Annotated in this window: 51 protein-coding genes and 2 tRNA genes (2 of these 53 cut by a window edge); 20 read left to right on the top strand and 33 right to left on the bottom strand. The window is 71.2% G+C overall.

Going from position 1 to position 55,548, the window contains the following annotated elements; genetic code table 11:
* Positions 1 to 249, top strand: the 3' portion of a protein-coding gene (locus D9598_RS02850) for a DUF6525 family protein (protein ID WP_232476812.1). Its footprint begins 138 nt before the window's first position; only the last 249 of its 387 coding nucleotides appear in the window; the start codon falls outside the window, past its left edge; it ends in the stop codon at positions 247 to 249.
* Here the strand turns inward: D9598_RS02850 and D9598_RS02845 are convergent.
* The 8 genes from D9598_RS02845 to D9598_RS02810 all read right to left on the bottom strand — a co-directional run bounded on the left by D9598_RS02845 (position 228) and on the right by D9598_RS02810 (position 6,806).
* Positions 228 to 304 (bottom strand) — tRNA-Met (locus tag D9598_RS02845). The two genes, D9598_RS02850 and D9598_RS02845, sit on opposite strands and share 22 nt — an antisense overlap.
* Positions 305 to 325: 21 nt before the next feature.
* On the bottom strand, positions 326 to 1,432 hold the full coding sequence (gene mnmA, locus D9598_RS02840; RefSeq protein ID WP_198364868.1) for a tRNA 2-thiouridine(34) synthase MnmA: 1,107 nt from the start codon (positions 1,430 to 1,432) through the stop codon (positions 326 to 328).
* A complete protein-coding gene (locus D9598_RS02835; protein ID WP_198364867.1) occupies positions 1,429 to 2,115 on the bottom strand; it encodes a TenA family protein in 687 nt (228 codons plus the stop codon). The genes mnmA and D9598_RS02835 overlap by 4 nt, the downstream gene beginning before the upstream one ends.
* Positions 2,116 to 2,123: 8 nt before the next feature.
* Positions 2,124 to 2,450, bottom strand: a complete 327-nt coding sequence (locus D9598_RS02830) for a ferredoxin family 2Fe-2S iron-sulfur cluster binding protein (protein ID WP_198364866.1) — start codon at positions 2,448 to 2,450, stop codon at positions 2,124 to 2,126.
* 10 nt (positions 2,451 to 2,460) lie between these two features.
* Positions 2,461 to 3,648 (bottom strand): cysteine desulfurase family protein, encoded by a 1,188-nt coding sequence (locus D9598_RS02825; protein WP_198364865.1) that lies wholly within the window; start codon positions 3,646 to 3,648, stop codon positions 2,461 to 2,463.
* 97 nt (positions 3,649 to 3,745) lie between these two features.
* Positions 3,746 to 5,032, bottom strand: coding sequence for an ArgE/DapE family deacylase (locus D9598_RS02820; RefSeq protein ID WP_198364864.1), 1,287 nt, complete (start codon positions 5,030 to 5,032; stop codon positions 3,746 to 3,748).
* A 181-nt stretch (positions 5,033 to 5,213) separates the two neighbouring features.
* On the bottom strand, positions 5,214 to 6,299 hold the full coding sequence (locus D9598_RS02815; RefSeq protein WP_198364863.1) for a cysteine desulfurase family protein: 1,086 nt from the start codon (positions 6,297 to 6,299) through the stop codon (positions 5,214 to 5,216).
* A gap of 6 nt (positions 6,300 to 6,305) precedes the next feature.
* A complete protein-coding gene (locus tag D9598_RS02810; protein WP_198364862.1) occupies positions 6,306 to 6,806 on the bottom strand; it encodes an Rrf2 family transcriptional regulator in 501 nt (166 codons plus the stop codon).
* A 383-nt stretch (positions 6,807 to 7,189) separates the two neighbouring features.
* Between D9598_RS02810 and D9598_RS02805 the strand changes: the two genes are divergently transcribed.
* Positions 7,190 to 7,858: an alpha/beta hydrolase gene (locus D9598_RS02805; protein WP_198364861.1), complete on the top strand. Its 669-nt coding sequence runs from the start codon at positions 7,190 to 7,192 to the stop codon at positions 7,856 to 7,858.
* A 60-nt stretch (positions 7,859 to 7,918) separates the two neighbouring features.
* On the opposite strand, the gene D9598_RS02800 is transcribed toward D9598_RS02805, so the two are convergent.
* Positions 7,919 to 9,007: an anhydro-N-acetylmuramic acid kinase gene (locus D9598_RS02800; protein ID WP_198365015.1), complete on the bottom strand. Its 1,089-nt coding sequence runs from the start codon at positions 9,005 to 9,007 to the stop codon at positions 7,919 to 7,921.
* Positions 9,008 to 9,078: 71 nt separating this feature from the next.
* Between D9598_RS02800 and tyrS the strand changes: the two genes are divergently transcribed.
* Positions 9,079 to 10,305 (top strand): tyrosine--tRNA ligase, encoded by a 1,227-nt coding sequence (gene tyrS, locus D9598_RS02795; RefSeq protein WP_198364860.1) that lies wholly within the window; start codon positions 9,079 to 9,081, stop codon positions 10,303 to 10,305.
* Between the two features lie 20 nt (positions 10,306 to 10,325).
* On the opposite strand, the gene D9598_RS02790 is transcribed toward tyrS, so the two are convergent.
* Entirely contained in the window at positions 10,326 to 13,550 is a 3,225-nt protein-coding gene (locus D9598_RS02790) for a DUF3971 domain-containing protein (protein WP_198364859.1), read from the bottom strand.
* A gap of 17 nt (positions 13,551 to 13,567) precedes the next feature.
* Between D9598_RS02790 and D9598_RS02785 the strand changes: the two genes are divergently transcribed.
* The 4 genes from D9598_RS02785 to D9598_RS02770 all read left to right on the top strand — a co-directional run bounded on the left by D9598_RS02785 (position 13,568) and on the right by D9598_RS02770 (position 18,682).
* Positions 13,568 to 16,516, top strand: coding sequence for a bifunctional [glutamine synthetase] adenylyltransferase/[glutamine synthetase]-adenylyl-L-tyrosine phosphorylase (locus D9598_RS02785; RefSeq protein WP_198364858.1), 2,949 nt, complete (start codon positions 13,568 to 13,570; stop codon positions 16,514 to 16,516).
* On the top strand, positions 16,513 to 16,986 hold the full coding sequence (locus tag D9598_RS02780; protein WP_198364857.1) for a peroxiredoxin: 474 nt from the start codon (positions 16,513 to 16,515) through the stop codon (positions 16,984 to 16,986). The genes D9598_RS02785 and D9598_RS02780 overlap by 4 nt, the downstream gene beginning before the upstream one ends.
* Positions 16,987 to 17,065: 79 nt before the next feature.
* Entirely contained in the window at positions 17,066 to 18,301 is a 1,236-nt protein-coding gene (locus tag D9598_RS02775; RefSeq protein ID WP_198364856.1) for an MFS transporter, read from the top strand.
* 45 nt (positions 18,302 to 18,346) lie between these two features.
* Positions 18,347 to 18,682 (top strand): NIPSNAP family protein, encoded by a 336-nt coding sequence (locus D9598_RS02770; protein WP_198364855.1) that lies wholly within the window; start codon positions 18,347 to 18,349, stop codon positions 18,680 to 18,682.
* 61 nt (positions 18,683 to 18,743) lie between these two features.
* Here the strand turns inward: D9598_RS02770 and D9598_RS02765 are convergent, their stop codons facing one another.
* The 4 genes from D9598_RS02765 to D9598_RS02750 form a co-directional block, all read right to left on the bottom strand.
* Entirely contained in the window at positions 18,744 to 19,208 is a 465-nt protein-coding gene (locus tag D9598_RS02765) for a heme-binding protein (protein ID WP_198364854.1), read from the bottom strand.
* Between the two features lie 32 nt (positions 19,209 to 19,240).
* The gene (locus D9598_RS02760; protein WP_198364853.1) at positions 19,241 to 21,589 is read right to left on the bottom strand and encodes a xanthine dehydrogenase family protein molybdopterin-binding subunit; all 2,349 of its coding nucleotides are present in this window, start codon (positions 21,587 to 21,589) and stop codon (positions 19,241 to 19,243) included.
* A 185-nt stretch (positions 21,590 to 21,774) separates the two neighbouring features.
* Positions 21,775 to 22,176 (bottom strand): MarR family transcriptional regulator, encoded by a 402-nt coding sequence (locus D9598_RS02755; RefSeq protein WP_198364852.1) that lies wholly within the window; start codon positions 22,174 to 22,176, stop codon positions 21,775 to 21,777.
* A 482-nt stretch (positions 22,177 to 22,658) separates the two neighbouring features.
* A complete protein-coding gene (locus tag D9598_RS02750; RefSeq protein WP_198364851.1) occupies positions 22,659 to 23,633 on the bottom strand; it encodes a Gfo/Idh/MocA family protein in 975 nt (324 codons plus the stop codon).
* Between the two features lie 242 nt (positions 23,634 to 23,875).
* Between D9598_RS02750 and recQ the strand changes: the two genes are divergently transcribed.
* The 3 genes from recQ (at position 23,876) to bfr (ending at position 26,527) form a co-directional block, all read left to right on the top strand.
* Positions 23,876 to 25,684, top strand: a complete 1,809-nt coding sequence (gene recQ, locus D9598_RS02745; RefSeq protein ID WP_198364850.1) for a DNA helicase RecQ — start codon at positions 23,876 to 23,878, stop codon at positions 25,682 to 25,684.
* Between the two features lie 30 nt (positions 25,685 to 25,714).
* Positions 25,715 to 25,933: a bacterioferritin-associated ferredoxin gene (locus D9598_RS02740; RefSeq protein ID WP_232476810.1), complete on the top strand. Its 219-nt coding sequence runs from the start codon at positions 25,715 to 25,717 to the stop codon at positions 25,931 to 25,933.
* A 102-nt stretch (positions 25,934 to 26,035) separates the two neighbouring features.
* Positions 26,036 to 26,527 (top strand): bacterioferritin, encoded by a 492-nt coding sequence (bfr, locus tag D9598_RS02735; RefSeq protein ID WP_198364849.1) that lies wholly within the window; start codon positions 26,036 to 26,038, stop codon positions 26,525 to 26,527.
* Between the two features lie 36 nt (positions 26,528 to 26,563).
* Here the strand turns inward: bfr and D9598_RS02730 are convergent, their stop codons facing one another.
* The 3 genes from D9598_RS02730 to D9598_RS02720 form a co-directional block, all read right to left on the bottom strand.
* Positions 26,564 to 27,082 carry a cysteine dioxygenase family protein gene (locus D9598_RS02730; protein ID WP_198364848.1) on the bottom strand — a complete coding sequence of 173 codons (519 nt, stop codon included), beginning with the start codon at positions 27,080 to 27,082 and terminating at the stop codon, positions 26,564 to 26,566.
* 13 nt (positions 27,083 to 27,095) lie between these two features.
* On the bottom strand, positions 27,096 to 27,779 hold the full coding sequence (locus D9598_RS02725) for a GntR family transcriptional regulator (RefSeq protein WP_198364847.1): 684 nt from the start codon (positions 27,777 to 27,779) through the stop codon (positions 27,096 to 27,098).
* A gap of 81 nt (positions 27,780 to 27,860) precedes the next feature.
* Positions 27,861 to 28,886 (bottom strand): polyprenyl synthetase family protein, encoded by a 1,026-nt coding sequence (locus D9598_RS02720; RefSeq protein WP_198364846.1) that lies wholly within the window; start codon positions 28,884 to 28,886, stop codon positions 27,861 to 27,863.
* Between the two features lie 157 nt (positions 28,887 to 29,043).
* On the opposite strand from D9598_RS02720, the gene D9598_RS02715 reads away from it, so the two are divergent.
* The 3 genes from D9598_RS02715 to D9598_RS02705 are packed head-to-tail and all read left to right on the top strand — an operon-like array spanning position 29,044 to position 32,281.
* The gene (locus D9598_RS02715) at positions 29,044 to 29,259 is read left to right on the top strand and encodes a DUF2007 domain-containing protein (protein WP_198364845.1); all 216 of its coding nucleotides are present in this window, start codon (positions 29,044 to 29,046) and stop codon (positions 29,257 to 29,259) included.
* 5 nt (positions 29,260 to 29,264) lie between these two features.
* On the top strand, positions 29,265 to 30,008 hold the full coding sequence (locus D9598_RS02710) for a tRNA1(Val) (adenine(37)-N6)-methyltransferase (RefSeq protein WP_198364844.1): 744 nt from the start codon (positions 29,265 to 29,267) through the stop codon (positions 30,006 to 30,008).
* Positions 30,009 to 30,052: 44 nt separating this feature from the next.
* Positions 30,053 to 32,281: a glycosyltransferase family 1 protein gene (locus tag D9598_RS02705; protein WP_198364843.1), complete on the top strand. Its 2,229-nt coding sequence runs from the start codon at positions 30,053 to 30,055 to the stop codon at positions 32,279 to 32,281.
* Between the two features lie 27 nt (positions 32,282 to 32,308).
* Here the strand turns inward: D9598_RS02705 and D9598_RS02700 are convergent, their stop codons facing one another.
* Both D9598_RS02700 and alaS read right to left on the bottom strand, forming a co-directional pair.
* Positions 32,309 to 33,385 carry a P1 family peptidase gene (locus D9598_RS02700; protein WP_198364842.1) on the bottom strand — a complete coding sequence of 359 codons (1,077 nt, stop codon included), beginning with the start codon at positions 33,383 to 33,385 and terminating at the stop codon, positions 32,309 to 32,311.
* 7 nt (positions 33,386 to 33,392) lie between these two features.
* Positions 33,393 to 36,041, bottom strand: coding sequence for an alanine--tRNA ligase (alaS, locus tag D9598_RS02695; RefSeq protein ID WP_198364841.1), 2,649 nt, complete (start codon positions 36,039 to 36,041; stop codon positions 33,393 to 33,395).
* 127 nt (positions 36,042 to 36,168) lie between these two features.
* Between alaS and D9598_RS02690 the strand changes: the two genes are divergently transcribed.
* Entirely contained in the window at positions 36,169 to 37,512 is a 1,344-nt protein-coding gene (locus D9598_RS02690) for a replication-associated recombination protein A (RefSeq protein ID WP_198364840.1), read from the top strand.
* A gap of 197 nt (positions 37,513 to 37,709) precedes the next feature.
* Positions 37,710 to 38,114, top strand: a complete 405-nt coding sequence (locus tag D9598_RS02685) for a CrcB family protein (protein WP_198364839.1) — start codon at positions 37,710 to 37,712, stop codon at positions 38,112 to 38,114.
* Positions 38,115 to 38,251: 137 nt separating this feature from the next.
* Here D9598_RS02685 and D9598_RS02680 read toward each other — a convergent pair whose 3' ends face one another.
* Positions 38,252 to 38,437, bottom strand: coding sequence for an AbrB/MazE/SpoVT family DNA-binding domain-containing protein (locus tag D9598_RS02680; protein WP_198364838.1), 186 nt, complete (start codon positions 38,435 to 38,437; stop codon positions 38,252 to 38,254).
* Positions 38,438 to 38,549: 112 nt separating this feature from the next.
* Here D9598_RS02680 and D9598_RS02675 point away from each other — a divergent pair, with 112 nt between their 5' ends.
* Together D9598_RS02675 and D9598_RS02670 are read left to right on the top strand one after the other, a co-directional pair.
* Entirely contained in the window at positions 38,550 to 39,527 is a 978-nt protein-coding gene (locus D9598_RS02675) for an RluA family pseudouridine synthase (RefSeq protein ID WP_198364837.1), read from the top strand.
* 3 nt (positions 39,528 to 39,530) lie between these two features.
* A complete protein-coding gene (locus D9598_RS02670; RefSeq protein WP_198364836.1) occupies positions 39,531 to 42,080 on the top strand; it encodes an AsmA family protein in 2,550 nt (849 codons plus the stop codon).
* A gap of 69 nt (positions 42,081 to 42,149) precedes the next feature.
* Here D9598_RS02670 and recA read toward each other — a convergent pair whose 3' ends face one another.
* From recA to D9598_RS02655, 3 genes are all read right to left on the bottom strand, one after another.
* A complete protein-coding gene (gene recA / locus D9598_RS02665; protein WP_198364835.1) occupies positions 42,150 to 43,190 on the bottom strand; it encodes a recombinase RecA in 1,041 nt (346 codons plus the stop codon).
* 218 nt (positions 43,191 to 43,408) lie between these two features.
* Positions 43,409 to 44,941, bottom strand: coding sequence for an ATP-binding protein (locus D9598_RS02660; protein ID WP_198364834.1), 1,533 nt, complete (start codon positions 44,939 to 44,941; stop codon positions 43,409 to 43,411).
* Positions 44,942 to 44,972: 31 nt separating this feature from the next.
* Complete coding sequence (locus D9598_RS02655) at positions 44,973 to 45,203, bottom strand: hypothetical protein (protein WP_198364833.1); 231 nt, start codon at positions 45,201 to 45,203, stop codon at positions 44,973 to 44,975.
* Between the two features lie 118 nt (positions 45,204 to 45,321).
* Between D9598_RS02655 and D9598_RS02650 the strand changes: the two genes are divergently transcribed.
* Positions 45,322 to 45,558, top strand: a complete 237-nt coding sequence (locus tag D9598_RS02650) for a hypothetical protein (protein ID WP_198364832.1) — start codon at positions 45,322 to 45,324, stop codon at positions 45,556 to 45,558.
* 6 nt (positions 45,559 to 45,564) lie between these two features.
* Here D9598_RS02650 and speE read toward each other — a convergent pair whose 3' ends face one another.
* Together speE and speD are read right to left on the bottom strand one after the other, a co-directional pair.
* On the bottom strand, positions 45,565 to 46,434 hold the full coding sequence (speE, locus tag D9598_RS02645) for a polyamine aminopropyltransferase (RefSeq protein ID WP_198364831.1): 870 nt from the start codon (positions 46,432 to 46,434) through the stop codon (positions 45,565 to 45,567).
* Between the two features lie 79 nt (positions 46,435 to 46,513).
* A complete protein-coding gene (speD, locus tag D9598_RS02640; RefSeq protein WP_198364830.1) occupies positions 46,514 to 46,972 on the bottom strand; it encodes an adenosylmethionine decarboxylase in 459 nt (152 codons plus the stop codon).
* Positions 46,973 to 47,269: 297 nt separating this feature from the next.
* On the opposite strand from speD, the gene D9598_RS02635 reads away from it, so the two are divergent.
* Positions 47,270 to 47,360 (top strand) — tRNA-Ser (locus tag D9598_RS02635).
* A gap of 187 nt (positions 47,361 to 47,547) precedes the next feature.
* A complete protein-coding gene (locus tag D9598_RS02630; protein ID WP_198364829.1) occupies positions 47,548 to 48,291 on the top strand; it encodes an SDR family NAD(P)-dependent oxidoreductase in 744 nt (247 codons plus the stop codon).
* Positions 48,292 to 48,306: 15 nt separating this feature from the next.
* On the opposite strand, the gene D9598_RS02625 is transcribed toward D9598_RS02630, so the two are convergent.
* The 8 genes from D9598_RS02625 to D9598_RS02590 form a co-directional block, all read right to left on the bottom strand.
* On the bottom strand, positions 48,307 to 49,092 hold the full coding sequence (locus D9598_RS02625) for an SDR family NAD(P)-dependent oxidoreductase (RefSeq protein WP_198364828.1): 786 nt from the start codon (positions 49,090 to 49,092) through the stop codon (positions 48,307 to 48,309).
* Between the two features lie 41 nt (positions 49,093 to 49,133).
* Positions 49,134 to 49,847: an ABC transporter ATP-binding protein gene (locus tag D9598_RS02620; protein ID WP_198364827.1), complete on the bottom strand. Its 714-nt coding sequence runs from the start codon at positions 49,845 to 49,847 to the stop codon at positions 49,134 to 49,136.
* A gap of 3 nt (positions 49,848 to 49,850) precedes the next feature.
* A complete protein-coding gene (locus D9598_RS02615) occupies positions 49,851 to 50,612 on the bottom strand; it encodes an ABC transporter ATP-binding protein (protein WP_198364826.1) in 762 nt (253 codons plus the stop codon).
* Between the two features lie 4 nt (positions 50,613 to 50,616).
* The gene (locus tag D9598_RS02610) at positions 50,617 to 51,645 is read right to left on the bottom strand and encodes a branched-chain amino acid ABC transporter permease (RefSeq protein ID WP_198364825.1); all 1,029 of its coding nucleotides are present in this window, start codon (positions 51,643 to 51,645) and stop codon (positions 50,617 to 50,619) included.
* A 1-nt stretch (position 51,646) separates the two neighbouring features.
* Complete coding sequence (locus D9598_RS02605; protein WP_198364824.1) at positions 51,647 to 52,549, bottom strand: branched-chain amino acid ABC transporter permease; 903 nt, start codon at positions 52,547 to 52,549, stop codon at positions 51,647 to 51,649.
* A 24-nt stretch (positions 52,550 to 52,573) separates the two neighbouring features.
* Positions 52,574 to 53,833 carry an ABC transporter substrate-binding protein gene (locus D9598_RS02600; protein WP_198364823.1) on the bottom strand — a complete coding sequence of 420 codons (1,260 nt, stop codon included), beginning with the start codon at positions 53,831 to 53,833 and terminating at the stop codon, positions 52,574 to 52,576.
* A 113-nt stretch (positions 53,834 to 53,946) separates the two neighbouring features.
* A complete protein-coding gene (locus D9598_RS02595; protein WP_198364822.1) occupies positions 53,947 to 54,891 on the bottom strand; it encodes an alpha/beta hydrolase in 945 nt (314 codons plus the stop codon).
* Between the two features lie 74 nt (positions 54,892 to 54,965).
* Positions 54,966 to 55,548, bottom strand: the end of a protein-coding gene (locus D9598_RS02590; protein WP_198364821.1) for an NAD(P)/FAD-dependent oxidoreductase. 1,064 nt of this gene lie beyond the right edge of the window; only the last 583 of its 1,647 coding nucleotides appear in the window; the start codon falls outside the window, past its right edge — the gene reads right to left on this strand; it ends in the stop codon at positions 54,966 to 54,968.

Raw genomic sequence — 55,548 nt, 5'->3', positions numbered from 1 at the left:
CTGCTGCTCTGGCGCTATCTGCGCCGCCGGCATGCCTCGTCCCGGCGGGCCGAACGCGTGCTGCTGCGCCATCTGGATCACTGCGAGACCCTGGAAGGCGCGGCCTTCGATGCCGCCTACCGGGCGCGGCATGGCCGGCCCTTGCCGCATCATGCCGCCGGTGCCAGCATCCTGCGCTATGGCGCGATGATGAAGGGATTGACCGGCGGGGATGCCGGCGGGGATGATGGTAGCGGCGGGCGGACTTGAACCGCCGACCCCGGCATTATGAGTGCCGTGCTCTAACCAGCTGAGCTACACCGCCACACCGTCTGGGAGGCGCCGTTTAAGCGGCCCGGCCGGCGCTGTCAACCGCCTCGGGACGGGGCAGGATGAAGCCGCCGCCGAGCACCCGCTCCCCCGCATAGAGCACGCCACCCTGGCCCGGCGCGGCGATGGCCGGCTGCTCCAGCCGCAGGCGAAGGCACCCGGCCCGCGCGTCCCAGCTCGCCACCGCCGGCTGCGGCATCTCGCGGGCGCGCAGCTTGACCTGGCAGGCGAGCGGTGCCTCGGGTGGCGGAATCAGCCAGTTCACCTGCCCGAGTGTCACCTCATGCGTGCTCAGCTCGCCTCGCGGCGCGACGACGATCCGGCGGCGCGGCGCGTCCAGGGCGGCGACATAGAGCGGCTCCTCGCCATCCCGCGAGGCCTGGCCCAGCCCCCGCCCCTGCCCGACGGTATAGCGCCCGATACCCTGGTGGCTGCCCAGCACGCGGCCATCGATGTGCTCGATGCGCCCGGCCTCGCCGGCCTCCGGCCGCAGGCGGCCGACCAGCTCATGGTAACGGCCCTGCGGCACGAAGCAAATGTCCTGGCTGTCCGGCTTCTCCGCCACCGCGAGTCCGAGCCGCTGAGCCTCGGCCCGGACCTCCGCCTTGGAGGCATAGTCGCCGAGCGGGAAGCGGCTGAAGGCCAGCTGCTCCGGTGTCGTGGCGAAGAGGAAGTAGGACTGGTCGCGGGCGGCGTCGGCGGCGCGGCGCAGCTCGGGGCCGTCCGGCCCCTCCACCCTGCGGACGTAATGGCCGGTCGCCAGGGCCTCCGCGCCCAGGTCACGGGCCAGGACGAGCAGGTCCTGGAACTTCACCGTCTGGTTGCAGCGCACGCAGGGGATGGGGGTTTCGCCGCGGGCATAGGAGGCCGCGAAATCCTCGATCACCGCGTCCCTGAAGCGCTGCTCCCGGTCCAGCACATAATGCGGAATGCCGAGGCGGTCCGCCACGTCGCGCGCGTCGTGGATGTCCTGGCCGGCGCAGCAGGCGCCCTTCTTCTGGACGGCGGCGCCATGGTCGTAAAGCTGCAGCGTGGCGCCGATCACCTCATGGCCCCGTTCCTTCAGGAGGCCGGCGACCACGGAGGAATCCACACCCCCCGACATGGCGACGAGAATCCTCATGCCGCGGCGTTCAGCCCCATCTGCCAGAAGGCCGCCTCCAGCCGCGCCGCCTCTGTGAAGGTGGCCGAGAGGGTCGCGAAGCGGACCTCGCCGCCATGGCTCACGCCCAGCCTGTCCAGGCGCAGGGCGGCGTCGCTGGCCAGCGCCTGATAGCCCGGCGAGGAATAGGTCTCGATCCAGCTTTCGTAGGGATTGCCCTGGCGCAGCCGGCCGGGATGCGCCCGGATGCGCTGAGCGATCTCGCCATAGCCGATGGTGCAGGGTGCCAGCGCGACCTCCAGGTCGAGGATGTCGCCTGCCATGCCGCGGTCGAGCACCCAGCGCGTGTAGGCGACGGTCTCGGCCGCCTCCGGCGTGGCCAGCACATCGGCCTCCGACAGGCCCCATTCGCTGCAATAGGCGAAATGCATCTGCATCTCGGAGAGCAGGGCGTTGAGGGCGGAGGCCTTGCTGCGCAGCGCGTCGAGGCTCTCCGCCTTGAAGGCCGCCAGCGCCTTGGCGCGCGCGAACTGCACCAGGAACAGCCAGTCCTGCACCAGATAGCGCTGAAAGGCGGCCTTCGGCAGCGTGCCCTCGGCCAGCCCCTGCACGAAGGGATGCCAGCAATAGGCGCTCCACTGCGCCTCCGCCGCGCCGCGCAGGCGCCGATAGAGACCGCCGGGCTGTCCGAGACTGGGTTTCATGGCGGAACTCAACCGGCGTTTCGCGTGCCGGCCGGAAGCTTGACCACGAGCCCGTCCAGCTCGTCGCTCATGATCAGCTGGCAGCCCAGGCGGGAGGTCTCCTGCAGGTCGAAGGCGAGGTCCAGCATGTCCTCCTCGTCCTCGGAGGGGGACTCCAGCTTCTCGAACCAGCCGGCATCGACGATGACATGGCAGGTGGAACAGGCCAGGCTGCCCTCGCAGGCGCCCTCGATGTCGATGTCGTTCCGGTGCGCGATCTCGAGGACGGACAGGCCGAGCGGGGCCTCGACTTCGCGGCGCGTCCCGTCGCGCTCGATGAAGGTCATTTTCGGCATCGCCGTCTGTCTACTCCGCCGCGTCTCGTGTTTCGGAAAGGGCTTCGCGCCAGGCCTCGGCCAGCAGGGCGGCCGCGCGGTCCATATCGGCAGGCGAAGTAAAGCGGCCAATGCCGATCCGCAAGGTCGCGCGCGCTTCCGCCTCCGGCAGTCCGAGGGCGCGCAGGACATAGGACGGCTCGACCTCGGCCGAGGAGCAGGCGGAGCCGGTGGAGACGCAGAGCCCTTGAAGCCGTGCCAGCATGGCCTGGGCGGAGGCGCCGCCGGGAAAGGTCAGGCTGAGGTTGCTGGGAACGCGACGCGCCGCGTCACCATTCAGCCGCAGCCCGGGGATCGTGGCGCGGAGCGCGGCCAGCAGACGGTCGCGGCATGTCCGGATCCTCTCCGCATCCGCCTCCCGATCGGCCCCCGCCAGCCGCGCCGCCTCGCCAAGGCCGACCAGCAAGGGCGCCGGCAGGGTTCCCGAGCGCAGCCCGCGCTCCTGCCCGCCGCCGGAGAAGAGCGGCTCCAGCCGGACACGGGGACGGCGGCGGACATAGAGGGCGCCCACCCCCTTGGGGCCATAGATCTTGTGTCCCGAGAGGGACAGCAGATCGACCGGCAGGGCACCGAGGTCGAGGGGAACGCGGCCCGCGGCCTGGGCCGCGTCGCTGTGCAGCAGCGCGCCGGCGGCCTTGACCGGCGCCGCCAGGGCGGCGAGGTCCTGGATGACGCCGATCTCGTTGTTCACCGCCATGACGGAGACCAGGAGCGTCGGCACGCGCAGCGCCTCGACCAGCAGCGCCGGGTCCAGCAGGCCGTCGTGGCCGACCGGCAGGATCACCGGCTCGAAGCCCTCCTCCGCCAGGTCGCGCACGCTTTCCAGGACGCATTTGTGCTCGGTCGCCAGGGTGATCACCCGGCGCCGCCCGCTTCCCTGCCGCCGGGCGAAGCGGGCCGCGCCCTTGATGGCGAGGTTGTTCGCCTCGGTCGCGCCGGAGGTGAAGACGATCTCGCGGGCCTCGGCACCGATCAGCGCCGCGACCTCGGTCCGCGCCGCCTCGACCGCCGCCTCGGCGGCCCGCCCCGGGGCGTGTTCGACGCTGGCGGGATTGGCGAAGTTCTCCTCCCACCAGGGGCGCATGGCGGCGAGCACCCGCGGGTCCACGGGCGTCGTCGCGTGATTGTCGAGATAGATCGGCGGGGTCTCGGCCAGCATGGCCAAAAGTATGGGGCCGACCCCGCCGGATCGGAAGCTTTCGCTGCCCCGGGAATGGCGGCCATGAGCCCAGGTCGGGCCATGGCCGCGGGACCGGTCAGTCCGCCTCGCGAACGCCGCACCAGCTGGCGATGAAGGTGGCGATGGAGAGCGTGGTCTGGCGCAGGCTCTCCAGGTTGGTGCGCTCGTCGAAGCCGTGGTTGCCCTCGCCCGAGGGGCCGTAGCAGAGCGCCGGAATGTCGTAGTAGAGGCCGTAGAACCGGGTGTCGTTGACGGCGGTGGTGATGCGCGCCGGCATCTCCTCGCCATGCACCTGGCGGTGCGCCTCCGCCAGGACCTTCTCGGCCTCCGAACCGGGCTCCAGCACGAAGCCGTCCGCCTGGAAGCCGTGCCAGATGACCTCGGGCGGATTGTTGGCCAGGAAGTTGTCGCCCGCCCGCGCCTCGCTGACGCAGCGCTCCACCGCCGCCATGGCCTGCTTCACGTCCGTGCCGGGCAGCAGGCCGATGCGGCAGTCCACCTCGCACCAGGAGGGCGTCGAGCTGGCCCAGTCGCCGCCGCGGATGATGCCGGGGTTGAACTTGATCGGATCGGGCGTGCCGGCGTACCAGCGGTCCTCCCGCGCCGCCACGTTCTGCAGCCTGGTGTGTTCCTGCAGCGCCTGGATCAGCTTCATGGCGGAGAGGATGGCGTTGCTGCCATCCTGCGCCACCGCGACATGCACCGGCACGCCGCGCACCCGGAGGCGGAACCACAGCGTGCCGGTATGGGCGCGCGTGATGCTGTGTCCGGTCGGCTCGGGAATCAGCACGGCATCGGCGCGATAGCCGCGCGCCAGTGTCGCCAGGGCGCCGTTGCCGGTGCTTTCCTCCTCGGTGACCGTCTGCAGGTAGACATCGGCCGCCGGCTTCAGGCCCGCTGCGCGCAGGGCGTCCATGGCGAAGATCATCGCCGCCACGCCGGCCTTCATGTCATTGGCGCCGCGCCCGTAGAGCCAGCCATCCTGCACCACACCGGCATAGGGAGGATGCGTCCACATCTCGAGCGGGCCCTCGGGCACGACATCGATATGACCCTGCAGGATCAGGCTGCGGCCGGTGGGATTCTCCGCCCGGCAGGCGGCGACCACCTGCACCGAACCCGCCGGATCCACCTCGATCATCGGGCTCGCCTTCTCATGGCTCGCCAGGGGCGTCTCCGCGATGGTGAAGCGGTCCACCGCATAGCCCCGCGCCGCCATCTGGCGCGCCATCCAGTCCTGCAGCGGCGCCTCGCGCCCGCGCAGGCTGGGGAAGCGGACGAGATCGGACAGGAAGCCGACCTCCTCCTCGAAACGGTCGTCCACGGCCTTTCTCAGGCGGTCGAGCAGGGTGGCGCTGGTCATGAAGGGTTCTCCGATCGCGGATGGCGAGGATGCGGCGGTTTCCGAAGTGCAGGCTAGTGCCGCCGGCGATGGCCACCATGCCGGAGGCGGAAGCGCCTGCACCGCAAGCCGTTCGCCCGGCGGCCGGGGCGGGTGAACCACGCGGCCCGCGCGCATCGCGATACTGCCGGATACCGGAACCTCAGGCGGAGCGGGAGGCCCGCAGCCGGTCGCGCATCGCGCGGTAGGCGGGGATGAAGCGGTCCACATCCTCGTCACTGGCATTCCAGGGCAGGGAGACCCGGATGGCGCAGGCGGCGTCGGCGCCCAGTCCCATGGCCAGCAGCACCGGGCTGGGCCCCACCTTGCCAGAGGAGCAGGCGGAGCCGGCCGAGACCCGGAAGCCGGCGAGGTCGAGCGCGATCACCTGGGTCTCGGCGGGCACGCCGCGCAGCAGGAGGCAGGTGGTGTTCGGCAGGCGTGGCGCGTCGGCACCGATGACATCGGTCCCGCATTCCCGCTCGATCCGGTCCCGCAACGCCCGCAGGCGGGCGGCGGCGGAAAGGTCGAAGGCCGCCATGGCGGCGGCGAAGCCGGCGATGGCCGGAACCGCCTCGGTACCACCACGGCGCCCCCGCTCCTGCCCCCCTCCGGGCAGCATGGCGGCGAGGTCGAGGCCAGGCCGCAGCAGAAGTGCCCCGGCGCCCTTGGGACCGCCCAGCTTGTGGGCGGAGATCGCCAGGGAATCGGCGCCCATCTCCGCCACGGTCAGCGCGATCCGCCCGACGGCCTGGACCGCATCGACATGCAGCAGCGCGCCATGCTGGCGGCAGAGCCGCAGCGCGGCGTCGATCGGGTGCAGCACGCCCGTCTCGTTGTTCGCGGCCATCAGGCAGACCAGGGCGGCCCCGCCCTCCCGCAAGGCGCGCTCGAGAGCATCGAGGGCGATGCGGCCATCTCCCTGCACGGGCAGGATCCCGATGCCGGGCGCGGCCCGCAGCACGGAGGGATGCTCCGTGCCGCCTGCGAGAATGCGACGCCCCCGGCCCAGACCCAGGATGGCCAGGGCATTGGCCTCGGTCGCGCCGGAGGTGAAGACAAGGTCCTGGGGCCGCGCGTCGAGCCGCTCGGCCACGCGGCGCCGCCCCTCCTCCAGCAGGCGCCGGGCGGCACGGCCGTCGGCATGGATGGAGGACGGGTTTCCGGGAAGCTCCAGGGCGGCGATCATGGCATCGCGCGCCTGGGGGCGCAGCGGCTCCGTCGCATTCGCATCGAGATAGACCGGCATGGCGGGCTACAACGCCAGGGGCGGCGCGGCGCGGCCGCGGACGCGGCCCTCGATGACATCGGCGAGGCTGGTCTCGGTCAGGAAGAGGCGGATCTGCTCGCCCAGCTCGTGCCAGAGGTCATGCGTCAGGCACTTCCGGCCGGCGACGCAGCCCGTTCCACCCACTTCACACCGGGTGGCGCTGATGGGCTCCTCGACGGCGGCGATGATGGCGCCGATGGAAATCCGCGCCGCCGGGCGGGACAGGCGATAGCCTCCGCCGGCCCCCCGCGCCGAGGCCACCAGACCGGCGCGCCGCATCCGGGCGAAGAGCTGTTCCAGATATGCAACGGAAAGTTGCTGCGCCTGGGCGATATCGGAGAGACTGACCGGCGGCTCCGTCAGGCAGGCCTCTTCCTCCCCCGTCGTCACCGCATGGCTGACCTTGGACAATTCACGGTCTCGCATACGAATGGCGAGCTCCGCCATCGCCATCACCGCGTAACGTCCCCTTGTAGACAGGCGCATAATTCACTTCTCTCCCTGTCCCGGCCAGCGGGCGTGCCCAGCCTCTTTCGCCCATGACAAAAGATTGCGGCAAAGGGGCCATGCCTGTTTCCGTTGTGAAACCCCGGAGCGGCTGCGTATAATATTGTCCGTGTCGCGGGGAGCGGAAGCCTGCCCCGCGATGACGACGCCATAAGTTGGGGGAGCCGGCGCCTCGTCTCGCTGCGGGTGCGGAAGGCTATTGGCCATGGGCTGGCGCGTCAATCGCGCCGCATGGCGAAGCCGTTGCCGCATCGGACCCCGATGAATGTCTTCGTGCGTTCGGGCGGATGGAAGTCCGCCGGAGCGGCCATGGTTTCCCAACCGGGCGCTGCCGCGCCCACCGTACTGGATGCAAGGGGACGATGCCCGAGGTCATGTTCGCCGGGCCGGATGGCCGGCTTGAGGGTCGTTACCACCACGCGAAACAGCCCAATGCCCCCGTGGCATTGGTGCTTCATCCCCACCCGCTGCATGGCGGGACGATGAACAACCGGGTGGTCCACGCGCTGTACACACGCTTCCAGGACATGGGGTTTTCCACTCTCCGCTTTAATTTCCGGGGCGTCGGCCGCAGCCAGGGCCGCTACGATGGCGGCATCGGCGAGATTTCCGATGCCGCGGCCGCGCTGGACTTCCTGCAGGCGGTCAATCCCAATGCCTCCATGCTCTGGGTCGCCGGCTATTCCTTCGGCTCCTATGTCGGCATGCAGCTGCTGATGCGTCGTCCGGAGATCGGCGGCTTCGTCTCCATTGCCGCGCCGGCCAGCCACTACGATTTCGGCTTCCTCGCCCCTTGTCCATGCTCCGGGCTCATCCTGCATGGCGCCGAGGACGAGCTGGTGCCGGAGAATTCCGTCCGCAAGCTGGTCGACAAGCTCAACACGCAGCGCGGCATCCAGATCGACTACCGCGTCCAGGAAGGCGCCGGCCACGTCTTCACCGCCGACCAGACGGCGCGTGTCGCCGATGCCGCCGAGGATCATGTGCGGACCATGCTCAACCGGGCCCGCATGGCGATGGCCGCGGACTGACCGCCGGCCTCCATCGGATGGCCGCGAAAGGGGCCTGGGGACTGTCCTCAGGCCCCTTTCCTATGGCGGGGCGGTCAGCCGGCCGCCGCGGAGGGGCGCGGACGCTCCGGTGGTGCCCGGGAAGGTCAGCGGCAGGCCCCGCAGGACCCGCGCGGCGAGGACGCCGAAGGCCTGTGCCTCCAGGGCATCGCCATCCCAACCGACCGTCTCCACCGCCTGCACCGGCGCGGCCAGAACACGCGCGAGCGCCTGCATGATGGCGCCGTTGCGACGGCCGCCGCCCGTCACCAGCCACCGGTGCGGCGCCTCGGGACAGTGGGCCGCCGCGGCCGCCACCGACAGGGCGACGAATTCCACCAGGGTCGCGGCACCCTCCGCCGGCGCCAGCCCGGCCAGCCCCGCCCGTTCCAGGGCGTGATGGAAGTCGAGGCGGTCGAGCGACTTGGGCGGCGGCGCCGCGAAGTAGGGGTGCGCCATCAGCTCCGCCAGAACCCGCGCCTCGGGCCGTCCCGAGAGAGCCAGCGCTCCATCCCGGTCGAAATCCACCCCGGCCCTCTGCCGCATCCAGTCATCTAGCGGCGCATTGGCCGGCCCGGTGTCGAAGGCGATCAGCCGGCCATCGCGGCCGATCCAGGTCACGTTGCCGACGCCGCCCAGGTTCAGGATGGCCACCGGCTTCGGCAGTTCCGCCGCGAGGGCGGCATGCACCACCGGCACCAGCGGCGCGCCCTGCCCGCCCGCCGCCACATCGGCGGAGCGGAAGTCATGCGCGACCCGCGTTCCCGTCAGCCGGGCCAGCAGGGCGGCATCGCCGATCTGCCAGGTGCGCCCCTCCCCCGGCCGTCCCGCCACCGGCCGGTGCAGGATGGTCTGGCCATGAAACCCGATCAGCTCCGCCCCCGTCCCGAGCCGCCGGACCGCCTCGGCATGGCGCTCCGTCAGGCGCCGGACGCAGGCGGCGAGGAAGGGGTCGTCCGCCGCGATACTCCCCGCCAGGTCCAGCAGGCGGCGCAGATCCCGCCGCAGTTCCGGCGCATAGGGCAGGGTCAGGCTCGGCCCGAATCGCCCGATCCTCTCCCCGTCCGTCTCGATCCACGCCGCATCCACGCCATCCAGCGAGGTGCCGCTCATCAGCCCGATGGTTCGCAGCATGGCCGCACTGTGCTAGGGCCGGGGCCCGGGCGGAAGCCCCCGGGCGGTCAGAACGGACAAGAGCGACGATGGACGAGTTCCTGCAGGCCGCGCGCGAGCGCGGCTACATCCACCAGGTGACGGACGAGGCGGCGCTCGCCGCGCGCATGCAGCAGGGGCCCCTCTCCGCCTATGTCGGCTTCGACTGCACCGCGGACAGCCTGCATGTCGGCCATCTGCTGTCCATCATGATGCTGCGCCTGCTGCAGCGGATGGGCCACCGTCCCGTGGCGCTGCTCGGCGGCGGCACCACCCGCATCGGCGATCCTTCCTTCCGCGACGATGCGCGCCCCCTGCTGTCGGACGCGCAGATCGAGACCAACAAGGCCGGCATCCGCAAGACCTTCGACGCCTTTCTCCGCTTCGGCGAGGGGCCGTCCGACGCCATCATGCTGGACAATGCGCGCTGGCTCGACAGCCTGCTCTACATCCCGTTCCTGCGCGACGTCGGCCGCCACTTCAGCGTCAACCGCATGCTGACCATGGACAGCGTCCGCCTGCGGCTGGAGCGCGAGCAGCCGCTCTCCTTCCTCGAATTCAACTACATGCTGCTGCAGTCCTACGACTTCCTGGAGCTGCGCCGGCGCCATGGCGTGGCGCTGCAGATGGGCGGCTCCGACCAGTGGGGCAACATCGTCATGGGCGTCGAGCTGAACCGGCGCATCGACGCCGCCGAGGTCTTCGGCCTGACCACCCCGCTGCTGACCACCGCCTCCGGCACCAAGATGGGCAAGACCGCGGGCGGCGCCGTCTGGCTCAATCCCGACCGCCTGCCGGCCTATGACTACTGGCAGTTCTGGCGCAACACGGAGGACGCGGATGTCGGGCGCTTCCTCGGCCTGTTTACGGAGCTGCCGATGCCGGAGGTCCGGCGCCTCGGCGCGCTGGGCGGGGCGGAGATCAATGAGGGCAAGAAGATCCTGGCCACCGAGGCCACGGCCCTGCTGCACGGCCGCCCCGCCGCCGAGGCCGCGGCCGAGACCGCGCGCCGCGCCTTCGAGGAGGGCGAGGCCGCCGCGACCCTGCCCGGCATCACCGCCAGCCTGCCGGCCGCCCTGATCGACCTCGCGGTGCAGGCGGGCCTGGCCGCGAGCAAGGGCGAAGCGCGCCGCCTCGTCCGGCAGAATGGCCTGCGCCTGAACGACGCGCCGGTTTCCGACGAGGCCCTGGTGGTGACGGAGGCGGATCTGCGGGACGGCGCGGCCAAGCTGTCCGCCGGCCGCAAGCGGCACGTCCTGGTGCGCGCGCCGGGCTGAGCGGCCCGGCGCGCGGCCGGTCAGCGCTGCGCGTTGCCCGCCGTGCCGCCGCCGAAGATGCCCCGCAGGAAGCCGGGCGTCAGCGCCGCGAGCGGGTTGACCGAAACCGAGGGGTCCTGCACCGGCCCCTGCATCTGCCACGTCGCGGCCAGCAGGCCGCCGCCGCGCTCCGGGCTGAACAGCCGCCCCAGCAGCGGGATCTGCCCCAGCAGCGAGTTCAGCACATAGGCGGGCACGATGGTGCCCTCCAGGTCGATCGCGCCGCCCTGGCGCGGAATGGTGCCGCGCGCGGTGACACCCAGGGAGGCCGAGAAGGCGCGCGCCTCATCCACCATCAGGCTGCGCGGCGTCAGGCGGAAGGGCGCTTCCAGGCGGGAGAAGCTCAGGCCCGGCCCGCGCACCGCGTCGAACATGCCGTAGACCGTCAGCGCCTGCAGCAGCTTGCCGACCCCCTCGGCCTCGCGCACCGAGAAATCCGCCATTTCGGCGGTGCCGGTCAGGGTGGCGCCCGGCCTGTTGCCGTCCCATCGGGCGTTCACGGCGAGCCGGCCACCCTCGACCTGATCGAGGATGTCGAAAGCCCGCAGCAATGCGCCCGCGTCGGCGGCGTTGAGCAGCAGGCTCCGGCCGCCGCCCTGGGGGAGCACGGTGACATCGAAGGCCCCCCCCGGCCCGGCCTGGCCGGCGATGCGGGCCTCGCGCAGCACGCCGCGCGGATCGGCCGTCACCCGGCCCTGAATGCCGGCCAGGCTGCGGCCGCCGCCCAGCAGCACCCGGTCGAACTGCGCCTCCACGGAGACCGAGGGTCCGGTCGCGGGCGTGTCGGACGCGCCGCCATCCGCCGCGGCATTGGCGGCCAGGGCGGCGCCGAGGTCGAGCACCGGGCCGGAGGCGCGGAAGCGCCAGGGCGCGCCCGCCTGCGCCGGCGGCCTCGCCTCGGCCGTGAAGCGGCTGTCCTGCACCCGGGCCTCGGCGATATCGACCCGCTCCAGCCGGTTGCCGGCGGAGAAGCCGACTTTGCCCCTGGCCCGAAGCTGCGGTGCCTCGACCTGGAACCGGTCCACCGCCCGCAGGTTCTCGTGATCCACCACCAGCTCGGCCTGCGCCGCCGCCGGCGTGCCCGGCGCCTTCTGCCAGGCGAAGGGCGACAGGGTCATGCGACTGTCGCGCAGATTGGCATCGATACTGACGCGGCTCTCGCCGCTGCGCCGGCGCTCCACCAGGGCGCGGATGCCCACCGGGCCGCTGACGAAGCCCTCGAGGTCCAGTCCGAACTCGGCGATGCGGCTGGCATCCGGCCGGGCCTCCGCGCGGTAGCGCTCGACCACCTGCGCGGCATTGCCGGGCCGGAAGTCCATCTCGAGGCTCAGCTGTGTCGGGATGCCGGCGAGCTGCGCCTCTCCGCTGGCCTTCAGCCGCGACGTGTCGACGGTCAGCTCGGCCGTACCGCGCTCCAGCCGCTTGCCCATGAGCACGTCCGACAGCCGCATCTGGGTGATGCGCATCTGCGCCTGCACGCGCAATGCCTCGTTCGGAATGTCCGCCAGGAGAGGCAGGCCGAGTCGCAGCATGCCCTCCACCTGACCGCCGGGCTGCTTCAGGTCCAGCGGCCGGTTCTCGAACAGCTTGAGGCGGGGATGGCGAATCAGCGCGACGATATCCGGCACGGGGCCCCGCAGCTGCGCCTCGATCTCGGCCTGTTCCTGGCCGGCGTCCAGATTGAGCAGGCGAATGGTGGCGCCCGGGCTGCTCAGGGCGGTGCCGGATTGTCGAGCGCCCGCCAGCTGGATGCGGATCTCGTCGAGGCCGAACTCGGCGCGCGCCTCCACCTCCTCCAGCGGCGGAATGGGCCGCAGCCAGTGGACCCTGCCGCGCTGCAACTGCATCGTGCCATCGAGCCGGGTGACGCGCAGGCCGGACAGGTCGGCGCCCGCCTCGGCCCGCAGGGTGAAGCGTCCGTCGCGCAGCTCGCCCCCGGTGAGATTCTCCACCAGCCATTTGCGCGCGCCGTCGGCCAGCCCCGCGGGCCAGTAGTCGCCCAGATCCGCCGCCGGCACCGCGTCGAGGCCGAAGATCAGCGAGCCAATCCAGGCCGCGTCCTGCAGACGGGCCTCACCGCTGGCCTCGAGCACCGGCGGCCGCCCCCTGGCGCGGGCGGCGCCGGGGTCCGCCGCGGCGGGGACCAGGCGCAGCTTCTCCAGCCGAAGCGCCGTCGGCGACCCGGTCGCCTCCAGATGCAGGCTGGCGAAGCCAACGCGGAGCTTCTGCGCGGTGAAGCGCCCGCCCTCACTGTCGACCTGGAGACGCAGCTGCGGCTCGGCGCCGCGCGCGCCGCCATCGAAACGGCCGGACAGGCTGACGGCGAGGGGCGCATCGAAGAGCGCCAGCGGCGCCAGGGCTGGGATCAGCCCGGCCAGTCGGGCCGGTTCCAGCCTCGGGATCAGGATCTCGCCGGAGAGCGTCGGCTCCGCCCCCTCCACCGCGCCATTCAGCTGGACCTCCATGCCCTGCCCCTGGCCCGGCAGGCGCAGGGCGGCCGTACCACCGAGGGTCATGCGCCCGGCGGCCCCGCGCCGCAGCGCCAGGTCCACCTGTTCCAGCCGCCAGACGAGGCCGAGCTGACGGTCCAGGATGGTCAGGCGCCCCTCCTGGATATCGACTTCCCTGAGCGCGCCGAGCCAGGTCTCCCGCTCTCCGTGCCGCGGGGAATCGAGAAGATCGCCGAGCAGGCCGCCCCCGGAGGCATCCGCCGCTGCCGGCGGCGTGGCTTCCGCGGGCTGAGGATCCTCCTGCCGCAGCCGTCCCATGGCGAGGGCGATACCGCCCGTCTCGTCGCGCTCCAGCACGATGCTGGGCGCCTGGATGGCGATGCGGAACAGCGACAGCCGGCCGCGCAGGAGTTCGCCCAGGGCCAGGCTCACCGTCGCATCCGGCAGTTCCTGCCGCACCGAGCCCGCGGCATCGCGCAGCTGGACCGACGTGAGCCGCAGCTGCAGCGGCGCCTGCCGGTCCTCGCGGAAGCCGTGCCAGGCGATGGCCGCGTCGCCGATGCTCAGTGTCTGCCCCTCGGCCGGCGGCGGCACGGCGCGCTCCAGCGCCCGCGCCAGGGCCGGCAGGTGCAGCGGCCCCTGTGAAAGGCGCCATCCCAGCGCCGCCGTCCCCAGCCCGGCGAGCAGCGCGACAGCCATCAGCAGGCGCAGGAGGAGGCCGCCGCAACGCAGCACTTGACCGGTCAGCGGGCGCATGGATTGGCTTCCGCATCATGTCCCAGACATCCAGCCTGCTGCCGCCCGCCTTCGACAAGCCAGCCGCGGAGGCACTGACCGAGGCCTTCGCCGCGCGTGGCGCCGCGGAGAGTGACTACGCCGGCTCCGGCTCCGGCCGCGCCCTGCTGGCGGCGCTGGGAGGCCACAGCCCCTATCTCGCCGACCTCGCGGAGCGCGAGAGCGATATCCTGCTCAGATTCGGCCGCGACGGGCCGGACAACGCCCTGGCCCACGCTCTCCTGCCCCTGCGCCGCGCCGATCCGTCCGCGACGCGGGCCACCGTTTCGGCGCAGCTGCGACAGGCCAAGCGCCAGGCCGCGCTGGTCATCGCGGCGGCCGACCTCACGGGCTTCTGGCCGCTCGACAAGGTGACGGGCGCGCTCTCCGACCTGGCCGAGGCGGCCATCGATTACGCCTGCGCCCATCTGCTGCGCGAGGCCGCCGCCCGCCAGGAACTGCGCCTGCCCCGCGCCCGCCGCCACGAGCCGAGGGAGGTCGCGCGCGGTTCAGGCCTCGTCATCCTCGGCATGGGCAAGCTGGGGGGGCGTGAACTCAACTATTCCTCCGATATCGACCTGATGGTGCTCTACGAGCCGACGGCCGCAGCCTATCACGAGGAACGCGCCGGCGCCCTATACGTGCGCATCGCGCGTGATCTCGTGACGCTGATGGAGGAGCGGACGGCGGGAGGCTATGTGTTCCGCACCGACCTTCGCCTGCGCCCCGACCCGGCGGCCACGCCGCTCGCGGTCAGCATCCCGACCGCCATCACCTACTACGAATCGATGGGCCAGAACTGGGAACGGGCGGCGATGATCAAGGCCCGGCCCGTCGGCGGGGATCGCGCGCTGGGCGAGGCCTTCCTGGCCGAGATCCGCCCCTTCGTCTGGCGCCGCCACCTCGATTTCGCGATGATCGCCGATATCCACGGCATCAAGCGCCAGATCCACGCCGCCCATGCGGGGCGCGGCGCGCATGCCGAGGTGCAGGTCGCCGGGCATGACGTGAAGCTGGGCCGCGGCGGCATCCGCGAGATCGAGTTCATCGCCCAGGTTCTGCAGCTGATCTGGGCCGGCCGCGATCCCGGCCTGCGCGATCCGACGACGCTCGGTGCCCTCGCCGCCCTGACGATGGCCGGCAAGATCGACCGGCGGGCGGCCTCCCGCCTGGCCGATGCCTATGTCTTCCTGCGCAATGTCGAGCACCGGCTGCAGATGGTGGCCGACCGGCAGACCCAGCGGCTGCCGGAGGATGAGGAGAATCTGGCGCGCATCGCCAGCTTCATGGGCTTCCCCGATGCCGACGCCTTCCGCGCCGCGCTGATCGATCACCTGCGCGGCGTCGAACATGTCTATGCCGAGATGTTCGAGGACCGGCGGCCGAGCCTGCCACGGGCCGAGGCGGCGGCGGGCCCGGACTTCACCGCCGGCCCGGAGGATGCGCAAACCCTGCATGCCCTGGAGGAACTCGGTTTCTCCGACCCCGCCAAGGCGGCGGCGACCCTGCGGGCCTGGCATCTCGGACGCCCGCGCGCGACCCGCAGCGAGCGCGCGCGGGAACTGCTGACGAGCATGCTGCCGGGCCTGGTGAACGCCGTCGCGGCGCAGCGCGAGCCCGACGCGGTGCTCTCGCGCTTCGACATGGTGCTCTCGCGCATGACGGCCGGGGTGCACATGCTGTCGCTGTTCCAGCGCAACCCGGCGCTCCTGGAGCGCATCGCCGGCATCCTCGGCGCGGCCCCCGCCCTCGGGGACCACCTGGCCTATACGCCCTCCTCCCTGGAGGGCCTGCTGGGCGGCGGCGGGCCGGGCGGCGCGGCGGCGATGCTGCCGGGGCTGGTGGGCGGGGCGCGGCACGTCGAGGAGGCGCTGGACGGCGCCCGGCGCCTGGTGACGGAAGGCAAGTTCGAGATCGACGCCGCCGCCCTGGAAGGCGCCATCGGCGCGGACGACGCCGGGCGCGCCCGCAGCGATCTGGCGGAGGCCGCCATCTCCTCCCTGCTGCCGCATGTCGTGGCGGATTTCTCGGCGCGCTTCGGCCGCGTCCGCGGCGGTTCCCTGGCGGTGGTCGCCCTCGGCAAGCTGGGCGGGCGGGAAATGCTGCCGGCCTCCGACCTCGACCTGCTGCTGATCTACGATCATCCGGAAAAGGCCGAGGGCAGCACCGGCGCCGCCCGTTCCCTGCCGGCCAGCACCTATTTCAGCCGGCTGGCGCAGCAGGTCATCGCGGCCGTCACCGCGCCCGGCGCGGAGGGCAAGCTCTATGAGGTGGACATGCGGCTGCGGCCCTCGGGCAACAAGGGGCCGGTCGCCACCTCGCTGTCGAGCTTCCGCCGCTACCACGACGAGAGCGCCTGGACCTGGGAGCGCATGGCGCTCACCCGGGCACGTTGCGTCGCCGGGCCCGTGGCGCTGCGGCGGCGCATCGGCGGGGCGATCCGGCAGGCGGTGCTGGCCCATGCGGGGGATGCCGCCATCGCCGACGCGGTGGCCATGCGCCGCCGCATGCTGCGCGATCTGCCCGCCGATGGGCCCTGGGACGTCAAGGCCATGGCCGGCGGCCTGATCGAGGTCGAGTTCATCGCCCAGGCGCTGCAACTGGCGCATGCCGCGCAGCATCCGCGCATCCTCTCCCCCACCACCGTCGAGGCGCTGTCCCGCCTCGCCCGGGCCCGCCTGCTGCCGGCGGAGGAGGCGGAGCGGCTGATCGCCGCGGATCGCCTGTGGCGCACCATCCTGGGTCTGCTCCGCCTCACCGTCGGGCGCTGGCGCCAGGCGGAACTGCCGACGCCGACGGCCGCGGCCCTGCTGCACGCCACCACGCCGCTGCTCGGCAGGGGCGCGATTGACCTGCCGGCGTTACGCCACATGATGCAGGATCACGCCGGGCAGGTGCGGGCCATCTTCGAGCGCCGCCTGGGCCGGCTCACCGGAGAATCGGGATGAGTGTCGAGGAAGGTCTGCCGGCGCCGGATTTCACCCTGCCGGCGAGTGGCGGACGGACCGTTTCCCTGGCCGCCATGCGGGGCAGGCCCTTCGTGCTCTACTTCTATCCCAAGGCCGACACCTCGGGCTGCACGCGCCAGGCCTGCGATTTCCAGGAGGCCCTGCCGGCGCTGGAGCGCGGCGGGCTCGAGGTGATCGGCGTCTCGCCCGATCCCATGCCGCCCATCGAGAAATTCGCCCAGAAGTACGGGCTGAGCTTCCCTCTCGCCTCGGATGCGGAGAAGCAGGCGGCCGTCGCCTATGGAACCTGGATCGAGAAGTCCATGTACGGCCGCAGGTACATGGGAATGGATCGCGCCACCTTCCTCATCGACGCCGGGGGGCGGATCGCGCGGATCTGGCGCAAGGTGAAGGTGCCGGGCCATGCCCGGGCGGTGCTGGAGGCGGCCGCCGCCCTGCCACGCCCCTGATGCCCGGCGCCGCCGGACGTGCCTCTTGTCGCCGCGCGGCGCCCCGTTCATGCTGGCCCGCGAGGGAGGAAGGACAACCATGCCGACACAGCCGGGGCCCGGCCAGGACCTCCGCCCCTCCCCCGTCCCCGCGCTGATCTTCTGCGCCGTGCTGGCCGCCGCCCTGGCCATGGGGCTGCGGCAATCCTTCGGGCTCTTCCTCGCGCCGATGACGGCGGCGCATGGCTGGACCGCCAGCGGCTTCGCCTTGGCCATCGCGGTCCAGGTGCTGGTCAACGGCCTGTCGCAGCCGCTCTGCGGCCAGCTGGCCGACCGTTTCGGCGGCCGTGTGGTGGTGATGGGCGGCGCGCTGCTCTACACGATCGGCCTCCTCGGCATGGCGCTCTCGGACGGCATGCCGCTCTTCACCGTCTTCGCCGGCCTGATCATGGGCATCGCCGTCTCGGCCGCGGGGATGCCGGTCATCATGGCCAGCCTCACCCGGCTGCTGCCCGAGCAGCACCGCGGCCGCGCCACCGGCCTCGGCACCGCCGGCTCCTCCTTCGGCCAGTTCCTGGTGGTGCCGCTGGCGGGTGTCGGCATCGCCAGCCTGGGCTGGCAGACGGCGCTGCTGGTCATGGCCGCCGTCTCGCTGGCGATGGTGCCGCTGGCCCTGCCGCTGCGGGACAGCCCGCAGGCGAGGCCGCAGGCCGCCCTGGCCGCCGAGGAGGAAGGCGCCGGCCGCGCCCTGCGCCGCGCCTTCGCCAGCACCTCCTTCTGGTGCCTGTTCAGCGGCTTCTTCGTCTGCGGGCTGCACGTCAGCTTCCTCACCGTGCATCTGCCGGGCTTCGTGGCCAGCTGCCACCTGCCGCTCTATGTCGGCGCCGGCGCGCTGAGCCTGATCGGGCTGTTCAACATCGCCGGCTCCCTGATCTCGGGCGAGCTGACACAGAGATGGCGGCGGCGGGAGTTGCTGGTGGGCATCTACGGCGCGCGCGCCGCGCTGATGGTGGTGTTCTTCATGGCCCCCAAGACCACCGGCACCATCCTGGTCTTCTCCGCCCTCATGGGCCTGCTCTGGCTGTCCACCGTGCCGCCCACCGTCGCCCTCTGCGCCCGCAACTTCGGCACGCGCTGGCTGGCCACGATCTTCGGCCTCGTCTTCCTCGGCCACCAGCTGGGCGGCTTCACCGGCGCATGGCTGGGCGGGGTGATCTTCGACCGGACGGGCAGCTATGACCTGATGTGGATCATCAGCATCCTGGCCGGCGTCTTCGCCGCGCTGGTGCACCTGCCGGTGCGGGATGCCGTCCAGCCGCTCGCGCGGCCGGCCTGAGGACGCCAGGCCCCTCTTCACTTACGCTTCCGGAGAACCGCGAGAATGCTCCTCGACCACCGCACCTATGTCTGCCGGCCCGGCACGCTGAAGAAGCATCTCGAGATCTATGAGAAGCACGGCTGGGCCGCGCAGACCCGGCATCTCGGCATGCCCGTCGCCTATCTGACGACGGAGACGGGCAATGTGAACACCTATGTCCACATCTGGGCCTATGCCGACGCCGCCGATCGCGCGGCAAAGCGCGCGGCCATGCAGGCGGACCCCGACTGGATCAACTACCTGCGCCTCAGCGCCGAGGCGGGCTATCTGGTGAGCCAGGAGAACCGGCTGATGACGCCGGTGGCCTTCGCGCCCGCGCCCCTGCGGCAGGGCGCCTGAAGCCGGGCGCCTGGCGCGCCGCGGCTGAGGTCCCGGCCGCCTCTGGCGGCCGGGGCGCGCGTTACTCCGGGTCGCCGGTGTCGGCGATGAGGCCGGCCGCCTCGATGCCCGCCACGGCGCAGACCTCGTCCTTGTCCGAGGCATCGCCGGAAATGCCGACCGCGCCGAGGACCGTCCCCCCGGCATCGCGCACCAGCACGCCCCCCGGCACCGGCACCGCACGGCCACCGCACAGGTCGGAGAAGGCGTTCATGAAGCCCGGCATCTTGGCCGAGCGGCGCGCCAGCTCGCGCCCGCCGAAGCCCAGCGCCATGGCACCGAAGGCCTTGCCCGCGGCGATATCGGGGCGCAGCAGGCTGGCGCCATCCTCCCGCAGCAGGAGCTTCAGCTGCGCGGCCTGATCCAGCACCACCACCGTGAGGGGCGCGAGGCCGAGGGCGCGGCCCTTGGCCAGCGCCGCCTCGCCGATGCGCGAGGCGACGTCGAGCGCGATGCCGGGCGCGAAGCCGGTCGGGGGATTGGGCATGTCCTACCTTCCACGTGTTGCGCGGCGGCGTATCAGGCCGCCGCTTCCTGGAGCGCGCGCCACACCACCTCGGGCGTGGCCGGCATGTCGATATGGCGCACGCCGCGCTCCGACAAGGCATCCACCAGCGCATTCATCACCGCCGGCAGCGAACCGGCACAGCCGGCCTCGCCACAGCCCTTGGCGCCCAGCGGGTTGGTCTTGGCCGGCACCGCATGGCTGTGGAAGGCGAAGCTCGGCAGATCGCCCGCGCGGGGCACGGCGTAATCCGAGTAGGAGCCGGAGAGCAGCTGTCCGTCCTCGCTATAGGCGGTCCGTTCCATCAGCGCCTGGCCGATGCCCTGGGCGATGCCGCCATGCGCCTGCCCCTCGACCAGCAGCGGATTCACCACCACGCCGAAATCGTTGACGGTGACATAGCGGTCGATCCGCACCATGCCCGTCTCGGGGTCCACCTCCACCTCGGCGATGTGGCAGCCATTCGGATAGGCCATCGGCGCCTCCTCGAAGACATGCCTCACATCGAGGCTTCCGGGCACATCCTCCGGCAGGGCAACGCCTTCCCGCAGGCGCGCGGCCAGGTCGATGAGGCTGATGCCACGGTCGGTGCCGGCGATCAGCAGGCGCGCGCCGCCCTCGGCATGGGGCTCGAACTCGATATCGGCCTCGGCCGCCTCGAGCAGATGCGCGGCGGCGCGGCGCGCCTTCTCGACCACCTTGGCCGAGGCCTCGATGATCGCCGCGCCGGACGCCATGAGCGATTTCGAGCCGCCGGTGCCGCCGCCCGCGATCAGCTCATCCGAATCGCCCTGCAGCAGCCGGATACGCTCGAAGGGGATGCCGAGCGCCTGGTACAGCACCTGGGCGAAGGGCGTCCAATGGCCCTGGCCGTAGTCCAGGGTGCCGGTGATGATGGTGACGGTGCCGTCGGCCTCGAAGCGGATGCCACCCATCTCCTTGGCCGGCGGCGCCGTGCATTCGAGGAAGTTGCCGATGCCGCGCCCGCGCAGCAGCCCGCGCGCCGCGCTCGCCGCCTTGCGCGCCGCGAAACCTTCCCAGTCCGCTTCCCGCAGCGCCTTGTCGAGGACGGCGGTATACTCGCCGCTGTCGTAGCTGGAGCCGGAGGCCGCCTTGTAGGGCAGTTGCTCGGGCCGGATATGGTTGCGGCGGCGCAGCTCGATGGCATCGATGCCCATCTCCGCCGCGGCCGTCTCGATCAGCCGCTCCATGAAGTAGTTGCCTTCCGGGCGGCCGGCGCCGCGATAGGCCGAGACGGGCGTGGTATTGGTCAGCAGGCAGCGTGTCGCCACCTCGATCAGCGGCGTCGCGTAATTGCTCTGGATGTTGCGCACGAAGTTCATCGTGCCCATCAGCGGGCCGACGGTGCTCAGATAGCCGCCCATATTCGCGAAGGTGGTCAGGCGCACCGCCTGGAAGCGGCCCTCGGCATCCAGCGCCAGCTCGGCGCTGACCTCATGATCCCGGCCGTGGCAATCCGACAGGAAGCTGCCGGTGCGCTCATCGGTCCACTTCACCGGCCGGCCCAGCTGCCGCGCCGCATGCAGCAGGCAGACATATTCCGGATAGGCGGAGGCCTTCATGCCGAAGCTGCCGCCGACATTGCCGGTCAGGATGCGCAGCTTCTCCGTCGGCACCTTCAGGAGGTCGTTGGCCATCTGGTTGCGCAGGCCGAAGACGCCTTGGCTGCCGACATGCAGGGTGTACCGGCCGGTCGCCTCGTCGTATTCGCCGATGGCGCTGCGCGGCTCCATCGCACAGACCACGATGCGGTTGTTGCGCAGATGCAGACGCGTGACATGCGCAGCGCCCGCGAAGGCCGCCTCCACCTTTTCCCTGTCGCCGAAATGGAAGTCGAGAACCTGGTTGCCCGGCACATGCTCGTAGAGCTGCGGTGCCTCCGGGGCGGCGGCGGCCTCGGTGACGGCGGGCAGGGTGTCGATGTCCGGCAGCACCGCCTCGGCGCCGTCCCGCGCCGCGTCCCGGGTCTCGCCGATCACGCAGGCGATGGGATCGCCCACGAAGCGGACACGATCCAGCGCCAGGGCGGGGCGCTCGACATTGATCAGGCCGGGCAATGGCAGGGTGCAGCGCATCGTGCCGAAGCCGGCGGCCTGAAGGTCCCGCCCGGTATACACCGCCACCACACCCGGCGTGGCCAGGGCAGCCTCCACATCCAGCCCACGCAGCACGCCGTGCGCGTAGGGGCTGCGGACCATGACGCACCAGAGCTGGCCCGGCCGCTGCAGATCGTCGGTATACCGGCCTTCGCCCCGCAGCAGGACCGGGTCCTCGTTCCGCGGCACCGCCTGTCCGACGCCGAACTTCATTCCGGAAGGGGAAAGCGGAAGGGAATCCGGCATGCAGAGTGCTCCGTGGCAGGGCGGGGAGCCAGGGAGCCTAAAAGCATCCGGGCCACAGCGCGAGCCTCGGAAGGCAGGATAATGCACGCCGGGGTGCGGGCGGGACGATCGACCCCGGCATCCCCATCCCGGCGCGATAATCCAGGATCAGAATACAACCCTGGATTGTATATCTCATTTTGGCATCACACCGCCTTACGGGCGAGCTCTTCCGAATTGGCCGGCTTGGAGGGGGTCAGGGTCCGGGCCGTGGAGTCGGCCTCGACCATCATGCCTCGCAACTCCCGCAGGAAGGCGGCACCCTTGACGGTGCGCTGGATCAACACGCTGCGGCGATCCTGCGGATCGGTCTTGCGGCGCGCGAGATCGAGTTCGCCCAGGCGGTCGAGGGCGCGGGTGATCGCCGGTTTCGACACGTTGAGGGTCGCGGCCAGCCCACGGACGGTATGCGGATTGTCAGAGAGATAGACGGTCAGGAAAACGCCAAGCTGGCGGGCGGACAGGTCATGACCGTCCCTGCGCACCAGAGACACGACAGTATCCCGCAGGATGCCTAAAAGCTGCTCCGGGGCATTCTGAACTGCCATGTTCCACTTCTCCTTCTTTTGGCTGACTGGACCGCCACATCACTTTTATGTGAAATCGGCGGTTCGCGCGCAGTGTCGTCGTCTCGAATGTGAAAAAATCCTACCGGGCAGATCCATAACGGTGCCTGTCTCGGTCAGCGGGATATGCCTCTTCTCCGTTGCTCGTGGAGCCAGACGTCGCGGCGCGGCGCCTCGCTCGGAGGACGGGAATCGAAAGCCCATTCGACGCGTCCATCTAATAATATTGGCAACCAAACTGTCCAGCGACGAAACGTAACCGCCCCTCAGAAATCATTACGATAAGGGAGTCGGATCAGGACTTCGCCGCTCGCTTCCAGTGGAGCACAGCAGTCTGCCGATCTCCATGCGGCGTTGTCGTCATCCTCATGGAAGCAGCATGCTGTCCTACTTTCCATGCCGTCGGTCCCGGCCCGAAGAATCTTCTTTCCGATTGTAAATATTGACTGTTACCCGGCTCCGGTTCACATGGCTCCATTTCGCAGTATCCGCTCGACAATCGCCTGTACTTCGAACGCCTCGCGCAGGGTGGCGAGATCCTGCGGCTTGCCTTCGACGAGCGCCCGCAGCTTGCTCAGTTGCCGTTGCAGGACCAGCGGTCGCATTTCCGCGTTGGACAGCGCTTCCGCGGCGGGTTGCCAGCTCCTATCCTGGAGACGTTCCGCCAGGGACCAGTTCCGAAGGCGGATGGCGCCGGCCTCGCCGCTCAAGGTCCAGGAATGCTGCTCGTCCTCCGCGATCCGGCCGACCGTGCCCGAGACGGAGAGAGGGATCTCCCCGGCCCGCAATTCGGCGGCCATGGCGGTCTCCGCGGCATCGTCATCTCCGTATGCTACCGCTGCCGAAACGACAGCGAGAGGGCCGAGTTGCCGCAGTGCAAGAAACAGGAAGTGGGACAGCACCTCCCGCGTGAAGCCTCCCTCCTGCCGCCGCGCCAGCCAGGGCGCCGCGGCAGCCTGCCAATGGCGCGGCCAGCGGGCGAAGTCCGTCACGATGTCGAGCCGCAGGGGCGCGCCGACATGACCATCCTGGCGCCAGCGACTCACCTGCTCGACGGCGGGAGAGGACGCCATGGGGAAGTTGACGGCCGCCCGGGCCCGGCCTTCCTCGGCCTCGGCGACGAAGGCCGCGGCCTCGTCGAGGTCGGTGGCCAGCGGCTTCTCCAGGAACACGGCCTTCCCGGCCTTGAAGGCGCGGCGCGCGAGCGGAATATGCGCGGCCGGCGGTGTCGCGATATAGAGAACGTCACAGGCCTCGATCACCGCATCGGCATCGGGGAGGAAGGGGGCTGCCCCCGTCACCTCCCTCCAGCGCGCGGTCGCCCGCGGCGAGGGGTCCCAGCCGCCCGCGATCCGGATATCGGGATGCGACAGGGCCGCTCCCGCCAGGCGCTCGCCCATAACCCCGAAACCGACGATACCCAGTGTGATGGCGCCCATGACGTCGCGGCGAGCTCCCTGAAAGGGGCGGGACAGTAATGCTGACGCTTGCCGCCCACCACCCCCAAAACAGGGCGTTTCTGCGTCATGTCGGCCCGACCCGCCGCACGCTCCGGAGTGGTGCGGACTTGCCCCCTGGCCCCCTCAGCCGCTACTTCCCCCGCTCCCCCAAGGCTGACCGGGTCTCTCGCAGCCCGCCGTGACGGTCGCCGCCTCATGCCCAAACGGATCCCTGCCGCATCATGACCCCGCCGCGCGACCCGCTTGAAGTCCTGCATCAGGTCTTCGGCCATGGCGGCTTCCGGGGCATGCAGGAAGAGGTGGTGCGCCACGCCGTCGCCGGCGGATCCGGCCTGGTGCTGATGCCGACCGGCGGCGGCAAGAGCCTCTGCTTCCAGGTTCCCGCCCTGTGCCGCCCGGGCCTCGGCGTCGTGGTTTCGCCGCTCATCGCGCTGATGGAGGACCAGGTCGCGGCGCTGCGCCAGCAGGACATCGCCGCCGCCGCGCTGCATTCCGAGCTCGATCCCGAGGAGGCGCGCGGCGTCTGGCGGGAGCTCAACCGTGGCCAGCTGAAGCTGCTCTACGTCTCGCCCGAGCGGCTGACCAACGAGGCCACGCTGGCGCGGCTGGACGAGATGCGGATCGCGCTCTTCGCCATCGACGAGGCCCATTGCGTCAGCCAATGGGGGCACCACTTCCGCCCCGAGTATCGCGCCCTGCCGGTGCTCGCCGAACGCTTCCCCGAAGTGCCGCGGCTCGCCCTGACCGCCACCGCCGACCCGCGGACGGTGCTGGACATCCAGCGCCAGCTCCGGCTCGAGCAAAGCCCCCTCTTCCGTGCCAGCTTCGACCGGCCGAACATCCACATCGCCGCCCAGCCCCGCGAGCAGGAGCGCGCGCAGCTCCGTCGCTTCATCGCCACCGCCGGCGACGGCAGCGGCGCCGGGCTGATCTATTGCGGCACGCGGCGGAAGGCCGAGCAGACGGCGGATTGGCTGCGGCAGGACGGGCACGACGCCCTGGTGTTCCATGCCGGGCTCGAGCCGCGGGAGAAACGCGAGGCCCACCGCCGCTTCGCCCGGGGCGATGCGGTCATCATGGCGGCGACCATTGCCTTCGGCATGGGCATCGACCGGCCCGATGTGCGCTACGTCGCCCATACCGACCTGCCGCGCAGCCCCGAGAGCTGGTACCAGGAGATCGGCCGCGCCGGACGCGACGGGCTGCCGGCCCGGGCCCTCCTCCTCTACGGCGCGGGCGACATCGCGCTGGCCCGTCACCGCATCGGCGAAAGCGGCGCCGCCGACGAGCAGAAACGGGTGGAGCGGCAGCGCCTCGACGCCATGGTGGGCATCGCCGAGGCCGCCACCTGCCGCCGGCAGATCCTGTTGCGCTGCTTCGGGGAGGCCGCGCCGGAAGCCTGCGGCCAGTGCGACATCTGCCAGGCCCCGCCACGGCTGTTCGACGGCACGGTGGCGGCGCAGAAGCTGCTCTCCGCCGTGCTGCGCACCGGCCGCCGCTTCGGCCTCGGCCATGTGGTCGATGTGCTGCAGGGCCGCAGCACCGCCAAGGTCACCCAGTTCGGGCACGACCAGCTGCCCACCTTCGGCGTCGGGCGGGACCTGCCGGAAGCCACCTGGCGGGGCGTCGCGCGGCAGCTCGTCGCGCAGGGCGTGCTCGATGTCGCGGTGGAGAATCACGGCGAGCTGGTGCCGACCGAGGCCGCCCGCCCCGTCCTGAAGGGCGAGGCCTCGATCATGCTCCGGGAGGAGCTGGTCCTGCCGCCGGCCGGCCGGCTGGCCACCAAGAGCCAGGCGGGCCCGGCCATGACGGCCGATCCCTGCTTCAGCGCGCTGCGCGACTGGCGCCGCCGGACTGCGACGGCCCAGGGCGTGCCGGCCTATGTCATCTTCCAGGACCGCACGCTGGCGGAGATCTCGGCGCTCCGCCCGGCCGATCTGGCCGCGCTCGGGACCATTCCCGGCGTCGGCGCCACCAAGCTGGAGCGCTACGGCAAGGCCGTTCTGGCGGTGTTGCGAGACTGCGAATGACTTGCAGATCGGTTTGCGAGCGTCTATCAATTGCAAATCGACAGCCGTGGTGCCTGCCTCATGTATGTCTGCATCTGCAATGGCCTCACCGACGCGCGGATCCGCTCCGCCATCGCCGAGGGCGCGCGCCGTCCGAAAGAGGTCTATGCCGCCTGCAATTGCAACGCGCAGTGCGGCTGCTGCACCGGCACCATGCTCTCCATCCTCCGCGATCAGCCCGCGGAACAATCCGCGCTGGGTGGCAACTGAGATCGTCTCTCAGTCTCATTCACAAGCAAAAACAACAACTTGACTGAGTTCAGCGGATCGCTAAACCTCCGCGCCTGAAAGTTCCAGGCACGGAGTTCCGTCATGCTGCGCGATCCGAAGGTCATCGAGTATCTGAATACTCAGCTCACCAACGAGCTGACGGCCATCAACCAGTATTTCCTGCATGCCCGCATGCTGGACAACTGGGGCGTGACCAAGCTCGGCAAGCACGAATATGCCGAGTCCATCGAGGAGATGAAGCATGCGGATGACCTCATCAACCGCATTCTCTTTCTCGGCGGGCTGCCGAATGTGCAGCGCCTGAACCAGATCCTCATCGGCGAGAATGTCGAGGAGGTGCTGCGCTGCGACCAGAAGATCGAGGAGAAGGCGATCAACGACCTGCGCGATGGCATCGCCCATTGCGAGAGCGTGCGCGACTACGTCTCGCGCGATCTGCTGCTGCGCATCCTGGCGGATGAGGAGAAGCACGCCGACTTCCTGGAGACGCAGTTCGACCTGATCAAGCAGATCGGCCTGCCCAAGTACATCACGCTCAACAGCGACGCGGCGCCCGACCAGCACAAGGACTGACCCGGCACAGGACGGACCAGGCCGCGCCGCCCTCCGTCAGGCGGCGTAGACCAGATTGACGTCCTGGCCGAAGCGCTCGAAGGCCGCGCCGTAGACATGAATGGAGAGGGCCTCCTCTCCATCCAGATTGGCCAGCCGGTGCGCCGCGGCCGGGTCCGCCGCGCCATGAACGATGGCGCCCGGGCGGTGCAGCAGGCTCGCCGTCTGCGCCGGGTGCCCCTCCTCCACGCCGCGATAATATCCCTCCGTCAGCACGCCCCGGTGCACGCCGAAGCTGCACCATGTGCGGTGCGCATGGATCGGGCTCATCTGCCCCGGCCGCCAGCTCAGCGCGACGACGGCGTATCGCCCGTCCGGGTCGGCCTGCAGCAGATGTCGCGTATAGCCTTCCGGGCGCGAGGCGCAGTCCAGCCCGGCCAGCAGCAGCGGATCGTTCAGGAAGGGCCGCAGGGCCTCCGCGACACGGCGCGGGCGCCCGCCGGGATCGCCCGCGACGGCGATGGCGATGTCGCGCAGCATGGCGCGCAGCGCGGATCCCTTGGAGATGTAGGACATGTCCGGCTCCCTCTCAGATGAACAGGGCGGAATCGGGTTCGATCAGCGCATCCAGCACCATCCGGCGTGAGGCCTCGACCTGCCCGCGCATGATGCGCGCCGCCTCCTCCGCATGACCCAGGGCCAGCGCCTCGATCAGCTGGTGGTGCTCATGCGCCATCTCCCCGGTGCGGTCGCGCCGCCGCAGGCCGAGGGCCAGCATCCGCGTGCTCTCGTCCAGCAGCCGGTCGACCTGCCGCGCCAGGCGCCCGTTGCCGGAGAGTTCGGCGATGGTGACGTGGAAGGCCTTGTTGGCGTCGAGGAAGGCATGCGTGCTGTCCTCATCCTCCGGCTGGTAGCCACAGGCACAGACCGCATCGAGGCGGCGCAGCAGCGCCGCGTCCACCCGCCCCGCCGCCCGCCGCGCCGCCTCCGGCTCCAGCAGCAGCCGCAGGCCGAAGACCTCATGGATATCGCGGATGGTCACCAGCGAGACGATCCAGCCACGCCGCGGCACCGCCTGCACCAGCCCTTCCTCGGCCAGCCGCGCCAGGGCGGCGCGCACGGGCGCCTTGCCCAGTCCCAGCATCTGCGCCGCGCTCGCCTCGCTGAGGCTGGCGCCCGGCAGCAGGCGCGTGGTCAGGATCTCGCGGCGCAAGGCCGCCACCGCCTGCCCGGTCAGGGAGGCGGGCGGCTCAAGGGGCGGCAGAACGCTCATCGCGGATCAATCCAAATGTCGCTGACATGTCAGCGACATTCGCACAAGGCGGCCGAGGGCCGCAAGGGTCGGGTGGACCTCTTAGCGCGCCCGCGCGATGCAGAATTCGACGATGCCCGCCAGTGCGCGCCGTTCCGCCCCCTCCGCGAAGGGCTCCAGGCCGGCGAGCGCCAGATCGCCATAATGGCGCGCCCGCGCGATGGTGTCCTCGATGGCGCGATGGCGCTGCATCAGGCCCAGGGCGTGGCGGAGATCGTCCTCGCCCTGCTCCCGCTGCTCCAGCACGCGGCGCCAGAAATCCTGCTCCGCGGCATCGCCCCGCGCGAAGGCGAGCAGCACGGGCAGGGTGATCTTGCCCTCGCGGAAGTCGTCGCCGACGGTCTTGCCCAGCCGCTCCTGCTGCGCCGAATAGTCCAGCGCGTCATCCACCAGCTGGAAGGCGATACCGAGGTTGCGGCCATAGCTCTCCAGCGCCGTCACCTCGTGGCGCGGCCGGTCGGCCACCACGGCGCCCACCTTGGTCGCGGCGGCGAAGAGCGCGGCGGTCTTGCCCTCGATCACCTCGAGATACTGCGCCTCGGTCGAGGCCGTGTCGTTCTGGATGACGAGCTGCAACACCTCGCCCTCGGCGATGGTGGCGGCCGCGCTGCACAGGATGTCGAGGATCTCGAGCGAGCCGTCGGCCACCATCAGCTGGAAGGCACGGGCGAAGAGGAAGTCCCCCACCAGCACGCTGGCCTTGTTGCCGAAGATGGCATTGGCGCTGGCCTGGCCGCGGCGCAGCTCGCTCTCGTCCACCACGTCGTCATGCAGCAGCGTGGCGGTGTGGATGAACTCGACGCAGGCGGCGAGGCCGATATGCCGCTCGCCCCGGTAGCCGCAAAGCCGCGCGGCGGCCAGGGTCAGCAGCGGACGCAGCCGCTTGCCCCCCGCGGCGATGAGATGCGCCGCCAGCTGCGGAATCAGATGCACCGGGCTCTGCATGCGCTCGACGATCAGCCGGTTGCACGCCTGCAGATCCTCGCCCACAAGCCCGACTAGCGCGGTCAGCGCATCCTCGCCATCCCGGGTCGCGGGCGTGACGGATGCCTCGGTACGGCTGCGCATCGGTGCGTCCGGAAAGTTCACGCGACCATTGACCTCTTCGCTGGGACGCGCACCATAGCTACGGGGATGGGGCCCAGCAAGGCACCGCCCCCCGCCGGTTCGTCCCCGGCCGGAAGCGCACGCCGCGGGAGCGGGATGCAACAGGGAGACCGTCGCCGTGCAGGTCCTGGCGGAGAGCCCCGATCCCGTTCGCCTGTCCTTCCTGGCGGCCCTGCTGCGCGATGCCGGCATCGAGGTTTTGGTGCTGGATGGCCATGTCAGCGCGCTGCATGGCGGCATCGGCGCCTTTCCCCGCCGCCTGGTTGTCGCTGACGACGCCTATGGCCGGGCCCGTCGGGTCCTGCGCGAGGCGGGCGAAGAGGTCGCGGACTGAGGCTCATGGATGCCGCCGACCTGACGCTGGATGGCCTGCTCGACGGCCGGGTCCGGCTGCGCCAGCCGCGCGGCGGGCTGCGCGCCGGGCTGGACGCGGTGTTGCTGGCCGCCGCCATCCCCGCGCGGCCCGGGGACATCGTGCTCGAGGGCGGTTGCGGCAGCGGCGCCGTTGCCCTCTGCCTGATGGCGCGCGTACCGGACATCACGGTCTACGCCATCGAGCGCGATCCGGACCTGGCCGGGCTGGCGCGGGACAATGCCGCCCTGAACGGCGTCGCGGAGCGCCTGACGGTGCTGACCGGCGACATCGCCGACCGCGCGCTGACGCGGGCCCTGCCGCCCGTGCATCACGCCATGGCCAACCCGCCCTACTGGCCCGCCGGCACGATCCCGCCCGGAGCCTTGCGGGCGGGCGCGACGCATCAGGCCATGGGGCCGGACCTCGCCGCCTGGACCCAGGCGCTGGCACGGCCGCTCCGCCGCGACGGCAGCCTCACCCTGGTCCTGCCCGCCGAGCAGGCTCTCGCCGGGGCGGAGGCCCTGCGGGGCGCGCGGTGCGGGAGCCTGGCCTTGCTGCCGCTCTGGCCCCGCGCCGGTCAGGCCGCGCGGCGTGCGCTAGTCCAGGGCCGACGGCTCGGCCGGGGACCGGACCGGATCCTGCCGGGGATCGCCTTGCATGAGGGTGACAGCTGGAGTCCCGCTGCCGAACGGTTGCTGAGAGATGCCTTACCAGTTACTTGGAGTTGATCGGAGAGCGCGGGGCTCCCGTCCTTTCTCGCGGTGAGGACTGTATGGATCATGCTTCCTCCGAGCTGACGCTCACCCCTGGCGGATCGGACGATCCAGACGCTCTGCTCGCGGTCGCCGACGCCCATCGCGCCCTCGGCGCCTGGGAGGAAGCCGCGGGGCTCTACGCCCGCGTGGTCACGCTGCGGCCGGATGCCTGGTCGCTGATCGTTCAGGAAGGGCATTGCCTGAAGGAGGCGGGGCGCGTCGCGGCGGCGCTGGAGCGCTACAAGGCGGCGCTGGAGCTGGCGCCCGAGGATGCGGATCTCCATCTGCAGCTCGGCCACGCGCTCAAGCTGCTCGGCCTCCGGCACGAGGCCGCCGAGGCCTATGCCCGCGCGCTTTCGCTGGACCCGGAGAATCCCGACGCCTGGCAGGAAGCCTCCGCCAGCGCCGAGTGGTTGACCGAGGAGCCGCCCGCCCCCGCCTTGCCGGAGCCCGACGGACAGGCCGAGACCCTGTCGGATCAGGTCCATCAGCTCGCCTTCGATGTCACGGACGTGCTCGACTACTTCAATGGCGCGCGGACGCCGACCGGCATCCAGCGCGTCCAGATGAGCATTCTCGGCCGTGCCCTTGGCGAGCCGCTCCCCGAGGGGGTGGAGATCGCCCTCGTTTCCTACGATCCAGCGCAGCATTGCTGGCACGCTGTCGAGCCCGCGCGATTCGCCACGCTCTGCGAACTGGCGGCCAGCGGATCCGACACCGAGGACCCGGACTGGACCCTGGCGCGGGACACGCTGCGCGAGGCCGTGGGACGCGCGCCCGCCCTCGCCTTCCCGGCGGGCACCCTGCTGGTCAATCTGGGCAATTCCTGGGGCTTTCCGGACTATTTCCGGGCGCTGCGCGAGATCCAGCGGCGCCATGGCGTGCGCTACGTCCCCTTCGTGCACGACTGCGTGCCCCTCGTCGTGCCGGAGCATTGCCTGCACACCATGGTACAGGACTATGCCCGCTGGTTCAGCGCGCTGGGCCTGCACGCGCATGGCCTGCTCTGCAATTCGGAGAACACGCTGCGCGACGTGCGGCACCAGCTGCAGCGGCTGATGCCGGGGCTGGACCTGCCGGGCCAGGTCATCCGGCTGGATGGCGACCCGCGCGAGGCCATGCCGGCCCGTGGCGACACGGCGATGCCGGCGCTGCGTGTCCTGCGGCCCGGCGAGCCCTACGTTCTCTTCGTCGCCACCATCGAGAGCCGGAAGAACCACCTCCTGGTGTTCAGCGCCTGGCTGGCCCTTCTGCGGCAGTACGGCCCCGCCCGCGTGCCGCGCCTGGTCTGCGTCGGCAAGGCGGGATGGCACGCGGAGGCGGCGCTCGCCCTGCTGCGCAACGCGCCGGAGCTTCAGCGGCACGTCGTGATCCTGTCGCGCATCTCCGACCTGGAGCTGGACGCGCTCTACGAGCACTGCCTCTTCTCGGTCTACAACAGCCACTACGAGGGTTGGGGACTGCCCATCACCGAGGCGCTGGCGCATGGCAAGGCGGTGCTTACCGCGGGCCATTCCGCCCTGACCGAGGCCGGCGGCGAGGCCGCTCTCTACTTCACGCCGCAGAGCCTGCCGGACCTCCAGTCGAAGCTGGAGGCGCTGATCTTCGATCCCGAGTTCCGCGCCGCGCAGGAGGAGAAGGCGCGCGAGAAGGGGCGCCCGCGCAGCTGGAGCGCCATCAAGGACCAGGTCCTCGACGCCACCCGCGGCCTGGCGCGCCAGCCCGGCCCGGAAGCTGGCCGGCGTGCCCCGATCGAGCTGGCGCGGCGTTATGCCGTCCGCCGCAGCATGCTGGACCGGCCGGACCTGCATCTGGCCAGCGCGGCGGCGACGCTCAGCGGGGCCGGCTGGCATGCGCTGTCGGAGGAGGGTGCCTGGGCCGGGAATGCGGCGGTGGGCCTGCGCCTTCCCCTGGCTCCGGCTGGCTCCGACGCGGCCCTGCGCCTCTATCTCGAGCTGAAGCCGGCCCCGGGATGCGGCCTGCCCGCCCTTCTCTGCGCCACCGGTGCCGTGACGCGGCGCTTCACCATCGAGCCCGGTCCCGGGGAGCAGGTCACGGTCATGCTGGACCTGCCGGAGACCCGCGATGGCGGCCTGCTGGAGGTGGAGTTCGAGACGGAGGCCGTGGCCGAGGACGGCCGCAGCTTCTGCCTGCTCGGCTTCATGATCTGCCGCGCCGACGACCTGGCCGCGCGCCTGGCCTATCTGGAGAGCCAGAGCCACACCCCGGCCCAGCCGGAGGCCTGAGAGGGGAAGGCGCCGGAGGCCGCGCCGTCAGGGGCGTCCGTGCCGCGCCAGGACCTCGCGCAGCGCGGTGAGGTCGATGGCCTCACCGCGCCGGCGGCGTCCGCTCAGCGGGTCGCGGCTCTCCACGGTCGTCGCCATCAGCAGGGAATTCAGCACCGCCTCCTCCACCGCCTCGGCCGCGCCCACGAAGAGGGGCGACATGCGCGCATTGGGCCAGTCCGGCACCCGCTCCTGACCGCGCCGCACCTCCGGATGGGTCGAGAAGGCGATGGCATAGTCGCCCGAGCCGTCGGAGAAGGCCGCGCCGGTGCGCGCCAGCCCGGCCATGGCGCGCAGCGCCAGGCGAGAGAGATTGCGGTCCGAGAGCGGCGCATCGGTCGCTAGCACCACCATGACCGAGCCATCGGCGTCACCACGATCGGCATGGTCGCGCAGATAGAAGCGGCCGAGTTCGCGCCCGACGGGCACGCCGTCCATCGTCAGGTTGCCGCCGTAGTTGCTCTGCACCAGCGCGCCCAGGGTGAAGCCGCCCAGCGCCCCGGGCAGCCGGCGCGAGGCGGTGCCGATGCCACCCTTCCAGCCGAAGGCCAGGGTCCCCGTGCCCGCCCCCACGCTGCCTTCCGCGACCGGACCCTCGACGGCGCACTCCAGCGCGGCGAACACATCGGCGGCCGTGACGCCCCGGGCCCGGATATCGTTCAGCCGCCCGTCATTGGTCTCGCCCACCAGGGCGTTGACGGACAGGACGGCCTCGTTGCCCGGCTGACGCAGCGTCCAGTCCACCACGGCCTCCACGGCGCGCCCGACCGCGAGAGTATTGGTCAGCACGATCGGCGTCTCCAGCTCGCCAAGCTCGCGCAGCTGGGTCGCGCCCGCGAGCTTGCCGTAGCCATTCATCACCGACAGCCCGGCCGGAACGCGCTCCTGATAGAGATTGCCCCCGTGCGGCAGGATGGCGGTGACGCCGCTGCGGAGCCCGTCGCCCTCGATCCGCGTCACCTGTCCGACGCGCACACCGGTGCAGTCGGAGATGGCGTTGAGCGGCCCGGGCGGAAAGATGCCGGGCCGCAGGCCGAGATCGCGCGCCCGGCACCGCTCCGTCATCGCACCCTCAGCCGGCCAGGCTGGCGCGGATGGCCTGCAGCGCCGCATCCGCCTGGGCCACGTCGGGGCCGCCGGCCTGCGCCATGTCGGGGCGGCCGCCGCCGCCCTTGCCGCCGACCGCCGCGCTGCCGGCCCGCACCAGCGCCACGGCATCCGCGCGCCCCCGGGCCGCCTCGCCCACGCCCACCACGATGCTCGCCTTGCCCTCGGCCGTCGAGACCAGCGCCACGACATCGGCCGCGCCGGACTTCAGGATGGCATCGGCCAGGCCCTTCAGGTCGCGCGGCGGCACGTCGCCGAGGTTGCGGGCGGCGAGCCTGAGCCCGCCCACCTCCTCCGCCGCGGCGGCGCCGCCACCGGTGGCCAGCTGCTTGCGAAGCTCGGCGACATCACGCTCCAGCCGCCGCCGCTCCTCGGTGAGCGCCACGATCCGCGCCGGCAGCTCGGCCGGTGACACCTTCAGCGTCGCGGCCGCCTCGCGCAGGGTCTTCTCGGCCTGCTCCACGAGCGCCAGGGCGGTGGCGCCCGTCACCGCCTCGATGCGGCGGACGCCGGCGGAAACCCCGCCCTCGGAGACGATCTTGAACAGGCCGATATCACCGGTGCGCCGGACATGCGTGCCGCCGCAGAGCTCCAGCGAATAGACGCCGTGCCGGGCCGTGGCCTCCGGATCGTAACCCATGCCGACCACCCGCACCTCGTCGCCATACTTCTCGCCGAACAGGGCCATGGCGCCGGCCGCCACCGCCGCCTCGGGCGTCATCAGCCGTGTCACCACCTCGGCGTTCTCGCGGATGCGGCCATTTACCTCGGCCTCGACCCAGGCCAGGTCCTCCGGCCCGATCGGCGTCGGCTGGGACACGTCGAAGCGCAGGCGGTCCGGCGCGTTCAGGCTGCCCTTCTGCGCGACATGGTCGCCCAGGCGGCGGCGCAGCGCCTCATGCAGCAGGTGGGTGGCGGAATGGTGGGCGCGAATGGCGCCGCGGCGCCCGTGCTCGACCTCGGCCACCACCGCCCGGCCCGGCTCCGCCTCTCCCGCCTCGACCGTGCCGAGATGCACGAAGAGGCCGAGCTTCTTCTGCGTGTCGCGCACGGCGATGCGCAGGCCATCCGTGCCGGTGATGACGCCGCTGTCGCCCACCTGGCCGCCGCTCTCGGCATAGAAGGGCGTCTGGTTCAGCACCACCGCGACCTCGCTGCCCGGACCCGCGCGCCCGACGAGCCGGCCCTCGGACACCACGGCCAGGATCTCGCCCTCGGCCTTCTCGGTGGAATAGCCCAGGAACTCGGTGGCGCCGCCGAGCTGCTCCTTGAGGTCGAACCAGAGCGTCTCGGTGGCGGCCTCGCCGGAGCCGGCCCAGGCGGCGCGGGCGCGCTGCCTCTGCTCGGCCATCGCGGCCTCGAAGCCGGCCACGTCCACCGCCTTGCCCTCGCCGCGCAGCGCGTCCTGCGTCAGGTCGAGCGGGAAGCCGAAGGTGTCGTAGAGGCGGAAGGCGACATCGCCCGGCAGCGTGCCCTTCTCCCCCAGTCGTGCGCTTTCCTCCGCCAGCAGGCCGAGGCCGCGCTCCAGCAGGCTGCGGAAGCGCGTCTCCTCCAGCTTCAGCGTCTCGCCGATCAGCGCCTCCGCGCGGACCAGCTCGGGATAGGCGGCGCCCATCTGCCGCACCAGCACCGGCAGCAGGCGGTGCAGCAGCGGCTCCTTCGCGCCCATCATATGGGCGTGGCGCATGGCGCGGCGCAGGATGCGGCGCAGCACGTAGCCGCGCCCTTCGTTCGACGGCATGACGCCATCGGCGATCAGGAAGGCGCCCGAGCGCAGATGATCGGCGACGACGCGGTGGCTGACCTTGAACGGCCCGTCCGCCGCCTGCCCGGTCAGCTCGGCGCTCGCCAGGATCAGGGCACGGAAGGTGTCGGTGTCGTAGTTGTCGTGCTTGCCCTGCAGGATGGCGGCGAAGCGCTCCAGCCCCATGCCGGTGTCGATCGAGGGGCGCGGCAGCGGGTTTCGCGTCCCCGCCGGCTCCTCGAGATACTGCATGAAGACCAGGTTCCAGATCTCGATGAACCGGTCGCCGTCCTCGTCCGGGCTGCCGGGCGGCCCGCCGGGGATGGAGGGGCCGTGGTCGTAGAAGATCTCGGAGCAGGGGCCGCAGGGGCCGGTATCGCCCATGCGCCAGAAGTTGTCGCTGGTCGGGATGCGGATGATCCGCTCGGCGCCGAGCCCGGCGATCCTGCGCCACAGCGCCGCCGCATCCTCGTCCTCGGAGAAGACCGTGACCAGGAGCTTCTCCTTCGGCAGCGCGAAGTCGCGCGTCAGCAGGGTCCAGGCATGCTCGATGGCCTGTTCCTTGAAGTAGTCGCCGAAGGAGAAGTTCCCGAGCATCTCGAAGAAGGTGTGATGGCGGGCGGTGTAGCCGACATTGTCCAGGTCGTTGTGCTTGCCGCCGGCGCGCACGCATTTCTGCGCCGTGGTGGCGCGGCTGTAGGGGCGGCGCTCCTGTCCGGTGAAGACGTTCTTGAACTGCACCATGCCGCTGTTGGTGAACATCAGCGTCGGGTCGTTGCGCGGCACCAGGGGCGAGGAATCCACCACCGTGTGGCCATTGCGGGCGAAATAGTCGAGGAAGGTGGCCCGGATGTCGTTGCTGCTGGTCATCGTCCGCTGTGTCGCCCGCTCTTGGCCCCGCCGGGGGAGGTTTGGTCGGAGGAAAAATGCCTGCTGACGTAGCGCGGCGGGCGGATGGTGGGAAGGCCCGCGCGCCGCGCCCTATATAATGCCGACGATGCCCACCTCCCCCGGTCCTTCCCCTGGTTCCCCGCCGGGCCTGTTCGACGACCAGGCTCCCCGCCCCCTGGTCGATCGTCCCCTGGCCGACCGCCTGCGCCCCGCCAGCCTGACGGAGGTGACCGGCCAGGACCACCTGCTCGGCCCCCAGGGACCGCTGGCCCGGATGGTGGCGGCGCGCGCCATCGCCTCGATGGTCCTCTGGGGCCCGCCCGGCACGGGCAAGACCACCATCGCGCGCCTGCTGGCCGGCGCGACCGATCTCCACTTCGAGGCGGTCTCCGCCATCCAGGGCGGCGTCGCCGACCTCCGCCGGGTCTTCGAGGCGGCGCGGGCCCGGCGCGCCGGCGGGCGCGGCACGCTGCTCTTCGTGGACGAGATCCACCGCTTCAACCGCGCCCAGCAGGACGCCTTCCTGCCCTATATCGAGGACGGCACCATCACCCTGGTCGGCGCGACGACGGAGAACCCCTCCTTCGAGCTGAACGGCGCCATCCTCTCCCGCGTCCGCGTCTTCATCCTCAACGCCCTGGGGGCGGAGGCACTGGGCCTGTTGCTGCAGCGGGCGGAGGCGCATCTCGGCCGCCCCCTGCCCCTAGTCCCCGAGGCGCGGCAGGCGCTGATCGACATGGCCGGCGGCGATGGCCGCTACATGCTGAACATGGCCGAGCAGATCTTCGTGCTGGCGGAGGGCGAGAACCTCACGGTGGAGGATATGGGCCAGCTTCTGCAGCGGCGCATGCCCAGCCACGACAAGGCCGGCGACGGGCATTACGACCTGCTCAGCGCCTTCCACAAGTCGCTGCGTGGCTCCGACCCCCATGCCGCGCTCTACTACGCCGCCCGCATGGTGCATGCCGGCGAGGCGCCCGAGGCGGTGTTCCGCCGCCTCGCCTGCGCCGCCTCGGAGGATATCGGCATGGCCGATCCCCAGGCCATGGTGCAGGTCCTCACCGCCTGGCAGGCCTTCGAGCGCATCGGCTGGCCGGAAGGGCGGCTCTTCCTGGCCCAGGCGATCAACTACGTGGCGACCGCGCCGAAATCGAACGCCAGCTACCTGGGCTGGGAGTCCGCCATGGCGGCGGCGAAGCGCAGCGGCCACCTGGCGCCGCCGATGCGCATCCTGAACGCCCCGACCCGGCTGATGAAGGAGATGGGCCGCCACGCCGGCTACCGCTACGACCACGATTACCCCGACGCCTATGCCGGCCAGGACTTCCTGCCGGAGGCGCTCGGAGAGGCCGCCTTCTATGCGCCGAACGAACGCGGCTTCGAGCGCGACGTGAAGCGGCGGCTGGATTACTGGGCCGGCCTGAAGGCGCGCCGCCGCCCGCCCGACTGAGGTCCGGCGTGGCGCTGTCCTCCGCGGCTGGCGCCGGCCGTGCCGGGCTGGCAGGATCGCGCGCGCAAGGCAGGAGGGCCCGCATGTCCGCCGCACCGGAAGACGCCACCTGGTACACCGGCCCGGCGGGCGGGGCGCTCGACCCTGGCTCCGGGCGGGAGAAGCCGCATCCGCCGTTGCCCGCGGGCTGACGCCGCGTGACGCCCTTCGCCCCGTCGCTGCTGGCGCTGGTGGCCCTGGGGGGCGCGGCGGGCTCGCTGCTCCGCTATGCCGCCGGCATCTGGTTCGCCCGCTGGTTCGGGGTCTTCTTGCCCTGGGGCACGCTGGCGGTGAACGTCGCCGGCAGCGCCGTGATCGGCCTGCTCGGCGGGTTGATGCTGGCGGGCGTCCATCTCTCGCCCGAGAGCCGCGCCCTGGTCATCACCGGCCTGCTCGGCGGCTTCACCACCTTCTCCGCCTTCTCGCTGGATGTCGGCACGCTGGCGCTGCGCTCGCCCGCCCTCGGCGCCGGCTACCTGGCGCTGACGCTGGCGGGCGGCCTCGGGGCCTTCGCCATGACCTTCGGCCTGGGCCATGCACTTGGCCGCGCCCTGGCGGGCTGACGTTTTTCACCATGCCGCAGGCGAACGGCCCGCCATGGACCACCGCTCCTCCGACCGGTGCGGAGGGGGAGGCATCGTCACGACCCGGGAAAGCGCGGCGGCTTTCATCCCCTGGGCCTCAGTGGGTATATTTTCCTTTACTTCGCTGATGCTGCCGCCTTATCCTCATGGCCATCGCCAGGCAGTTCCACGCCTACCCACCGGCCGGGCCAGAGGAGGAGCACGCCCTCATGAACCTGCACGCGGAAGTAGCTGGGCCGGCCCAATGCCTCGACCACCGATGCGGGCAAGGTGAGCTGGTTCTTGCTGGTCAGTTTCGCCATCCGCATCGGACGCTCCCAAGGCTGGTAAGGAAGTAAGGGAATAAGGAATTTATTCCTTTTTGTCAAGCGGAATTGGCTCGACGCCGCCCTGGCCGGCGGCTACTTCCCGCCCATGACCATCCAGCACCGCACCGTGCACGCGGCGGACGCCGATTCCCGGCTGGACCGCTGGTTCCGCCGCCATTTCCCGCAGCTCACCCAGGGCGCGTTGCAGAAGCTGCTGCGCACCGGACAGATCCGCGTGGACGGCAAGCGCGCCGAGGCCAATACCCGTCTTGAGCGCGGACAGGAGATCCGCATCCCTCCCCTGCCCGAGGGTCCCGCGCCGGAGGCGGCGCCGCGCGAGCGGGGGGTCAGCGAGGCGGATGCGCGCCTGCTGGAGACGATGATTCTCTACCGCGACGACAGCGTCATCGCCCTGAACAAGCCGCACGGCCTGCCGGTGCAGGGCGGCCCGAACATCCGGCGGCACCTGGACGGAATGCTGGACGCGCTGCGCTTCGGCCATGAGGAGCGGCCGCGGCTGGTGCACCGGCTGGACCGCGACACCTCCGGCGTCATCCTGCTGGCGCGCGACCCTCGCGCGGCCGGCCGGCTCGCCGCCGCCTTCCGGGGGCGGGACGCGGAGAAGACCTACTGGGCGATCGTGGTCGGGCAGCCGCAATATCAGGCCGGGCGCATCGACATGCCGCTGGCCAAGCTCGGCGGCCCGCACGGCGAGCGCACCGCCCCGGCGGAGGGCCGGGAGGGCGCGCATGCCATCACCGAGTTCAGCACGGTGGACGTGGCGCGGCGGCATGCCACCTGGCTGGAGCTCCGGCCGCTGACCGGTCGCACCCACCAGCTCCGCGTGCACTGCGCCGCGGCGCTGGAATGCCCGATCCTGGGCGATGGCAAGTATGGCGGCCAGGCCGCGCATCTGGACAATCTCTCGCACAGCCTGCACCTGCACGCCCGCGCCATCCGCGTGCCGCATCCCGAGGGCGGCACGCTGGAGGTCACGGCGCCGCTGCCGCCGCACATGCTGGAGAGCTTCGAGACGCTGGGCTTCGAGAAGCCGCGCACGCCGCCGCCCCGGCGGCAGGGCTGAGCCATGGCCCGCCGCCTCCTGATCGTCGCGGGCGCCGGCCTCGTCGCCGCGCCGCTGCTCGTCTGGGGCGCGGCGCAATGGCTGCTGCGGGATTCGGTGCTGCGCCCGCGCGTCATCGCCGCCGTGGAGCAGGCGACCGGGCGGAGGCTGACCCTCGGCGGGCCGGTGGGCGTGAAGCTCTCGCTGCTGCCGACGGTGACGCTGGAAGGCGTTTCGCTGGCCAATGCGCCAGGTGGCAGCCGGCCGGAGATGCTGACCGCCCGGCGCATGGAGGCGCGGCTGGCGCTGCTGCCGCTGCTCTCGCGGCAGCTGGCCTTCGAGCGCATCCGCCTCGTCGAGCCGGATGTGCTGCTGGAGGTCGATGCTGCGGGCGAGGGCAACTGGCGCTTCCGGCCACCGCCTCCCCCCGCCGCCGACGCGCCCGGGCCCGCACCCGCGGCGCAGGACGGCCGGGCCGCGCGGCCGCTGGCCTTCTCGGTCTCGGAGATCCTCATCGAGGGCGGCCGGCTCACCTGGCATGACGCGCGCGGCGGGGGGCACGAGACGCTGGGGATCCGCGACCTCGCCCTGACCGCGCCGGAGCCGGCATCGCCGCTGGGCCTGCGCGGACAGCTGGCGCTGCGGGGCGTCGAGATCGCCGTGGAAGGCGCGACCGGCCCCCTGCCGCGCCTCACGGGTGCCAGCGCCGAGCCGGCGGACTGGCCGCTCGAACTGACCGCGACATCGCCCGGCCTGCGCCTGCAGGTTCAGGGCAGCCTGTCCCGGCCGGAGGCCCTGGCGGGCTGGCGCCTGCAGGTCGAGGCCTCGGCCGATCGGCTGGGGCGGCTGTCGCCTTTCCTGCCGCCCGCGCAGCCCTGGCCCGCGGCGCTGGAAGGTCTCGCCGTGCAGGCCTCGCTGAGCGATGCGGGGCCGGGGCGGCCGCCGCGCCTGCTCGGCCTCTCCGCCAGCCTCGCCGGCGGCGCGATGGCCCCCCTGGCGCCCGATCTGGTGCTGGGCGCCGGCAGCCTCCGCTTCACCGATGGTGAAGGGCCCGGTGAGGCCAGCCTGTCCGGTCAGTGGCGCGGCCTGGCCTGGCAGGGCGAGGCCCGCCTTCCCCCTCTGGCCGCCCTGGCGGCGCCGGGCCCCTGGCCGCTCGAGGCCACGCTGCGGGCCGCGGGGCTGGAGGCGCGGCTGCAGGGGGCGCTCAGCGGCACCGCCCCGCTCGAGGCCCAAGGCCGGTTCGAGGGCCGTGGGGCGGACACGGCGCCGCTCCTCACCGCCCTGGGCCTGCCCGGGCCGCGCCTGACCGAGGCCCATCTCGCCACGGCCTTCGACTGGTCCGGCGGCACGGCGCTGTCGCTCGAGGATCTGCGATTGTCGTCGCGGGAAGCCTCCCTTGGCGGCACGCTGCGCTGGCAGGCGGGCGCGGCGCGTCCGAGCCTGCGATGGGCGCTTTCGGCGCCGCGCCTCGACCTTGATGCCCTGCTCTCGGCACCGCCGCCGCAGCCGGCCGCGCCCCACCCGGCGGGCGGCACCCCGGCGGTTCCGCCCCGCCCGCCCCTGCCCGCCGAGGCCGGGCCGCGCCGTGTGATCCCGGCCTTGCCCCTGCCGCTGGCGCGCCTGCGGGGGCTGGATGCCGAGGGACCCCTGGACATCGCGGAGCTGAGGCTGCGCGGCGTGACCTACAGCCAGATCCAGGGCCATCTGGCCCTGGAGGGCGGGCAGCTCCGGATCGCCCCCCTGGCCTTCAGCCTGCCCGGCGGCCGTCTGGCCGGCAGCCTGGCCGCCGATGGCGCTGCGGCCCCGCCCCGCCTCTCGCTGGCGCTGCGGCATGAAGGCGGCGGCCTCGACCTCCGGCCACTGCTGCAAGGCTATGGCCTGCCGCCCCAGGGCAGCGGCCTGCTGGAGCTGGAGGCGGATCTGCAGGGCGCGGGCGAGGATCTCCGGTCCCTGGCCGGAACGCTGAGCGGTCATCTGGCACTGGCCATGGCCAATGGGCAGATCGAGAACCGCCTGCTGGAACGTCTGGGCGGTGAGTTGCGCCGCCTGATGCTGCCGGGCGCCCCGGCGGAGGCGGGAACGGCGCTGCGCTGCCTGGCGCTCCGCCTGCAGCTGCGTGATGGCATCGCCCGGCCGCAGGCCATGCTGATCGAGACCGGCCTCGCCGACGTGGTGGGCAGCGGCGAGATCGATCTGGGCCAGGAGCGGCTGGCGTTGCGACTGCTGCCGCAGCTCCGGCTGGGCGGCCTCGGCCTGACGGCGCCGGTGGTGGTGGGCGGCAGTTTCGCGGCGCCCAGCTACCGCCTCGATTCCGCGCGGGTGCCCGAAGCGGCCGCCGGCATCCTGGGGGAGTTGATGAGCCGGCAGGCGGAAAGCGGCGATTCGGTCCTGGGGCGGCTGGCGCAGCAACTGGCGGACCGGCCCGCCGGAAGCCTGCCGGATTGCGCGCAGCAGCTGAGCGTGGCCCGGGGTGGCCATTCCGGCCCGGTACCGGCCGAATCCCCCGCGCCGTCAGGCGGCCGCCCGCGCCCCCCCGGGCCGGTCGACATTCTGCGCGGCCTGCTAGGCCGCTGACATGGCAAGGGGCCCCACGGGGCCCCTTATCAGACTCGCGCCACTGCGTGAGGCGGCGCCGCTTCCGCCCTACTCGGCGGCCGCGGCGTCCCCCTCCTCCTCGGGCCCCGCCAGCATGCTGTTGGCGACGACGCCGGCCTGCGCGCGGATGCGCTGCTCGATGCTCTCGGCCATGGCCGGATTGTCGCGCAGGAACTGCTTGGCGTTCTCCCGCCCCTGACCGATGCGCTGGCTGTCGCAGCTGAACCAGGCACCGGACTTCTCGACCACGCCCGCCTTGACGCCGAGGTCCAGCAGCTCGCCGACCTTGGACACGCCCTCGCCATACATGATGTCGAACTCGACCTGCCGGAACGGCGGCGCCATCTTGTTCTTCACCACCTTCACGCGGGTCTGGTTGCCGGTGACTTCCTCGCGGTCCTTGATCTGGCCGATGCGGCGGATCTCGAGCCGGCAGGAGGCATAGAACTTCAACGCGTTGCCGCCCGTCGTCGTCTCGGGGTTGCCGAACATGACGCCGATCTTGAGGCGGATCTGGTTCAGGAAGATCAGCAGCGTGTTGGAGCGAGAGACCGAGCCGGTCAGCTTGCGCAGCGCCTGGCTCATCAGCCGGGCATGCAGGCCGACATGGCTGTCGCCCATCTCGCCTTCCAGCTCGGCGCGCGGCACCAGAGCGGCGACGGAATCGACCACCAGCACATCGACCGCGCCGGAACGCACCAGCGTGTCGGCAATCTCCAGCGCCTGCTCGCCCGCATCGGGCTGGCTGATCAGCAGGTTGTCCACATCGACACCGAGCTTGCGGGCATAGCCCGGGTCCAGCGCGTGCTCGGCATCAAGGAAGGCACAGGTGCCGCCGCGCTTCTGCGCCTCGGCGATGGCGTGCAGCGCCAGCGTCGTCTTGCCCGAGCTTTCCGGCCCGTAGATCTCGACGATGCGTCCCTTGGGCAGGCCGCCGATGCCCAGCGCCAGATCGAGGCCGAGCGAGCCGGTCGGGACGACCTCGATCTCGTCCGACTGCTGCTTGGCCCCCATGCGCATGATCGAGCCCTTGCCGAAGGCCCGTTCAATCTGGCTGAGCGCGGCATCGAGCGCCTTGTTCTTGTCCATTCTGGAACCCCTTCGCCAAGCGGCTGTCTATATGGATCGGAGACACTGACCGGTTCAGTGCTTATCCCGGCGCGATGCATTCGATAAGGCAGGGCCAGGATATCATTTTCCTGTGACGTCAGTGAACCCAGAGAGCTATTCAATCCCAGGTTTAATTCTCTGCCGCCCCAGATTTCGAGTTCCCTATATGTTCGCTTATGCCTCGTTCCGCAAGAGGATCAGCGTGGAAGCAGGGCTTTCACCGCCTCCACGAGCTGGGCCGGCGCATAAGGTTTGGCCAGGAAGCGAAGACCCTCGCCCTCCACGCCCGTCTCGACCATGGACGGCGCATAGCCACTGGTCAGCAGGACCGGCAGGGCCGGGAAGCGATGCCGCAGCCGGCCGCAGAGCGCCAGGCCGTCCATGCCGGGCATGATGACATCGGATACCAGGGCGCGAGGCGCGAGCCCGGCTTCCACCAGGTCCAGCGCCGCCTCGGCATCCTCCGCCGCGACCACCTCCCAGCCCGCGCGGCGGAGGCTGCGCTCCGCGAGCTGCCGCAGCAGCCCCTCATCCTCGACCAGCAGCAAGGGTGCCGCCATTCCGCCCGCCGCCATCAGGGGGGATGGCGCCGGGCCTTCCGCCGCACCATCGGCAACGGCCTGAGGCGCGGCCTCCTCGACGCGGGGCAGCAGGATGCGGAAGCAGGTCCCCTCCCCTGGCCGGCTGCTCACGGTCAGATAGCCGCCCGACTGGCGGACGATGCCATGCACGGTGGCGAGACCCATGCCGGTTCCGCCCTGCTGGGCACGGCTGGTGAAGAAGGGTTCGAAGATGCGCGGCAGGATCTCCGGCGGAATGCCCAGACCGGAGTCGCTGACCTCCAGCACGGTCCATCGTCCGGCCGGCACCGGTTCCGGCATCGCCGGCAAGGCCTGCAGCAGCAGTTGCCGGCCGGTGGCCAGTCGCAGCCTGCCACCCGTCGGCATGGCCTGGCGGGCGTTCATCGCCAGGTTCATGACAACCCGGTCCAACTCCGACGGGTCGATCCGCACCGTGCGCTCCGGCTTCTCCAGCGCCAGCTCCAGCCGGATGTCCGGCCCCAGCAGCGGCGTCAGGAGCCGGGCCACCCCGGAGACCGCCTGGTTCAGCGGCACCAGCCGTGGCGCCAGGACCTGCTGCCGGGCATAGGCGAGCAACTGCCGCACCAGCCCGCCGCCGCGCTCCGCCGCCTCGCGGATCTGCTGCAGCTCCGCCGCCGCCGCGGGGCCCGAAAGCCGCTCCGCGCCCTCGGCGGCGCCGAGGATGATGGCCAGGATATTGTTGAAGTCGTGCGCGATGCCGCCCGCCAGGGTGCCGAGCGTCTGCAGCCTCTCGGCCTCGGCCACCTTCGCCGCCATCAGCTGCCGCTGCGCCAGATCCTGCAGCAGCAGCACCGCCCCGCCATCGGGCAGGCCGAGGCGGATCGGCGCCACGGGCAGGCCGGGCATGCCCTCGGGCGCGATCAGACGCAGCTCCGCCGGCGCCGCGCCGCCCCGGGCCAGCCATTGGGTCAGCAGGGATCGTGACTCGGGCTGGAACAGGGCGTCCGGCGCCATGCCGGCCTGCACCGGATAGGCGGGGCCGAGGGCGCGGCGAAGAGCCGGATTCGCGCCGCGGACCCGCCCCGACCGCTCCAGCAGGAGCGCGGCTTCGGGAAGCGCCTCGAACAGGGCCTCGAAGGCGCCCTGGCGCTGCTCTCCCAGGAGCCACAGATCGGCAAGGCGCTTCATGACCGGATGATATCCTCACGAAGCGGTGATGTCAGTCCCTATCCTCCGCCAGCAGGGCGAGGGCTTCCGTGACCAGCGACAGGCTGGTCCGCAGGGACCGGGCGTGCCCGGGCGGGGAAACCGGCCCGCACGCCGGCGCCTCCGGCACGATCCGCGACCATGCGCCCTGCTCGCGCGCGGCGCGGCGGGCGCGTTCCAGCAACTGCGGCCGCTCCGACTGCAGTCGGCGGACCGAGATCTCCAGCGCCCGCGTCAGTTCCATCCATCCCGCCCCCTGGCTTCCGGGTGGCAGGATCGCCGCAGGAGGCAAGGAAAGGGTTAAGGAGGCACGGCGCGCCGTCGCAGCGAAGTATTAGGGGATCGCGCTAGAGGATGGCGGCATGAACGACCCCGCCCTCCCCGCCGTGCTGGCCGGCCTCGCCGCGCTCGACGCCACCCTGGCCCTGGCCGAGGGGCTGCGGCAAGGCCGGCGCGCTGTCGACCTCAGCGGGATCGAGGCCGAGGTCGGTGGCCTGTGCCTCGCCGCCCTGGCCCTGCCCGCGCGGGCGCGCGGGGAGGTTCGTTCGCCGCTGGAAGGTCTCCGCCGCCGCCTGGAGAGGCTGCTGGCGGAGCGGTGAGCGGGTTCAGCCCTGCGGCAGGTGCCGGCTGATATAGGGCGGCAGGTTGAAGGCGCCGGCATGGATCTCCGGCGTCCAGTACTCCGTCCGGCCCAGAATTCCGGCGGCCTCGGCGCGGTCGCGGAGGGTGGCGCTGTCCACCTGGCGCAGGGTGGCATCCTTCGCCGCCCAGCCCAGGGTCATGAAACCGCCGACATAGGTCGGCACGGCGGCGACATAGGCCCAGATGTCCGGGAAGGCCTTGCCGCGGCGGACGGACGTCTCGGCCAGTTCCTCGGCCTGCATGATCGGCACGCCGCACTGGTTGACGATCAGGCCGCGATCGGACAGCAGCCGCGCCGCGTTGGCATAGAACTCGTCGGTGAACAGCACCTCGCCGACGCCGATCGGGTCGGTGGAATCGACGATCACCACGTCGAAGCTGCCGGCCGGCGCCTTTCGGACGTAGTCGATGCCGTCGCCCACGATCACCTCGGCCCGCGGGTCGTTCCAGGCCTCGCCACCGATGTCGGGCAGATGCTCCTTGCACAGCCGGATCACCTCGCCGTCGATCTCGACCATCACGGCCTTCTCGACGTTGCGATGCTGCAGAACGCGCTTCAGCACGCCGCCGTCACCGGCACCGATGATCAGGACGCGCCGGGCATCGCCATGCGCCAGCAGCGGCACATGGGCCAGCATCTCCTGATAGACGAACTCGTCCTTCTCGGTGATCTGCACCACGCCATCGAGCAGCATCACGCGGCCATGCGTGTAGCTCTCGAAAATCATGATGTCCTGGAAGTCGCTCTGGACGCGGGCCAGCTCGCGCTTCACCTGGAAGCGCTGCCCCCATTCGGGATAGAGGGTCTCGTTCACCCAGGAATCGGTCGGCATGGGGATGTATCCTCGTGGAACGCGAAGAGGGCGGGACCTTAGGATCCCGCCCCCGGCCTCGTCACGTGACAGGCTGGCGTCAGCCGATCAGGCCGCGCTTGTGCTCGGCGAGCTGAACGCGCTCGGGCAGGAAGCCCTTCTTCAGCACCGGCACCGCCTTGTAGGGGTTGCAGATGCCGCAGACGAAGATGTCGAGCGCGGCATAGGACCGCTCGGGCCAAGTGTGGATCGAGACGTGGCTCTCGGCCAGGACCAGCACGCCGCTCACGCCACCATTCGGGGAGAAGTGGTGGAAGTGGCCGTGCAGGATGGTCGCGCCGGTCTCGATCGCGGCCTCGCGCAGCACGGAATCGATGTGCGCGGGATCATCGAGATTGGTCGCGCCCCACAGATCGACGATCAGGTGCGTGCCGGCAAAGCGCACGCCGTCGCGCTCGACGAAGTAGTCCTTCGCCTCGCCGTTCGGGCTGTCAACAAACTGGGCTTCGCTCGGGCTGCTATCCGAAACCATCCCCAGCGGAGAAACGAGAGCGTCCATGGTTTGAGGGCTCCTTCCCACCAGAAGATGACCAGGGCGATCGGGGTCGATCAGGTCAACGGCGGCGCATATGGGGCACAGCGGCCCGGGCCGCAAGAAAAATCGGGGTTTTCGGGCCGAAAAAATCGCGGGTCCTTCCTGCGTTCAGCGCGTATCTCTTCGCGCCACCCCCGGGGAGGGTCCGCAAATGCCCCCCGTAAGGGCTGGGTGGTTGCGGAAAAACTCCCGTCGAGTCTGAGCCTGCGCTCTTCCCTCTTGTCGGACGGGCAAAGGCTGCTATACCCCCGGCCCTGCGCTGGATGGGTGGCCGAGCGGTCGAAGGCGCACGCCTGGAAAGTGTGTATACCTCAAAAGGGTATCGTGGGTTCGAATCCCACCCCATCCGCCAGTTCCCGCTCCGCTACGTTATCCTCGCGAACCGCCCCGGCCTGCCACCGCAGACCGGAGGAATGGCTCCGTGACTTCCCTCTGGTCAGGCCGAGCGCGGAAGCCCTAGCGTGGCCGCGCCTGATGCATGGCGGTCCCATGCGGGGTGGACGGGGAACCAACCCCGCGACAGGGGGAAGCCGATCACCATGACCAAGCCGGACAGCCATCCCTTCTCGCTCGATGGCCAGACCATCCTCATCACCGGCGCCGCGGGTGGCATCGGCGGCGCCACGGCACGGCTCTGCGCCGCGCAGGGTGCCGGACGGCTGGTGCTGGCGGACCGGGAATCGTCCGAGCGGATCGCCGGCCACGTCGGCGCCCTGGACGCGCCGTTCTCTTGCCACCGCCTGGATGTCAGCGATCGTGCCGCGGTGGAGCGGCTGGCCCGCGAGGCGGGGGAGATCGACGCGCTGATCGACATGGCCGCCATCTGTCCCGCCGACGACTGGATGGACGAGGACTGGGACGCGGCGCTGCAGAGGGTGCTGGATGTCAATGTCCGCGGCCCGATCAACCTGACGCGCGCCGTCCTGCCCGGCATGGCGGCCCGCGGGCGGGGACGGATCGTGCTCTGCGGCTCCATCGCCGGCTGGATGGGAGGCGTCGCCTCCGGGCCGCACTACGCCTTCTCCAAGGGCGGCCTCCATGCCTTCGTGCGCTGGCTGGCACGGCGCGGGACGCCGCAGGGCGTGCTGGTCAACGCCATTGCCCCGGGCCCGGTGGAGACGCCGATGACGGCCGGCCGGGACTACCGGCCGGAGCAGTACCCGCTGCGGCGCATGGCCCTGCCGGAGGAGATCGCCGCCGCCGCGGCCTTTCTCGTCAGCCCGGGCGCCGGCTATGTCTCCGGCGCCGTCCTCGACGTGAACGGCGCCCTGCACTACCGCTGACGGCGCGCGGGCGCCTCAGCGGGCGGGGCGCAGGCCGCCATAGGTGGCCAGGTGCGCCCCCGCCAGCCAGCCGGCATCGACCGGCAGATTGATGCCCGTGATCGCCGCCGCGTCCTCCGAGAGGAGGAAGGCGACGGCCGCGCCGATCTCCTCGGGCCGCACCATGCGGCCCAGCGCCGAGGCCTCGGCCAGCAGGGCGGGATCGCGCAGGCCGCGCTCGATGGCGGCCTGCACCGGCGGCGTCGCGACATAGCCTGGCGAGACCGCGTTCACCCGCACCCCGGACCGGCCCCATTCTGCGGCCAGGCAGGCCGCCATATGCACCGCCGCCGCCTTGGACGGCGCATAGGCGTGCAGCGGCGCGGTGCGACTGGCGGTGATCGAGCCGGTGACGACGATCCCGCCCCGTCCCCGCGCCGCCATGCGCCGGCCGGCGGCGACGCAGGACACATAGACGCCGCGCAGATTGACGGCGATGACGCGGTCGAACTCCTCCAGCGCCAGCCGCTCCGGCGGATCCCCGGGCTGGATCAGGCCGGCATTGGCCACCAGCGCCTCCAGCGGCCCGAGCCGCGCCTCGACATCGGCGAAGACGGCCTCGGTGGCCGCGGCGTCGGTGACATCGAGCGCGACGGCCTCGGCGCCCAGCGTCTCCGCCGCCGCGCGGGCCGCCGCGATGTTGAGATCGGCCAGGACCACGCGCCAGCCGCGCGCCGCCAGCACGCCGGCCGTGGCCAGGCCGATCCCGCTTCCCGCGCCGGTCACCAGCGCCACGCGGCCGCGCCCCTCATCCCGTGTCATCCTGCGACGCCTCTCCCGTGTTGCATGTCCATGGGCCCGCCCTAGACCGCCAGATAGCGCTGCCTGACGGCATCATCGCCGCGCAGCGCCTCGATCGTGTCGCTGTAGACCACCTGCCCCTTGTCGATCACCGCCGCATGGGTGGCGACGCCGAGGCAGAAATGCATGTTCTGCTCCGCGATCAGGATGGTGACGCCCATCTCGCGAAGCTGCCGGATGAGGGCTCCGATGGCCTGGACGATCAGCGGCGCGAGCCCCTCGCTCGGCTCGTCGAGCAGCAGGATGTCGGGATTGCCCATCAGGGTGCGGGCGATGGTGAGCATCTGCTGCTCGCCCCCCGAGAGGCGCCCCGCCATGCGCCGGCGCATCCCGGCCAGGATGGGAAAGACCTCGTAGATCCGCTCGGTGGTCCAGTGCCGGTCGCCGCGCGGGCCGGCCTTGGCGCCGACGATCAGATTGTCCTCGACCGTGTGCTCCGGGAAAACCTGGCGGTCCTCCGGCACATAGCCGACGCCGGCTCGCGCCACGAGGTAGGGCGCCTTGCCGGCCAGGCTGGTGCCGGAGAGCATCACCTGCCCGCGGCGCGGCGGCGCGATCCCGGCGATGGCCTTGAAGGTGGTGCTCTTGCCCGCCCCGTTGCGGCCGAGCAGCGCCATGGTCTGGCCACGGCCGACGGACAGGTCGATGCCGAACAGGATCTGGCTGGCGCCGTAGAAGACGTCCGTGCCGCGCACCTCGAGGATGGGGGAAGCCATGTCTCAGCCCTCCGCCACGGCGAGATGATGATCGGTGCCGAGATAGGCGTCGATCACATCCTGGTTCCGCCGGATCTCGGCCGGCGTGCCCTGCGCCAGGACGGCGCCGTACTTCAGCACATGCACCGCCTCGGCGAACTTGAAGACGATGTCCATGTCGTGCTCGATGAAGATGACCGTCAGGCTCTGCGCGCGCCAGAGATGATGCACCTTCTCGATCATCCGCCACCGCTCATCGGGACCCATGCCGGCCGTCGGCTCGTCAAGCAGGAGCACCTTGGGCCGCATCGCCAGGGCAAGACCGATATCGAGCAGCTTCTGGTCGCCGTGCGACAGGGTCCGCGACAGCAGCTCCGCCTTCGGCGCGAGCCCCAGGAGGTCGAGGATCTCGTCGACCCGCGCGCGGCTTTGCGCCAGAGGAAAGCGGGAGAGCAGCGACCAGGAGCGGCGCTGATGCGCCGTGACCGCTGCGGTGAGCGCTTCCCGCACCGTCAGGCTCGGGAAGAGCGCGGCGACCTGAAAGGCCCGCGCCATGCCGCGGCGGACGACGTCGAGGCTGGAGAGACCCACCATGTCCTCGCCGTCGAAGACGACACGGCCGGCATCCGGCCGCAACTGGCCGGAGATGAGATTGAAGAAGGTCGTCTTGCCGGCGCCGTTCGGTCCGATGATGGCGGTGAGCGAGCCGGCCGGGAAGTTCAGCGAGACGTCACGCGTGGCCTGTACGCCGCCGAAGGACTTGCAGAGATGTTCGACCTGCAGCATCGGCTCACCCCACCATCTTGCGCGCGGCGGGGGGCGTCGGCGGTGCGGTTTCGGCCCCCTCCTCCCGGCCCAGCGGCGCGGCGGCCCGCCTCCGCTCCGAGATCCAGTCGGCGACGTAATCCGCCACGCCGCGCCGCAGGCCGAGCACGATGGCGAGAATCAGGATGCCCAGCACCAGCCCGTGGTGATGGGTGTAGATGGTGACGTAATGGTTCAGAAGCTGCAGCAGGAAGGCGCCGATGACCGGGCCGAGGAAGACCTGCGTGCCGCCCAGCATGATCATGAAGATGGCCTCACCGGAGGTGGTCCAGAAGCCGAACTCGGGAAAGGCGCCGGAGACGAACAGCGCCATGATGATGCCGGCCATGCTGGCCATGGTGCCCGCCAGCACGAAGACGCCGAGCTTCATCCGCACCACGTTCACGCCCAGGAAACTGGCGCGCGTCGGATTATCCCGGATCATGCGCAGCGTGTAGCCGAAGGGCGATTGCCAGACCTGGCGCATCAGCAGCAGGCAGAGCACGAAGACCACCGCGCAGAAGATGTAGAGCGTGCCCGGCTGGCCGAGGTCGATGCCGAGGAAGGGCGGCCGTGGAATGCCGCCGCGCAGCCCCTGGTCGCCTCCCGTGAGATCGACCCAGGTCAGGATGATGCTGTGGATGAACATCTGGAACGCCAGGGTGATGAAGGAGAAGTAGATCTCCTTCAGGCGCACGCAGATGGCACCGATGACCAGGGCGAGCAGCGCCGTGCCCGCCAGCGCCGCCAGCATGGCAAGCGGGATCGAGACCGATCCCGACTGCATCAGCAGGCCGAAGATATAGGCGCCGGTGGCGAAATAGGCGGCGTGGCCGAAGGAGACCAGCCCGGTCAACCCGACCAGGAGGTTCAGCGACATCGCCAGAAGGCCATAGGCGATGACATAGATCAGGAAATCCCGCAGCGAGGGATGCGGAAAGACCGCCGGCAGGACCAGCAGGAGCGCCAGTCCCAGCAGGCCGAGCGTGAGGTCGCGTATCAGGCCCTGCCGCATTCTAGCTGACCTTCGCGCCCAGCAGGCCCGAGGGCCGCAGGATCAGGACCAGACCCATCAGCGCGAACATCAGCCCGTCGACGAAGAGGGGAAAGCCGATGGCTCCGAAGGCGCGCGTTAGCCCGATCAGGATGGCCGCGATCAGCGCGCCGGGAATCGATCCCATGCCGCCGATCACGGTGACGATGAAGCTCTCGATCAGCACCGAGAGGCCCATGCCCGGCGTCAGGGTGCGCACCGGCGCGGCCAGGGCGCCGGCCAGGCCCGCCAGCAGGCAGCCCAGGCCGAAGACGCCGGCATAGAGCAGCCGCGTGTTGATGCCGAGCGCGCCGACCATCTGCGGATTGATGGCGAGGGCGCGGATGATCTTGCCCAGCCGGGTGCGGTTGATGCCGAGCCAGAGCGCGGCGCCGACGCCCAGCGCCATGGCCAGCATGAAGATGTAGTAGCCGGGGATGAAGCCGCCAGCGAGTTCCACCGGCGCCGTGGCGAAGCTCTCCGGCATGCCCATCAGCTTGTAGTCCGCGCCGAAGATGATCTTCACTAGGTCGTCGCAGATCAGGATGGCGGCATAGCAGACCAAGAGCTGCATCAGCAGGTCCTGGCCATAGACACGGCTCATGAAGAACCGTTCGAAGACGATGCCGGCGAGCCCCGCGCCGGAGGCTCCGGCCAGGAGCGCCAGGAGGAAGCTTCCGGTCTGCTCATAGGTGACGAAGGCGAAGTAGGCGCCCAGCATGTAGAACACGCCATGGGCGAAGTTGACCACGCCGAGAACACCGAAGATGAGGGACAGTCCCGAAGCGACGAGGAAGAGCAGCATGCCCACGATCAGCCCGGTGGAGACCTGGGTGACGGCGCAGGCGGCTGTGGTCATGCAGCCCGCCAGGACATCGAGGTTCATGGATGGATCTCCTGTTGCGGTGCCTCAGGCGTAGCCCTTCTGCCGCTTCCACTGGGTCTCCATCTCCAGGATCCTGGACCAGGGGGTCGTCGCGAAGTCCTCCACGAACGGCGCCTTGGGAACCGTGCGCCCCCAGGCCGTCGGATAGCCGATCAGCGTGTGGTCGGAATCGCGCAGGGTCAGCACCTCCTCGACGGCGAGTGGCGACTGGATCGCCATCCCCTTCAGCTCGGCCGCCAGGGCCGCGCCCTCGGTCCTGCCGCCGGTGCGCTTCAGCGCCTCGGCGATGAACTGGCAGGCGACGTAGTTCTGCCAGGCCCAGTTGGTCGGCTCATGCTTCGCCACGCCCGTGAAGCCGTCGGCGAAGGCCGTGTTGCTGGGCTTCTCCGGATAGTTGCGGTTGTAGCGATAGGCGGTGTGCAGGCCGGGCGGCAGCTGCTTGATGGCGGTCAGCACCGGCGGGTCGCCCAGGGAGGAGGAGAACAGCGCGATGTTGGCGAAGAGGCGGTAGAGGTTGCTCTGCTCAATGAAGCTGACCAGGTCGCCGCCCCAGAGCGCCGAGTACATCGCCTGCGGCCGCACCTGCAGCGCCTTCGTGATGTTCTCCGTGTAGTCCGGCGCGAAGAGGCGCGGCCAGACCTGGTCCACCACCTCGATGGACGGGTCGTACATGCGCGCGAACTCCAGGAACTCGGCGGTGTTGTCGCGGCCATAGGCATAGTCGGGCGAGCAGGTCATCCATCGCTTCAGCCCGCGCTGCTTCGAGATGGCGGAGGCATAGACGCCGCCCGCCACGGCGTCGTGGATTCCCTGCCGGGCGCAGCGGAAGGCGGTGGCGATCCGCAGCTTGGGATCGGCCGTCAGCGAGGAGGTCTCGGAGTTCGTGTGGATGCAGAGCACCGGCAGCTCGCGCACCACCTCATGCACCGCGAAGGCGCCGGAGGAGGCCTCGCCGTCGATGATGATCTCGCAGCCGTCATTGTTGATGAGGTCGCGCGTCACCTTGGCGGCCTCGTCCGGGCGGCCCTTGGAATCCCGCTCCACCAGTTGCAGCGTGCGTCCGCCCAGGCCGCCCGCTTCGTTGATGCGGGCGAAGGCATACTGCACCGCGTAGCGGCTGGACGTGCCGAGGATGGCCACGCGGCCCGACAGGATCGTCGGCATGCCGACACGGATCACCTTGGCCTGGGCGCCGGCGATGCGCGGCGAGGCCAGCACGGCCGCACCGGTCGCCGCGCCGGCGAGCAGGGCGCGCCGCCCCACCTGCTTTGCACTCTTGAACATTCCCGTTCTCCCTGTTGCCGGCGGGCTTCGCGCCCATCTCGGTCGTTTCTTCGTTGATTTTCCGTCATGGTGGCTGTCGCCGTTCCATGGCGTCAACATGTTCGGCGCCGCTCTCACCAGGCGCGTTTCAGGATCCCCGCCGCGAAGGAGATGACCTCGCCCACCGGCGCGATGACACGATCCATGCTGAGCACGGCGTGCATCTGGTCGGCGAGATGCAGGGCGGTGACACGCACCTCCTCCCGCTCCAGCCGCGCCGCATAGAGCTGCCCTTCCGAGCAGAGCGGATCGTGGCCGCAGGTGAGCACGAGGGCCGGGGCGGCGCCGCGCAGGCTCGCCGCCCGCGCGGGCGAGGCGCGCCAGTCGGTGCGGTCCAGCGGCGGCGGCAGGTAGTGGTCGATGAACCAGCGCATCGTCGCCGCCGTGAGCGGAAGCCCGTCGCGGAAGCGCTCGTAGCTCTCGCCGGTCATGGCGAGGTCGACGGCGGGGTAGAGCAGCATCTGGAAGGCGACCGCCGGCGCATCGCCATCGCGCGCCATCAGGGCCAGCACGGCGGCCAGATTGCCCCCCGCGCTGTCGCCACCGACGGCGATGCGCGTGCGGTCGATGCCGAGGGCCCCGGCCTCCGCCGCCAGCCAGCGCAGCGCCGCCAGACCATCCTCCAGCGCCGCCGGATAGGGATGCTCCGGCGCCAGCCGGTAATCCACCGCCAGCACACAGGCGCCGAGGTGGTGCGCGAGCTGGCGGCAGAGCGAATCATGCGTCTCCAGCCCGCCCAGCACCCATCCGCCGCCATGGAGAAACAGCAGGCAGGGCGAGAGCCCGCTCTCCGGCGCCGCGCCACCCCGGTACAGCCGCAGCGGCACGGGCGGCCCCTCCCCGCTCCGCGCCACCAGATCCCTCACCTCCGGCAGCCATGGGCCCGGCGATTGCAGGACGCGCGCGCGTTGCAGATGGGCGGCGCGCGCTTCCGCCGGCGTCTGCGTCTCGAAAGGCCTGCTGCCGGCCTCCCGCGCCGCCCGGAGCACGGCGAGGACATCCGGATGAAGGGCTGGCATGGGGTTCCTCCTCCCATGGACGGCCGGGGGCGGTCGCCGCCGCCTCCCGGCCAAGGTCTCGTGCCGCCGGCGGCTCAGCGCGCCAGCACGAAGCCCTCATAGTCATTGGCCGCCACCTCGGCGCAGCGGCGCGCGTAGTTCGCCATGCCGCCCGCGTAGGGCATGAAGACGCGCGGCTTGCCCGGCACGTTGGCGCCGAGATACCAGGAGCTGTTGGCCAGGGGCAGCAGCGTGGCGTTGGCGGCCTCGTTCACATGCGCCACCCAGCGTTCCGCCGCCTCCGGCCGCGCCTCGATGCGCTGCAGCCCCTGCCGGCGCATGTGCCCGATGCAGGCGGTGATCCAGTCGACATGCTGCTCGATCGCGACGGGCATGTTGGTCAGCACCGAAGGGCTGCCGGGCCCGGTGATGGTGAACATGTTGGGGAAGCCCGCGACCTGCAGGCCGAGATAGGTGCGCGGCCCGGCCGACCAGGCCTCGCGCAGCGACAGCCCGTCCCGCCCGCGGATGTCGATGGCCAGCAGCGGCCCCGTCATCGCGTCGAACCCCGTGGCGAAGACGATGATATCGAGCGGATACTCCGCCTCGCTGGTGCGGATGCCGGTGGGCGTGATCGATTCGATCGGCGTCGCCTTGATATCCACCAGCGTGACGTTG

The sequence above is a fragment of the Roseomonas sp. KE0001 genome (assembly GCF_016107285.1).
In the GTDB taxonomy this organism is placed as follows: Bacteria; Pseudomonadota; Alphaproteobacteria; order Acetobacterales; family Acetobacteraceae; genus Pseudoroseomonas.
This window is presented reverse-complemented; position numbering and strand designations above follow the sequence as displayed.

Coding starts and splice junctions, on each gene's coding strand:
- D9598_RS02765 (WP_198364854.1), bottom strand. CDS start 19,208: ATGCCCAATCCCCCGACCGGCTTCGCGCCCGGCATCGCGCTCGACGTC.
- D9598_RS02605 (WP_198364824.1), bottom strand. CDS start 52,549: ATGAACCTCGATGTCCTGGCGGGCTGCATGACCACAGCCGCCTGCGCC.
- D9598_RS02785 (WP_198364858.1), top strand. CDS start 13,568: ATGTCCCAGACATCCAGCCTGCTGCCGCCCGCCTTCGACAAGCCAGCC.
- D9598_RS02690 (WP_198364840.1), top strand. CDS start 36,169: ATGCCCACCTCCCCCGGTCCTTCCCCTGGTTCCCCGCCGGGCCTGTTC.
- D9598_RS02700 (WP_198364842.1), bottom strand. CDS start 33,385: ATGACGGAGCGGTGCCGGGCGCGCGATCTCGGCCTGCGGCCCGGCATC.
- tyrS (WP_198364860.1), top strand. CDS start 9,079: ATGGACGAGTTCCTGCAGGCCGCGCGCGAGCGCGGCTACATCCACCAG.
- D9598_RS02705 (WP_198364843.1), top strand. CDS start 30,053: ATGGATCATGCTTCCTCCGAGCTGACGCTCACCCCTGGCGGATCGGAC.
- D9598_RS02835 (WP_198364867.1), bottom strand. CDS start 2,115: ATGAAACCCAGTCTCGGACAGCCCGGCGGTCTCTATCGGCGCCTGCGC.
- alaS (WP_198364841.1), bottom strand. CDS start 36,041: ATGACCAGCAGCAACGACATCCGGGCCACCTTCCTCGACTATTTCGCC.
- D9598_RS02610 (WP_198364825.1), bottom strand. CDS start 51,645: ATGCGGCAGGGCCTGATACGCGACCTCACGCTCGGCCTGCTGGGACTG.
- recA (WP_198364835.1), bottom strand. CDS start 43,190: ATGGACAAGAACAAGGCGCTCGATGCCGCGCTCAGCCAGATTGAACGG.
- speD (WP_198364830.1), bottom strand. CDS start 46,972: ATGGACGCTCTCGTTTCTCCGCTGGGGATGGTTTCGGATAGCAGCCCG.
- D9598_RS02650 (WP_198364832.1), top strand. CDS start 45,322: ATGAACGACCCCGCCCTCCCCGCCGTGCTGGCCGGCCTCGCCGCGCTC.
- D9598_RS02790 (WP_198364859.1), bottom strand. CDS start 13,550: ATGCGCCCGCTGACCGGTCAAGTGCTGCGTTGCGGCGGCCTCCTCCTG.
- D9598_RS02755 (WP_198364852.1), bottom strand. CDS start 22,176: ATGGCAGTTCAGAATGCCCCGGAGCAGCTTTTAGGCATCCTGCGGGAT.
- D9598_RS02660 (WP_198364834.1), bottom strand. CDS start 44,941: ATGAAGCGCCTTGCCGATCTGTGGCTCCTGGGAGAGCAGCGCCAGGGC.
- D9598_RS02770 (WP_198364855.1), top strand. CDS start 18,347: ATGCTCCTCGACCACCGCACCTATGTCTGCCGGCCCGGCACGCTGAAG.
- D9598_RS02810 (WP_198364862.1), bottom strand. CDS start 6,806: ATGCGCCTGTCTACAAGGGGACGTTACGCGGTGATGGCGATGGCGGAG.
- D9598_RS02625 (WP_198364828.1), bottom strand. CDS start 49,092: ATGACACGGGATGAGGGGCGCGGCCGCGTGGCGCTGGTGACCGGCGCG.
- D9598_RS02760 (WP_198364853.1), bottom strand. CDS start 21,589: ATGCCGGATTCCCTTCCGCTTTCCCCTTCCGGAATGAAGTTCGGCGTC.
- D9598_RS02670 (WP_198364836.1), top strand. CDS start 39,531: ATGGCCCGCCGCCTCCTGATCGTCGCGGGCGCCGGCCTCGTCGCCGCG.
- mnmA (WP_198364868.1), bottom strand. CDS start 1,432: ATGAGGATTCTCGTCGCCATGTCGGGGGGTGTGGATTCCTCCGTGGTC.
- D9598_RS02780 (WP_198364857.1), top strand. CDS start 16,513: ATGAGTGTCGAGGAAGGTCTGCCGGCGCCGGATTTCACCCTGCCGGCG.
- D9598_RS02620 (WP_198364827.1), bottom strand. CDS start 49,847: ATGGCTTCCCCCATCCTCGAGGTGCGCGGCACGGACGTCTTCTACGGC.
- D9598_RS02750 (WP_198364851.1), bottom strand. CDS start 23,633: ATGGGCGCCATCACACTGGGTATCGTCGGTTTCGGGGTTATGGGCGAG.
- D9598_RS02805 (WP_198364861.1), top strand. CDS start 7,190: ATGCCCGAGGTCATGTTCGCCGGGCCGGATGGCCGGCTTGAGGGTCGT.
- D9598_RS02710 (WP_198364844.1), top strand. CDS start 29,265: ATGGATGCCGCCGACCTGACGCTGGATGGCCTGCTCGACGGCCGGGTC.
- D9598_RS02600 (WP_198364823.1), bottom strand. CDS start 53,833: ATGTTCAAGAGTGCAAAGCAGGTGGGGCGGCGCGCCCTGCTCGCCGGC.
- bfr (WP_198364849.1), top strand. CDS start 26,036: ATGCTGCGCGATCCGAAGGTCATCGAGTATCTGAATACTCAGCTCACC.
- speE (WP_198364831.1), bottom strand. CDS start 46,434: ATGCCGACCGATTCCTGGGTGAACGAGACCCTCTATCCCGAATGGGGG.
- D9598_RS02595 (WP_198364822.1), bottom strand. CDS start 54,891: ATGCCAGCCCTTCATCCGGATGTCCTCGCCGTGCTCCGGGCGGCGCGG.
- D9598_RS02675 (WP_198364837.1), top strand. CDS start 38,550: ATGACCATCCAGCACCGCACCGTGCACGCGGCGGACGCCGATTCCCGG.
- recQ (WP_198364850.1), top strand. CDS start 23,876: ATGACCCCGCCGCGCGACCCGCTTGAAGTCCTGCATCAGGTCTTCGGC.
- D9598_RS02825 (WP_198364865.1), bottom strand. CDS start 3,648: ATGCTGGCCGAGACCCCGCCGATCTATCTCGACAATCACGCGACGACG.
- D9598_RS02680 (WP_198364838.1), bottom strand. CDS start 38,437: ATGGCGAAACTGACCAGCAAGAACCAGCTCACCTTGCCCGCATCGGTG.
- D9598_RS02820 (WP_198364864.1), bottom strand. CDS start 5,032: ATGACCAGCGCCACCCTGCTCGACCGCCTGAGAAAGGCCGTGGACGAC.
- D9598_RS02775 (WP_198364856.1), top strand. CDS start 17,066: ATGCCGACACAGCCGGGGCCCGGCCAGGACCTCCGCCCCTCCCCCGTC.
- D9598_RS02725 (WP_198364847.1), bottom strand. CDS start 27,779: ATGAGCGTTCTGCCGCCCCTTGAGCCGCCCGCCTCCCTGACCGGGCAG.
- D9598_RS02730 (WP_198364848.1), bottom strand. CDS start 27,082: ATGTCCTACATCTCCAAGGGATCCGCGCTGCGCGCCATGCTGCGCGAC.
- D9598_RS02720 (WP_198364846.1), bottom strand. CDS start 28,886: ATGCGCAGCCGTACCGAGGCATCCGTCACGCCCGCGACCCGGGATGGC.
- D9598_RS02815 (WP_198364863.1), bottom strand. CDS start 6,299: ATGCCGGTCTATCTCGATGCGAATGCGACGGAGCCGCTGCGCCCCCAG.
- D9598_RS02830 (WP_198364866.1), bottom strand. CDS start 2,450: ATGCCGAAAATGACCTTCATCGAGCGCGACGGGACGCGCCGCGAAGTC.
- D9598_RS02655 (WP_198364833.1), bottom strand. CDS start 45,203: ATGGAACTGACGCGGGCGCTGGAGATCTCGGTCCGCCGACTGCAGTCG.
- D9598_RS02630 (WP_198364829.1), top strand. CDS start 47,548: ATGACCAAGCCGGACAGCCATCCCTTCTCGCTCGATGGCCAGACCATC.
- D9598_RS02615 (WP_198364826.1), bottom strand. CDS start 50,612: ATGCTGCAGGTCGAACATCTCTGCAAGTCCTTCGGCGGCGTACAGGCC.